Source organism: Dyella sp. SYSU CM1112 (assembly GCF_058216415.1).
In genome coordinates, this window is record NZ_JBZEGI010000002.1 from 57672 (window position 1) to 115342 (window position 57671).

At 60.3% G+C, this 57671-nt stretch carries 38 protein-coding genes (1 of these 38 only partly in view); 25 read left to right on the forward strand and 13 right to left on the reverse strand.

What is annotated here, in order from left to right; translation table 11 throughout:
* The 3 genes from AC4HNJ_RS03465 to AC4HNJ_RS03475 form a co-directional block, all read left to right on the forward strand.
* On the forward strand, positions 1 to 461 hold the final stretch of the coding sequence (locus AC4HNJ_RS03465) for a glycosyltransferase family 2 protein (RefSeq protein WP_490478135.1). 2140 nt of this gene lie to the left of the window's left edge; the window shows 461 of its 2601 coding nt (coding positions 2141–2601); its start codon lies beyond the left edge, outside the window; the stop codon is at positions 459 to 461.
* 335 nt (positions 462 to 796) lie between these two features.
* Entirely contained in the window at positions 797 to 2554 is a 1758-nt protein-coding gene (locus AC4HNJ_RS03470) for an autotransporter assembly complex protein TamA (RefSeq protein WP_490478136.1), read from the forward strand.
* Positions 2555 to 2564: 10 nt separating this feature from the next.
* Positions 2565 to 6350, forward strand: a complete 3786-nt coding sequence (locus AC4HNJ_RS03475; RefSeq protein WP_490478137.1) for a translocation/assembly module TamB domain-containing protein — start codon at positions 2565 to 2567, stop codon at positions 6348 to 6350.
* A 23-nt stretch (positions 6351 to 6373) separates the two neighbouring features.
* Here AC4HNJ_RS03475 and AC4HNJ_RS03480 read toward each other — a convergent pair whose 3' ends face one another.
* Positions 6374 to 7840 (reverse strand): MFS transporter, encoded by a 1467-nt coding sequence (locus AC4HNJ_RS03480; RefSeq protein ID WP_490478138.1) that lies wholly within the window; start codon positions 7838 to 7840, stop codon positions 6374 to 6376.
* A 666-nt stretch (positions 7841 to 8506) separates the two neighbouring features.
* Here AC4HNJ_RS03480 and AC4HNJ_RS03485 point away from each other — a divergent pair.
* The 6 genes from AC4HNJ_RS03485 to AC4HNJ_RS03510 all read left to right on the forward strand — a co-directional run bounded on the left by AC4HNJ_RS03485 (position 8507) and on the right by AC4HNJ_RS03510 (position 19004).
* Positions 8507 to 9376, forward strand: a complete 870-nt coding sequence (locus AC4HNJ_RS03485; RefSeq protein WP_490478139.1) for a DUF4123 domain-containing protein — start codon at positions 8507 to 8509, stop codon at positions 9374 to 9376.
* Positions 9373 to 12108: a T6SS effector BTH_I2691 family protein gene (locus tag AC4HNJ_RS03490; RefSeq protein WP_490478140.1), complete on the forward strand. Its 2736-nt coding sequence runs from the start codon at positions 9373 to 9375 to the stop codon at positions 12106 to 12108. The genes AC4HNJ_RS03485 and AC4HNJ_RS03490 overlap by 4 nt, the downstream gene beginning before the upstream one ends.
* Positions 12109 to 12112: 4 nt before the next feature.
* Positions 12113 to 13108, forward strand: a complete 996-nt coding sequence (locus AC4HNJ_RS03495) for a DUF6708 domain-containing protein (RefSeq protein ID WP_490478141.1) — start codon at positions 12113 to 12115, stop codon at positions 13106 to 13108.
* A 34-nt stretch (positions 13109 to 13142) separates the two neighbouring features.
* The gene (locus AC4HNJ_RS03500) at positions 13143 to 13316 is read left to right on the forward strand and encodes a hypothetical protein (protein ID WP_490478142.1); all 174 of its coding nucleotides are present in this window, start codon (positions 13143 to 13145) and stop codon (positions 13314 to 13316) included.
* A 145-nt stretch (positions 13317 to 13461) separates the two neighbouring features.
* Positions 13462 to 16812: a GH92 family glycosyl hydrolase gene (locus AC4HNJ_RS03505; protein ID WP_490478143.1), complete on the forward strand. Its 3351-nt coding sequence runs from the start codon at positions 13462 to 13464 to the stop codon at positions 16810 to 16812.
* 116 nt (positions 16813 to 16928) lie between these two features.
* Positions 16929 to 19004, forward strand: coding sequence for a M13 family metallopeptidase (locus AC4HNJ_RS03510; protein ID WP_490478144.1), 2076 nt, complete (start codon positions 16929 to 16931; stop codon positions 19002 to 19004).
* A 6-nt stretch (positions 19005 to 19010) separates the two neighbouring features.
* Here AC4HNJ_RS03510 and AC4HNJ_RS03515 read toward each other — a convergent pair whose 3' ends face one another.
* The 5 genes from AC4HNJ_RS03515 to AC4HNJ_RS03535 form a co-directional block, all read right to left on the reverse strand.
* A complete protein-coding gene (locus AC4HNJ_RS03515) occupies positions 19011 to 19562 on the reverse strand; it encodes an HIT domain-containing protein (protein WP_490478145.1) in 552 nt (183 codons plus the stop codon).
* Positions 19471 to 20829: a UDP-N-acetylmuramoyl-L-alanine--D-glutamate ligase gene (murD, locus tag AC4HNJ_RS03520; RefSeq protein WP_490478146.1), complete on the reverse strand. Its 1359-nt coding sequence runs from the start codon at positions 20827 to 20829 to the stop codon at positions 19471 to 19473. Before murD ends, AC4HNJ_RS03515 begins: the two co-directional genes overlap by 92 nt.
* A gap of 1 nt (position 20830) precedes the next feature.
* Entirely contained in the window at positions 20831 to 22180 is a 1350-nt protein-coding gene (murL, locus tag AC4HNJ_RS03525) for a UDP-N-acetyl-alpha-D-muramoyl-L-alanyl-L-glutamate epimerase (protein WP_490478147.1), read from the reverse strand.
* Between the two features lie 192 nt (positions 22181 to 22372).
* The gene (locus AC4HNJ_RS03530) at positions 22373 to 24985 is read right to left on the reverse strand and encodes a bifunctional aspartate kinase/diaminopimelate decarboxylase (protein WP_490478148.1); all 2613 of its coding nucleotides are present in this window, start codon (positions 24983 to 24985) and stop codon (positions 22373 to 22375) included.
* Between the two features lie 262 nt (positions 24986 to 25247).
* On the reverse strand, positions 25248 to 26762 hold the full coding sequence (locus tag AC4HNJ_RS03535; protein WP_490478149.1) for a fumarate hydratase: 1515 nt from the start codon (positions 26760 to 26762) through the stop codon (positions 25248 to 25250).
* Positions 26763 to 27124: 362 nt separating this feature from the next.
* Between AC4HNJ_RS03535 and AC4HNJ_RS03540 the strand changes: the two genes are divergently transcribed.
* The gene (locus AC4HNJ_RS03540; protein ID WP_490478150.1) at positions 27125 to 29056 is read left to right on the forward strand and encodes a S53 family peptidase; all 1932 of its coding nucleotides are present in this window, start codon (positions 27125 to 27127) and stop codon (positions 29054 to 29056) included.
* A 166-nt stretch (positions 29057 to 29222) separates the two neighbouring features.
* Positions 29223 to 30098 carry a PhzF family phenazine biosynthesis protein gene (locus AC4HNJ_RS03545; RefSeq protein ID WP_490478151.1) on the forward strand — a complete coding sequence of 292 codons (876 nt, stop codon included), beginning with the start codon at positions 29223 to 29225 and terminating at the stop codon, positions 30096 to 30098.
* 54 nt (positions 30099 to 30152) lie between these two features.
* On the opposite strand, the gene AC4HNJ_RS03550 is transcribed toward AC4HNJ_RS03545, so the two are convergent.
* Entirely contained in the window at positions 30153 to 30773 is a 621-nt protein-coding gene (locus AC4HNJ_RS03550) for an outer membrane protein (protein WP_490478152.1), read from the reverse strand.
* 280 nt (positions 30774 to 31053) lie between these two features.
* Here AC4HNJ_RS03550 and AC4HNJ_RS03555 point away from each other — a divergent pair, with 280 nt between their 5' ends.
* The 3 genes from AC4HNJ_RS03555 (at position 31054) to AC4HNJ_RS03565 (ending at position 35334) form a co-directional block, all read left to right on the forward strand.
* Positions 31054 to 32373, forward strand: coding sequence for an APC family permease (locus tag AC4HNJ_RS03555; protein WP_490478153.1), 1320 nt, complete (start codon positions 31054 to 31056; stop codon positions 32371 to 32373).
* A 178-nt stretch (positions 32374 to 32551) separates the two neighbouring features.
* Positions 32552 to 33085 carry a (2Fe-2S)-binding protein gene (locus AC4HNJ_RS03560; protein WP_490478154.1) on the forward strand — a complete coding sequence of 178 codons (534 nt, stop codon included), beginning with the start codon at positions 32552 to 32554 and terminating at the stop codon, positions 33083 to 33085.
* A complete protein-coding gene (locus tag AC4HNJ_RS03565; RefSeq protein WP_490478155.1) occupies positions 33082 to 35334 on the forward strand; it encodes a xanthine dehydrogenase family protein molybdopterin-binding subunit in 2253 nt (750 codons plus the stop codon). The genes AC4HNJ_RS03560 and AC4HNJ_RS03565 overlap by 4 nt, the downstream gene beginning before the upstream one ends.
* A gap of 35 nt (positions 35335 to 35369) precedes the next feature.
* Here AC4HNJ_RS03565 and AC4HNJ_RS03570 read toward each other — a convergent pair whose 3' ends face one another.
* Together AC4HNJ_RS03570 and AC4HNJ_RS03575 are read right to left on the reverse strand one after the other, a co-directional pair.
* Positions 35370 to 37343, reverse strand: coding sequence for a hypothetical protein (locus tag AC4HNJ_RS03570; protein ID WP_490478156.1), 1974 nt, complete (start codon positions 37341 to 37343; stop codon positions 35370 to 35372).
* Positions 37344 to 37414: 71 nt separating this feature from the next.
* Positions 37415 to 38302: a hypothetical protein gene (locus AC4HNJ_RS03575; RefSeq protein ID WP_490478157.1), complete on the reverse strand. Its 888-nt coding sequence runs from the start codon at positions 38300 to 38302 to the stop codon at positions 37415 to 37417.
* A 478-nt stretch (positions 38303 to 38780) separates the two neighbouring features.
* On the opposite strand from AC4HNJ_RS03575, the gene fusA reads away from it, so the two are divergent.
* On the forward strand, positions 38781 to 40820 hold the full coding sequence (fusA, locus tag AC4HNJ_RS03580) for an elongation factor G (RefSeq protein ID WP_490478158.1): 2040 nt from the start codon (positions 38781 to 38783) through the stop codon (positions 40818 to 40820).
* A gap of 142 nt (positions 40821 to 40962) precedes the next feature.
* The gene (locus AC4HNJ_RS03585) at positions 40963 to 41463 is read left to right on the forward strand and encodes a GreA/GreB family elongation factor (protein ID WP_490478159.1); all 501 of its coding nucleotides are present in this window, start codon (positions 40963 to 40965) and stop codon (positions 41461 to 41463) included.
* Positions 41464 to 41536: 73 nt separating this feature from the next.
* Here AC4HNJ_RS03585 and AC4HNJ_RS03590 read toward each other — a convergent pair whose 3' ends face one another.
* Together AC4HNJ_RS03590 and AC4HNJ_RS03595 are read right to left on the reverse strand one after the other, a co-directional pair.
* Positions 41537 to 42115, reverse strand: coding sequence for a type 1 glutamine amidotransferase domain-containing protein (locus AC4HNJ_RS03590; RefSeq protein ID WP_490478160.1), 579 nt, complete (start codon positions 42113 to 42115; stop codon positions 41537 to 41539).
* An 81-nt stretch (positions 42116 to 42196) separates the two neighbouring features.
* On the reverse strand, positions 42197 to 42664 hold the full coding sequence (locus tag AC4HNJ_RS03595) for an SET domain-containing protein (RefSeq protein WP_490478161.1): 468 nt from the start codon (positions 42662 to 42664) through the stop codon (positions 42197 to 42199).
* 311 nt (positions 42665 to 42975) lie between these two features.
* On the opposite strand from AC4HNJ_RS03595, the gene AC4HNJ_RS03600 reads away from it, so the two are divergent.
* From AC4HNJ_RS03600 to AC4HNJ_RS03625, 6 genes are all read left to right on the forward strand, one after another.
* Positions 42976 to 43473 (forward strand): hypothetical protein, encoded by a 498-nt coding sequence (locus AC4HNJ_RS03600; protein WP_490478162.1) that lies wholly within the window; start codon positions 42976 to 42978, stop codon positions 43471 to 43473.
* A 38-nt stretch (positions 43474 to 43511) separates the two neighbouring features.
* Positions 43512 to 45287 carry an acyl-CoA dehydrogenase C-terminal domain-containing protein gene (locus AC4HNJ_RS03605; RefSeq protein WP_490478163.1) on the forward strand — a complete coding sequence of 592 codons (1776 nt, stop codon included), beginning with the start codon at positions 43512 to 43514 and terminating at the stop codon, positions 45285 to 45287.
* Positions 45288 to 45561: 274 nt separating this feature from the next.
* Positions 45562 to 47538 carry a CocE/NonD family hydrolase gene (locus AC4HNJ_RS03610; RefSeq protein WP_490478164.1) on the forward strand — a complete coding sequence of 659 codons (1977 nt, stop codon included), beginning with the start codon at positions 45562 to 45564 and terminating at the stop codon, positions 47536 to 47538.
* A gap of 172 nt (positions 47539 to 47710) precedes the next feature.
* On the forward strand, positions 47711 to 48184 hold the full coding sequence (locus AC4HNJ_RS03615) for a GNAT family N-acetyltransferase (RefSeq protein WP_490478165.1): 474 nt from the start codon (positions 47711 to 47713) through the stop codon (positions 48182 to 48184).
* A 144-nt stretch (positions 48185 to 48328) separates the two neighbouring features.
* Positions 48329 to 49909 carry a flavin monoamine oxidase family protein gene (locus AC4HNJ_RS03620; RefSeq protein ID WP_490478562.1) on the forward strand — a complete coding sequence of 527 codons (1581 nt, stop codon included), beginning with the start codon at positions 48329 to 48331 and terminating at the stop codon, positions 49907 to 49909.
* Positions 49906 to 50349, forward strand: a complete 444-nt coding sequence (locus AC4HNJ_RS03625; protein WP_490478166.1) for a c-type cytochrome — start codon at positions 49906 to 49908, stop codon at positions 50347 to 50349. The genes AC4HNJ_RS03620 and AC4HNJ_RS03625 overlap by 4 nt, the downstream gene beginning before the upstream one ends.
* A gap of 69 nt (positions 50350 to 50418) precedes the next feature.
* On the opposite strand, the gene AC4HNJ_RS03630 is transcribed toward AC4HNJ_RS03625, so the two are convergent.
* The gene (locus AC4HNJ_RS03630) at positions 50419 to 51189 is read right to left on the reverse strand and encodes a SapC family protein (RefSeq protein WP_490478167.1); all 771 of its coding nucleotides are present in this window, start codon (positions 51187 to 51189) and stop codon (positions 50419 to 50421) included.
* Between the two features lie 255 nt (positions 51190 to 51444).
* Between AC4HNJ_RS03630 and AC4HNJ_RS03635 the strand changes: the two genes are divergently transcribed.
* From AC4HNJ_RS03635 to AC4HNJ_RS03645, 3 genes are all read left to right on the forward strand, one after another.
* Complete coding sequence (locus AC4HNJ_RS03635; RefSeq protein ID WP_490478168.1) at positions 51445 to 52044, forward strand: HNH endonuclease; 600 nt, start codon at positions 51445 to 51447, stop codon at positions 52042 to 52044.
* 88 nt (positions 52045 to 52132) lie between these two features.
* Positions 52133 to 53923 carry a 1-deoxy-D-xylulose-5-phosphate synthase gene (dxs, locus tag AC4HNJ_RS03640; RefSeq protein WP_490478169.1) on the forward strand — a complete coding sequence of 597 codons (1791 nt, stop codon included), beginning with the start codon at positions 52133 to 52135 and terminating at the stop codon, positions 53921 to 53923.
* A gap of 152 nt (positions 53924 to 54075) precedes the next feature.
* On the forward strand, positions 54076 to 56676 hold the full coding sequence (locus AC4HNJ_RS03645) for an MMPL family transporter (protein WP_490478170.1): 2601 nt from the start codon (positions 54076 to 54078) through the stop codon (positions 56674 to 56676).
* Positions 56677 to 56784: 108 nt separating this feature from the next.
* Here AC4HNJ_RS03645 and prmC read toward each other — a convergent pair whose 3' ends face one another.
* Positions 56785 to 57621 (reverse strand): peptide chain release factor N(5)-glutamine methyltransferase, encoded by an 837-nt coding sequence (gene prmC, locus AC4HNJ_RS03650; protein WP_490478171.1) that lies wholly within the window; start codon positions 57619 to 57621, stop codon positions 56785 to 56787.
* Positions 57622 to 57671 lie beyond the last annotated feature (50 nt).

The following is a 57671-nucleotide window of genomic DNA, read 5'->3' on the forward strand; positions in this document are numbered from 1 at the left end:
TCGGCCTACCGCACACGTTCAGCCTGCCGATGCAGCTGTTCCTCATTCCGGTCATCGGCTTCTTCTTTGCAAAGGCGATCTTCGGCGTTGTGCTGTATCGGGCGCGTGTTCCCTGTGGCTGGTACGACACCATCATGGCTTCCATCGCCAGTATGAGTCTGAGCCATGCCATCGCCCGCGGCATCCTGCATGGCCTGACCCGTGAAAAGACCTCATTCGTGGTCACTGCCAAGAGCCGCCGCCTGGGTGAAAGCAACTTCGCCGCTTTCACGCCGGTACGCGAAGAGATGCTGATGTTCTGTGCGCTGATCTTGTGCATCCTCGGCATGGCCTTGAGCCCCGCGTCGCACTACATCGAAGGCAGATTGTGGATATTCATCCTGGCCGCGCAGTCGATCCCTTATATGTCTGCGCTGATCGGTGCGTGGATCGCCCACACATCGGGTGACAAGGCGGGCTGATTTCAAGCTATACCGCAGGCCATGGCGCAAGACGACTTTTCACCTGCCCATCAAACATCACGGATACGAGGCCCAGGCGAACAGCCGCGACTGCGTGTCTTTGATGATCAAGCCATCGCTATGCGATGCCTGCCTCCCTTTGACTAAGGTCTATTTACACTACTGGCGTAGCACGCATTGCCGTTGCGTAGCCACCATGTGGCAGCGCGCGGCTTGACTGGGCAGCCACGCCGCTATCATCCAGCTATTTCTGGATAAAGGAATTAATGCATGGTGCACACCGCCATCGCTAAGCTCCCCCTTGCGATGCCGAAGTGAGGATGGAACCCTAACGCATGCACCGGATCCGCCGCTGCCTGTTTCTGCTTCTGTTGCTTCCGGCTATCAGCCATGCCGGAGTGCAGCTCGTCGTGAACGGCGTGGACGATCCGCTCAAAGCCGCCGTCGTCGCGGGTGTCAGTCTCTCCCAATACGCAAACAGGGACGTCAGCGAGGCGCAAGTTCGCCGTCTGTACGATCGTGCCGACGCACAGGTCAGCACCGCCCTGCAGCCCTACGGTTATTACGACGCGCACGCAACCGGCCATATCGAGCAGACAGGAAAGAATTGGCGCGTCACGCTTGACGTCGTTCCAGGACAGCCCGTCAAGGTCACCTCGGTAGACATCCGGCTGGATGCTTCCGCCGCTAATCTCCGTCCCATCCGGGACGCTCGGCGGGCGATCGAAAAATTGAAAGGACAACGCCTCGATGACCACGCCTATGAGACAGCACGCGACGGATTGAATGATGCACTTACGGCCAACGGTTTTCTCGACGCCAAACTCACCGTCCATCGCGTAGAGGTAACCCGTGGCGAACACAGTGCCGCTGTCCACCTTGCCTGGGAGGTGGGGCGCCGCTACCGCTACGGAACCATCCGCTTCGAGGGCTCGCCATTCCACGCAGGCTTTCTGCAACGCTACGTGCCGTTCAAATCCGGCGACTACTTCGACCAGAACCAATTGCTGGCCTTGCAGCAAGCCTTGAACGGCGCCGATTACTTCTCCGCCGTCAATGTCATGCCTGAAATCGACACCGCCAAAAATGGCATCGTCAACATCAAAGTGGAACTGGCACCAGCCAAACGCACCATCTACACGAGCGGCCTGTTTGTTGGTACCGATACCGGCGTCGGTATTCGCGGCGGCATCGAAAAACGCTGGGTGAACCAATATGGCCATAAGTGGAAGAACGACATCGTACTTGCGCAGCGCCTGAAGACGCTGTCCAGCCAGTACACCATCCCGTTGCCTGGCGACAACCAGCGCAGCCTGAATTTCGGCGCGAACTACCGCGACGCAAATACGGTGACCTCACAATCACGCACGGTCGAGCTGGTCGCCAATGAAAGCCAACTCTGGCACGAGTGGGTACGCACACTAGGTGTGCATGCGCTGACCGGCACCTTCGATGTCGGCAAAACTCCAGACGAGCCAGAGAGTACGCCGGGCGTCGAGCACGGACGCAGTACCTTGGTTTATGCGGAAGCCTCACTGACCCGGAAAGTAGCCGACAACCCTGACTTCGTCCGTCGCGGCTGGTCGGTGAACCTGGATGCACGCAGCACGGCAGGAGACTTGCTCTCCACCGCGCGCTTTGACGAACTGACGGCCGACGCCAAGTGGATCCGCGCATTCTGGCGCACCAACCGCTTGATCCTGCGCGGCAGCCTTGGCCATGTGTGGACCGATAATTTCGACGCGCTGCCACCGCAGCTGCGCTTCTTCGCCGGCGGCGATCAATCCATTCGCGGCTATCCGTTCCAGGCACTTGGTCCCCAAAACAGCTACGGACGCGTGATCGGCGGCAACAGTCTCGTCATCGCCAGCGCCACGCTGGAGCATTACTTCACGCCACGCTGGGGCATCGCCACGTTCCTCGACGCGGGCAACGCCTTTAACGGCACCAACGTGCATCCGAAAGTCGGCACGGGTGTCGGTGTACGCTGGCGCTCGCCTGTAGGGTTGATCCGTGTCGACGTAGGCACACCCATCAACGATGCGCAGCGGCACGGCGTCGAACTGCATCTGGTCATTGGTCCGGATCTATGAGCTTGCCGTCATGAACGCCACGCCACACTCCACACCACCCCGCTTTCGGCGTCGCTGGACGCGCGTAGTCGTTGGCATGGTCGTCGCGTTGTGCATGGTTGTTGTTGCAGGACTCGGCTGGCTGCTGTGCACCGGCTCAGGCTTGCGCTTTGCACTCTCCGAAGCACAGAAACTCTCGCATGGCGCGCTGCAGATAAAACAGGCACAAGGACGCTTGATCGGTCCGCTGCAGGCAACCTCCCTGCAGTACCACGACGGCAACGGTACCGAGATCACCATTCGTCAGCTGCATCTGGACTGGCGTATCGGTGCCCTCCTCTACAAACGTCTGCACATTACTGATCTGCGCGTAGCAAGCCTGGACGTGACATGGCCTGCAGCGCAAGAAACACCCGCTTCATCCTCCTCCTTCTCTTTGGAACCCCCTATTGAGGTGTTGCTGGATCATGTACAGATCGGCCCGACCTCCATCCGGCGGCCGCAACAAGCACTCTTTGCCTTCGATCAGCTCGAACTTGCCGGTCGCTGGACCTCCAGCGATATCCGTATCGATCGCCTCGCCTTGCACGCGCCCGATGGATACGTCGATCTCACGGGCCAGCTTGGGTTCAAGCGGCGTTACCGGGGCAAGGGCCATCTGCAAGCCATGTGGAAAGCAGACGGCACCACTTACGGCGGCACGCTCGATGCGCAGGCTGATGGCCGCCATGCGCAATGGCGCCTCAACCTCACGCAACCCATGTCAGCGCAATGGAAGCTCGATCTGAGCCAGCGTAAAAACAATGCATGGACAGCCACGCTCGATGCCCCGCCTTTTGATCCCAGTCCCTTGCTCGGCAAGACATCCCTCGCGCGCCTCGGCTTGAATCTGCAAGGACATGGCGATCGCCAAAGCGGCACGCTGACCGGGCAGCTCGACCTGAACGGCTATCGCGTCGTATTGCAGCCCTTGCAGGCAAGCATCGATAGCGATTTCAAGACGCTTACCTTGCACCAGCTCCAACTCACCTCGCCACAGATAAAAGGCACGATCAATGCAGCCGGTACCTTCCAGCTCTATGCCAAGCCTGTTAGCGCCGATCTCAGCGTGGATTGGAAGGATCTTGAGCTACCAGCAAATGTCGCCGGGCAAATCCTTGATACCCGAGGCCGGCTTACGATAAAAGGCGACGCGGACGCTTACCACGCTGCTGGTGACCTTACTATCGGACCGCCCGGCAAACCGGCAAAGTTGGCGCTGAACTTGGACGGCACGCCGAAACAGATCCAGCTCCATACGCTCAGCTTGCAACAGCCACAAGGTCATTTCGCGGCGAGTGGCTCGCTGACGTTGCAACCTCCGTTGGCATGGCAGCTCAAAGCCAATGCCGACAAATTCGATCCGGGACTCTTGTTTGCGGGCTGGCAAGGTTCGTTGAACGCTGACCTCACCACGAACGGCACATGGGCGGACGATCAACCCGATGCGACACTCGATTTGCACAAGCTCGATGGGCAACTGAGGCAACGTCCGATACGAGGCTTCGGCCACTTGCATGTGTCGCCGCAAAAGGTGGTGGACGGCAGCCTGGATCTCGCCTCGGGCAGCAGCAGCGTCACGTTGCGCGCGCACGCCGGCGCTAGCAACAATGCCACCCTCACCCTCGCGATCGCATCACTGGGCGACTGGCTTCCACGGGCAGATGGCCGTCTAAACGGCCGCTTCCAGGTGCGTGGGAAATTTCCCGGCCTTGCCGTACAGGGTGCCCTGCAGGGGCAATCGCTGGCTTGGCAGTCGCAAACCGTCCGTCAGCTGCACTTGCAGATGAATGTGCCCGATCTAAGCCATGCGGCCGGAAAACTCGATCTGGATGCCTCGGGTGCCGACATCGGCAAGCTGACGTTCCGGCAGATACGCGTGAATGCACAGGGAACCTCGGCGCGTCATCAGCTCACGCTGGAGGCCTCCGGCCAACCCTTGTCCGCTTCGCTCACGCTCAGCGGCGCGCTGAAGGATCAAAACTGGAACAGCGCACTTACTGCGCTCACATTAGATGTACAAGGACTGCCGCAATGGCGCTTGCAGCAAGCGACACGCCTGAGCTGGGATCACGGCCATGTCAATCTGGCCGAACTTTGCCTTACTGCAGGCGAACCGTTGCTCTGCGTCAATGGCAACCTCGATAAAGCCGGGAATGCTGAAGCCGGCTATCGCTTGCACGCGGTGCCGTTGACGCTCGTAATGGATGCCTTGGGCAATCCACAGCTGCCGGTTTCCGCCGAAGGCATCCTCCAGGGCAACGGAAAAATCCGCCGCAGTGCAGCCGGCGCGCTGGCCGGCAACGCCACGATCAGTTCGCCACAGGGTCGCATGGTCTATAACGAGCATCCCGAGCAACCGGTACTCACTTATACCAACCTCGTGCTCAATGCGACGCTTTCGCCTGGCAGCCAGCAAGCCACCGTGCACGCCATCCTCAATGGCGACGGACGTCTGGACGGCCAAATTGGGATCACCGGTTCGCAACAAGATTTGACCGGCCAGATAGGCCTGCACCTGGATCAGCTCGCGTTTGTCGAACTCTTCACGGATGAAATCGCCAACGTCAAAGGCCGCATCAATGGTGATTTCAAACTGGGCGGCACCCTGCAAGAACCGACCATTACGGGGCAAGCCGGTATCGACGGGTTCGCTGCCGAAGTGCCTGATGCCGGCCTCAAACTCACCCAGGGGCACCTCAGCCTGAGCGCTGCGAACACGCGGCAGCTGGAGATCAATGGCTCGGTGGATTCCGGCAAGGGCACGCTGACCCTGAGCGGCATAGCCGGTCTCGATCCGCAAACGCCTACAGCTATTTCACTCAAAGGGCATACGTTTACTGCGGTCGATGTTCCTGCCGCCAAAGTCGTTCTCTCACCGGACCTGCTCGTCCGTCGCGACGCTCAAGGCATTCAGGCGACGGGCTCCGTGCGACTCGATAGCGCGGATGTCAACTTGAATAAATTGCCCGGCGGGGGCGTCAACAAGGCCTCGCCGGATGTCGTGGTGGTCGATCAACCGCAGCCAGCGGCACAAGGCGGTGCGACGCCGATCTTCGCGTCGATCAAGGTAGACCTCGGGCAGCACACGCATCTTTCTGGCATGGGGCTGGATGGACACGTGAGTGGGGTGCTCACGGTGAACGAACAGCCCGGCCGCAAGACCACCGGCCAAGGACAACTCGCCGTCAACGGCACCTACAAGGCCTACGGGCAAAGCCTGAATATCCAGCAAGGCCAGCTGCTGTTCGCAAGCACGCCCATCGACAATCCGGGCCTCAATATCAAGGCCATACGCAGCCTGGATCCCAACGCCACGGTCAGCGACGGTCAGCAAGTCGGCTTGCAGATCACCGGTACCGCCAAACGCCCCGTTCTCACTGTCTTCTCCAATCCGGTGATGGATCAATCCGATGCGCTTTCTTATCTGGTGACCGGCAAGCCCCTGTCGCAGGTCAAAGGCAGCGAAGGGAATACCGTCAACGCCGCCGCACAAGCGCTTGGTTCCGCTACCGGCAATTTGCTGGCCAAGAGCATCGGCAGCAAACTCGGCATCAGCGATATCGGCGTATCCAGCAACGACGCCTTGAGCGGCAGTTCTGCCTTCACCGTAGGCAAATACCTTTCACCGCGGCTTTACCTTAGTTACGGCGTCGGACTGTTCGAACCCGGCCAAGTCATCACCTTGCGCTACCGCCTGAGCCGGCGCTGGAATTTCGAAGCGCAGAACGCAACCGACTTCAACCGTGCGAGCTTCAACTATCGCGTCGAAAAATAGACGGCTGTCGACGAAGGTGTCCTCTAAGGCATGCTGACTTGCCCTTCTTCCGCCGAAGCACGGTGGGTTCGTATCAAGAAGCCGCCTAGCAATGCACCCAATATTGCGAAGCAAGTACCCACCAGAAAGGCCCATTGATAGCCACCGGTCAGTGCAAGACCCCGTACGTAACCAAGGGCGGTGAGGCTCTGTGTCCGCCACGATGCAAGGCTTGCAAGCACAGCTAAGCCGAGCGCGCCGCCCATCATGAAAGCAGTGTTCATGACGCCGGACGCCAGACCCGATTCCGAAGGCCCCACATCGCTCATCGCCGCCAACAACACAGGGTTGAAGGCGATTCCCGCGCCCACGCCAAGCAACAGCATGCCCGGCAAGATGTCAGGCAAGAAATGACCGTTCTCCGGTGCATACGAGAAAAGCCACAAGCCCGCTGCCGCAAAGGCCAAGCCCGCCGCCAGCGGACGACGGATACCAAACCGCATGACCAGCTTCGCCGACAAGCCCAACGAGAACACGGCCATGATCACATTGGCAGGCATGAATGCCAGCCCGACTTCCATCGGGCCGTAGCCCAAGACCAGTTGCATGTATAACGCCGACAGAAAAAACCACGCAAACATCGCTGCCGCCCACAGCACGCCGACGATATTGGCGATGACCAGATTGCGAAGGCGAAACAGACGCAATGGCATCAGCGGCATAGGGACGCGCGCTTCCAGCAGCAGGAATACCGCCAACAACGCGGCGGCCAAGGCCAACTGCATCAGCGTGCGCATCGATGTCCAGCCCATCTGGTTGCCATTGACGATCGCGTACACGGCCAGCATCAGCGCAGCGGTTACGGTTATCGCGCCCCATGCATCGAGATGCCGTGTTACGGCGTTGCCCGAGGAAGCCGGTAACAAGCGCAACGAAGCCACGACGACACCCACGCCAATAGGCAGATTGACCAGGAATACCCAATGCCAGCTCAGGCTGCTGGTCAATACGCCACCCAGCATGGCGCCGACACTGCCGCCGCCGGCGCACACAAAACCATAAACGCCCATGGCTTTGGCACGATCCTGCGCATCGCTGAACAGATCCATGATCAGGGACAGCGCCACCGCTGTCACGACAGCACCACCCAACCCTTGCACGCTGCGTGCCGCTATCAAAGCCACCTGTGACGTCGACAACCCACATGCAAGCGAAGCAAGTGTAAAAACAACAATGCCGAGCAAAAACAAACGGCGATGCCCATAGAGGTCGCCCAAGCGGCCTCCCAGCAACAAAAAGCCTCCGTAGGTAAGCATGTACGCATTCACCACCCACGCAAGCGTGGTATCGCCGAATGCCAGATCGGTCTTGATGGACGGCAGCGCGACATTAACGATCGTGGTATCCAACACGATCATCAGCACGCCCAGGCACAACACGATCAAGGCCAGCCACCGGCGGTCCGGATGCATCGAAACCGGCTGAGCATGAGGGCGGGAAAGTTCGGTCATTACAGTTCCTGGCAATCTCGGAGAATGAAGTCTTCTTAGCACGTCGAATGAAACCGCCGGCTATCGACAATCCGCTTGAGCGGATTTGCAGAAATCGCATGTGCGTGAAGCACGACAGGGAATCGCCCAACATCCGGCAGTTTCGCGCAAGACCAGTTGATGTAATAGGCTGAACGTGTCTTCTACCGATTTGCGCTCCATGGTGCCCTAGCACCACATTTGTTGGCATACCGGGCAATCGAATCATAGTATTCCATACCGCCACGGGCGTTCAGCATGGGTGTGCTGCGCCGCTAAGAATGCCCGATTAACTCCGGTCCGTTGTTCCGGTAAAGCCAGGGTCCGTGTCTTCGCTTGCTGAGAACGTCACCGGAGCCCGGCTTGATCAGGTAGAAATCCCGCAATGCATGGGGCCGCGAGCCATCGCGGCTCATTACCTTTACGGGTCTACTGAACGTCGAACAGACATCGACGCGTGTTCTTTACGACAACATCGTCATCCCGACAGGTGAAATGTCTTAGATTGCGTTCGCTGCACTCGCTTTCACAATCATCTGAAGTAAAAAATGCTTGGCAGCCACAGCGTCGCGTCCATGTCGCGACCCTGATTTCTCCAACGCGCACCGTCTACGCCGCGCGTCATCCATCGCTATAGGGAGCTCATGCATGTCCGTGACACAGGACGTCGTCCGTGCGTCATCCACACGCTTTGTATTGATCAATGCGGCCCAGGTGCACGCCTCGTATTGGGACGATCTCCAGCCGCTACCTCTCGTTCCGGAAGCACATCGGAGCCAGGCCGCATTCCTTCCGGTGCTGGTCGACTGTCATGCGATCGACGACGCACAGCGCAAACGGTTGCAGGAACGCATGCGTGCCTGGGAACGCGAGACGGATACGCCCTATGCCCTGGCCTGGCTAAATGGATCGGCATCGGCATCGACCGTTCGCACGCACCTCATACGGCGCATGAGCGTTCGCCGTCCCGATGGTCGCGAGGATGTCTTGCGCTATTACGACCCCTGGGTGTTCCGACATCTTCGTGGCTGGCTGCTCACGTCGGATCAAATGGACAGCCTGCTGGGTCCTGTCGACACCTGGCACTGGCGCGAGCCCGATGGCACCTGGCGTGTGTACACACGCCAGTGCGAGATGCCCAGCCTGCGTCCGCTGCGCTTGACGCCGCAGCAATGGCCATCGCTGCAACGCATGGCTGAACTTCACCTCGCACTCACCACCCTCGCGCGCACCGATCCCATGCTGGCCTGGTCATGGCAAACGGCCCAGCAGATCGACGTGCTGCTCGGTGACGCCAGGCTTCGTTACCGCATGGACGATCGTGCTGACCGGCTTCTGTATGCCCTCCAAGCGGTGCGCTTTCATCCGGCGATCCATCGCCATCCCCGTTTGCAGCATCGCCTCGGTCGGCTTGGTGACGACGGTCTGACCTACGTCGAGTCGTGCGCCGATCTGGATGACACACGCATGCAGCAGTTCGTGTGCGAACTCGAAAGCATGAAGACGACCTCTCGATGACTTCCGCTTCCTCACTCCCCACCTGCGCCCTCTGCGACAAGCAGGGCCTGCCCATCCTGCCAGTGCGCTACGCCATCGCGCGCACGGACCTGGGCGATGCCCCGTCCCTGCCTCCCTCCTTCGGCGCGGGCGTGACCGACATCGCGCTGCCCGCCGACCTCGCCAGGTACACCTTGCGCACGCTGCGCCCGGGTTATCTCTACGTGTACGACGAACATCGCCACGAATGGCGCGGCTACGTCGTCAACAGCCAGAGCTATCTATGGGAATTCGATATCCACGCCAAGGCCCCGCCGGCGGTGAACAACCATGTGACCTTCAATGCCGCCTGTCGTGGCAAGAGCGATCCCTACCTCGCGCGCTGCATCACCGTCAAAAGCGCCAAGCGCGCCACCCAGGTGTGGCTGGCTTTCAGTGATGTGGCATGGACAGCGGCGGTGCTGGCCAGGCACGCCTCGGCCGACTACCGCCAGGCGCACATGCAGTGCATCGACATCGCCGCCTGGCGTAACGGCGGCAGGCAGCGGCATGTCGCCGCCTTCGACGCACTCGGACAGGTGGCCGAATTCGCCGCCGATGGAGCCACGCTCTATCGGGAAACACGCGCCTATCTGACGTCCTTCTTTCCCGCCCCGTTCAAGACGCCCGAAGACATCACCGGGATCGCGCCCGAAGCCAGGGCGGCGCTGAAGACGCTTTCGCCGATGCTGCGGGATCTGCTCGTGGGCGCCACCGGCACACCGGTCACCGAGGGACCGGCGGTCACCGCCGCCTGGGCGTTTTCGCCACAGCGGCTGCACCTGGCGCGCGAGGAAACCGACGCGTTCACCGGCTGGGCGTACCGTGCCGCCAAACCCTGGCGCCCCGCCATCGTCGGCGTGCTGGATGCGGCAGGTATGGCGATGGAACTCAATGGGCTGGCCCTCCAGCGTGGTATCGAATTTCTGGAGAGGCCGGAGTGGGCATGGCAGTTCGACACAGTGAGCGCCATCGACGCCCTCCACAACGCGGTGCTCAACGGCGCCGTGGCCAAAGCAAGTCAGTCCAAGGAAGATCACGCCGCCTGGCTAAGACCCTTCGTACCCAACCCGGCCATTCGCGACGCCGGCCACCTCGAAGGGATGAGCCGCAACATCGAGCAGGCCGGCCTATTGTCGCCGGACGAGAAGAACGCGCTGGACATCGAGGCGTGGCCCAAATATCAGGCCATGCTCGACAACGACGCATGGTCGCGCTTCAAAAGCCGTTATCCCATCGATCTGCAAACGCTCGATCAAACCACCATCGCCCCGCTCGATCGCGTCTACGTGAGCTGGCTCAAGAGCGATGCGTTCACCCGGCACTTCACCCACAACTTCGATCCGGCCGATGCCAACAACGGCGCGATCTATCAGCGGGTGGTGCATGACTGCATCGTGCATGCGAGTGGACGCCGCGGCGCCTCGGCGTACTTCAAGCAGTGCCTGGACCACGATCCCACGCAACCGACTGAGATCATCCTGCGTGCGCTGATCTTCAACCAGCAACAGCTGGCCACCCAGTGGACCCAGGCCGCCAGCGAGAAGGGCATCCGCACGGACGTCTCCTGGATGGAGGTGGGCGAGAAGTTTTACGACGCCGTGCGCGACACGTTCGTCAACAGCAGTCTGGGCGAAGACATCCGCGGTCCGTTATCCAATCTCTGCAAGCTGCTTTATCAGCTTGGCGGTCCGCTCACCCGTCAACTGGGCGAGGCGCTCAACCAGGTCGCCGACCTGGGCGCCGCCAAGCTGCCCGAGCGCCGGATGATCACCTTGATGATGGGCGTGCTGCGGGCCGACCACCCGGATTGGGTGCTGCTGGATACCCGCAGCGAGCTCTCCCCGCGCCAGGCGGCCAAGGCGCTGTCACGGGCCATCGATGCGGTCGCCGGCGGCGGCGCGCAGAACCTCTACAAGAGCGCTGAGACGCTGATCCGGAACGACGCGGATTCGCAGCACCGGGCGCGTGGTCTGTTTCTGATCGACCCCGCCGAATACCAGGCCATGCGCGACGCCCGCAACGTGGCGAAGCTGGGCGCCGTGCACGTGGTGGCGGAGGAGTACGAGGAACTGCTGGCGCACACCACCCGCAGGATGCTCAACGCGGAGGTCAAAGCCTGCACGATCGGCATGCTGTTCAGCGCCTTCTCCGTGTATGCCTCGTATCGGGAACTGGTGGCGTCCGACGACAAGACCATCAAGGGCATGAGGTTCGGCGCCAGCGTCACGACCTTCCTGGGCGATTCGATGGAAACCAGCGGACGCCTGCTGGAGAACGCCCCGTGGGCGGAGTCGATGATCCAGAGAGTGATTGCCAGGAGGGGATTTGAGGTTGAAGTCAGCGCGGCGAAGCTGGTGAAGATGGGCAAGTGGCTGGGCGCCATTGGCGGGATGGTTGGTGCAGCCGCAGACATGTGGGAGGGCGTTGAAGACTATAAATTCAATAAAGCATATGGCTACGGAATGACTGTTTTCGGATTAGCGGAATTCGTTGCTGCCGCCATGATCTTCAGTGAAGCGGCTGCGGTAGCCGGGGTTGGATTTCCGCTAAGCCTACTCATCGCTGTCGCGACATGCTGCGTTCAGTACTACGAACCCAACGAGATCCAGCGATGGATGGCCCGGAGCAAGTTCGGGAAGCTCCCCAAAGACGAGCAATATCGTTACCTGATCGATCAGCAAGCGGCCTTGACGAAACTGGCCCAAGGATAAGTACATGGAGAGTGGCTTCTATTATCCCTTCGATACGCCCAGGCACATCGACGCCGGCAAGCGTGAAGTCTGGGCGTTATCTCGCAAGTTGAAGCAGCTTGGCGCGATCGATCCGAGTGACCGCGGGTGCGTTATTCGTTTCAACTCGACTTACCTCGACATGATCGACCGGTGGTATACGGTTCGGGGAGGGGTGCGGAGTGCCATGTTGCTATTGATGTCTCCGCTTGCTGTTGTTTTTACCTTGATCGGGTTTTACTTCACCATCATAGCGTCTAGAGGAGGAGTCCCCCTCTGGGAGCTCTTTATTGGCGTGCTTGTCGTTCTCGCCCTACCTGTCGTCTTCATTAGGATTGCCAAGCCCATCCTCGGGCGCGAGTTCTTCGGTTACACCCACTACCCGATTCGCTTCAACCGCAAGACGCGCATGATCCATGTGTTCCGGCACCACGGTCCGGGCGGTGTGCTGTCAGTACCGTGGGACGAGGTGTTTTTTCATATCGGGCAAGGCACGCAAGATCGCGACTGCTTCGATCTGCGCGGCCACGTGATGGACGGCGATACCGTGCTGGATACCTTCGCCGTGGGTGACTTCTCCAATAGGGAGGCATCGATCCGGCAAGGCTGGAAATTCCTGGTGCTTTACATGGAGCAGGGGCCGCAGGCGCTTCGCACGGATACGGTGATGATGACATCCACCAGCAAGTGCTGGCGTAATTGCTTCTTTTGGTCGCGTATTTTTTGTAGTGTCTTTATCCCCGTTCCTATCATCAAATGGGGATTCCTCGCGCTGGTCGTCGGCGCACGCTGGCTCATCATGCAAACCTGCAAGGATCCGGTATGGCCACCCGAGATCGAAGCCGAGTCGGTGATTGAACCCGATGATCCCTATCGGCTGCCTGAGCCACGATTCACCGGCGATCTTACTGCCGGGGCTCCAAACGTCTGGACCGCGTTGCAAGCGCGCGCGCTGCATGATTCGAAAAAGCATGGAAGGTGACGGAGTGACATCCGTCTCACGAAAGGTCCTGACTATGGAAAGTGGCTTCTATTATCCCTTCGATACACCCAAGCAGATTGACGCCGGCAAGCGTGAAGTGTGGGCATTATCTCGCAAGCTGAAGCAGCTGGCTGGGATCGAGCCGAGTGATCGCTTGAGCGTTATCCATTTCAACTCAACTTACGTCGACATGATCGACCGGTGGTAAGCACCGAACTGCCAGTTTTGTACGAATCCCCTGCCGGTCCTCTATCTTGCTGCGACGCCATTTGACATCGTCAATTTAGATCGATCAAATTCGTGGACTTCCGGTACCGTCCAGGGTACCCGCACAATCTTGCAGGGGGTGGCAGATGCCAGGTTTCACCGTTCGCTCTTCCCAGCGGAAGCTGGCCTTCCTCGTGCTGGCGCTGTTCTCGACCGTCGCCTGTGCCGATCAGGACAAGCCATTTTTCCGGTCCTTTGAAGCGGGCGAACCGACGCCCATCGCCAGTCCTGCCCAGGCGCCCTTTCATGTGCAGGTCGATGGCGGTCCCTCCAAACAGGACGCCTATAGCGCCAAGCCAGGCGTCGGCTTTACCGGCCTGCACGCCCTGCGTTACCAGGGAGCAATCGGCGGCAAACAAGAAGCGGCCTTGTTCGATGTCGACCTGCCTGTGCACACCGATACGCAGCTCTCTTATCTGCTGTTTCCTTGTATTGCGCAAAACGATCTCGCCGATCCGTCGACTTACGTCGCCGTCGACCTGGTTTTCGACGATGGCACGCGCCTTTCGCAGATGCATGTCGCCGATCAATACCGGATACCCGCCACGGCACATGCCCTCGGCATCAGTCGCACCGTCTACGTCAATCAGTGGAACCGGCTTGTCATCGATGTCGGCAAAGTAGCTGCTGGGCGGCATATCCGCCGCATCGTGCTTATCCATGATGGCCCCGCCGGACACATCGAAGGTTTTCTGGACGACCTGCGCATCGGTCCCGCTCCCGTTTTGGTGAAGGACAACCATCCCAGCGATGACGTCGACACCTTGCGCGGCACTAATTCCAGTAGCGCATTTTCCCGTGGCAACAACATCCCGGCCGTGACGCTTCCGCATGGCTTCAACTTCTGGACGCCTGTTACCGATGCGGGTTCGGACTGGATGTACCAATACCAGCAACGCAATGATGCCCATAACCGTCCGCGCATCGAGGCGTTTTCACTATCGCACGAACCCAGCCCATGGATGGGTGACCGGCAGACGTTCCAGATGATGCCCGCAGCAGTAGCCAGTGGCGCCCCAAGTGCAAACCGCGAAGCGCGTGCCTTGAGTTTCAGCCATGCGAACGAAATCGCACACGCGCACTACTACAGGGTGAAGTTCGACAACGGCATCGTGGGTGAAATCACACCGACCGATCACGCGGCAATGTTCCGCTTCACGTTTCCCGGCCGGCGCGGCCAGCTGATCTTTGACAACCGCACTGACCAGGGTGGTATCACCCTGGATCCTGCACATCAAAGCTTCAGTGGCTATTCCGATGTCAAGAGCAGCTTGTCCACCGGCGCAACACGCCTTTTCTTCTATGCCACCGTGGACCATCCGGTAAGCGAGAGCGGCCGCCTCACCGGCGAAGGACGCGATCACGTCACCGCATGGCTCGGCTTCGATACGTCGAAAGTCAAAACCGTGAATGTGCGTATGGCGATGTCGCTGATCAGCGTGGATCAGGCCCGCCACAATCTGGAATTGGAAATCGGTCCGCAGGAAAGCTTCGATCAAGTACGCGATCAGGCACAGAAGATCTGGGACAAGCAGCTTGGCATTGTCAGCGTGCAAGGCGCCAGCCACAGCGAACTCGTCACGCTGTATTCCAATCTTTACCGCCTGCTGATGTATCCCAATTCGGCCTATGAAAACACCGGCACGGCGAATCATCCCATCTACCAATACGCCAGTCCGTTCTCGCCAGCAGTGGGCGCCAATACACCCACACACACCGGCGCGCGCATCGTCGATGGCAAGGTCTATGTCAACAACGGATTCTGGGATACCTACCGCACCACCTGGCCGGCCTATACCCTGCTGATGCCGCATCAAGCCGGCGAGATGATCGACGGCTTCGTGCAGGAATATCGTGATGCCGGCTGGATCGCACGCTGGTCATCGCCCGGTTATGCCGACCTGATGGTGGGCACCAGCGCCGACGTCGCCTTTGCCGACGCGTGGCTGAAAGGCGTGCACAATTTCGATGTCCGATCCTTCTACCAAGCCGCGCTGAAAGACGCCACGGTGGTCAGCCCACTTTCCGGCACCGGCCGCAAAGGCTTGCAGCGTTCGATTTTCAACGGCTATACCGATTTTGGCGTCGACGAAGGACTCTCGTGGTCGATGGACGGCTATATCGCTGACTTCGCACTCGGCAACCTGGCCGAGGCGTTGGCCCAGCAACACGACGCGCACGATCCCTATCAGCCCTATTACGCAACGGATGCCGAATATTTCCACAACCGTGCAGCCGATTACGTAAACCTGTTCGATGCAGATGTCGGCTTCTTCGTAGGCCGCGATGCACAGGGACACTGGCGCTACACGAAACAGAACTTCGATCCGCTGCGCTGGGGCGACGATTACACCGAAACCAACGCCTGGAACATGGCTTTCCACGCACCGCAGGATGGCGCCGGCCTCGCTGCGCTGTACGGTGGGCGCGCAGCCCTGGCGGCCAAGCTCGATCAGCTTTTCGCCACCCCCGGTGTGTATCACGTCGGTGGCTATGGCGGTGTGATCCACGAAATGCGCGAAGCCCAGGCCGTGCGCATGGGTCAATACGGGCATAGCAACCAGCCCTCGCATCACATCATTTACATGTATGACTATGCTGGCGAACCCTGGAAAACCCAGGACAAAGTTCGCGACGTGCTAGCGCGCCTGTATATCGGCAGCGACATCGGCCAAGGCTATCTGGGCGATGAAGACAACGGCGAGATGTCGGGCTGGTGGCTGTTTAGCGCTGCCGGTTTCTATCCGCTGCGGGTCGGCACACCGTCCTACGTGATCGGTGCGCCCTATTTCCCGCACATGGATATCACCTTGGAAAACGGCAAGCACATCGTCATCAATGCACGCGGTGTCAGCGATACCCATCGCTATGTGCAAAGCCTGCGCGTGAATGGGCACCCATGGACCAAACTCACGCTGCCGCACGAGCTGCTTGCGCGGGGCGCTACGCTCGATTTCACCATGGGACCCAGACCCTCCACCTGGGGCAGCGACGAGCAAGCATTACCGCCATCGCTTACGCCGCATGGCAAACCCGATCCGATCAGCGATCTTGTCGGCGCCGGCCAAGGCGAACCCGGCAGCGAGCCGGCCATGTCCGATCTCGGCAAATTGTTCGATCACACCAGCGATACCGAAGCGGTGCTACCCGGTTCGCATCCCATAGTGAGCTGGCACTTCCCGCAGGCGCGGGTGGTGTCGATGTACTCCCTCACCTCGGCTGCGCACGCTCAAGCTCCCGCGGACTGGCAGCTTGAAGCCTCCGACGACGGACAGCACTGGGTGAGTCTGGATACGCGCAAGGCACAACATTTTCCGTGGGCTCGCCAGACTCGCGCCTTCGCGGTACGAAAGCCGGCAGCGCACACCTATTACCGGCTGCGCTTTGACACTCCCCAGCCCAGCGCCTTGGCTGAAATCGCATTGCTGGGTCACTGATCCGCCCGGCGTCCCTCTCCGCTTCGGCGGTGAGGGACATAGTCCAAAAGTCATACTCACAAGTGCGCTGCAGGGGGCTATGGTGGGGAACTCATTTCTACCCGCAGGTGATTGCCATGCAGCGATTTCGATGGATTTTGACGACGGCGGTGCTCGCTGGCGGCACGGCGTTGACGGTTATGCCAAACGCCGGCCATGCCGCCACGACGGCCCAGCCGGACATCGGCATCGATCTCAAGGGCGTCGATCATGCTGTCCGTCCGGGCGACGATTTCTTCCGTTATGCCAATGGCACCTGGCTGAAAACGGCACAGATTCCCGCAGATCGCTCCAGCACCGGTACCTTCCTGCACGTTTACGAACTGGCCGAGAAGCGCACGGCTGACCTGATCCGCCAGATCGCCCAAGGACACGCCGCGCCCGGTTCCAACGAACGCAAGATCGCCGATTACTACGCCGCCTACATGAATGAGGCCGGCATCGCGCAACACGGCCTCGCACCACTCAAGCCACAGCTCGACCGCATCGCGGCCATCAAGACGCGCGACGACCTGGCCAGCGTGCTCGGCAGCAACCTGCGCGCCGACGTCGACCCGATCAATGCTACGAACTTCCATACCGAACATCTCTTCGGTCTGTTCGTCGCGCAAGGACTGGAAGACCCCGCGCACTACATGGCCTATCTGCTGCAAGGCGGCCTCGCCATGCCAAGCCGCGAGTACTACCTGTCAACGGATCCGCACATGGCGGCCTTCCGCGCCAAGTATCAGGCGTATGTCACGTCGCTGTTGAAGCTGGCCGGCACACCCGACGCCGAAGCACAGGCCAAAGCCATCATCACGCTGGAAACCAAGATCGCCAAAGCGCAGGAAAGCCTGGTCGAAAGCCAGGACGTGCATAAGGCGAACAATGTCTGGAGCATGGCCGATTTCGCCAGGAAGGCTCCCGGCCTGAACTGGAATGCCTACTTCAAAGCGGCAGGTCTGAGCGGACAGCCGCACGTCGATGTATGGCAACCTTCCGCCATCACCGGTATCGCCGCGCTGGTCAGCAGCGAACCCCTCGACACCTGGAAAGCACTGCTGCGCTATCACGCGCTGGATCAAGCCGCGCCACTGCTGCCCAAGGCCTATGCCGACCTGAGTTTCGATTTCTATGGCACCACGCTGCAGGGCACGCCCAAACAGCAAGAACGCTGGAAGCGCGCCGTCAGCGCGACCAACACGGATCTTGGCGATGCGGTCGGCCAGCTTTATGTGAAGCGCTATTTCCCTGCTTCATCCAAAGCCATGGTCCAAGACATGGTGAAAAACATCCTCGCCGCCTTCAGCGCGCGTGTCGACACGCTGGCATGGATGACACCTGCCACCCGCGCCAAGGCCAAGGAGAAAATCACCACGCTGCGGGTGAGCGTGGGCTATCCGGAAACCTGGCGCAACTACAGCACGCTGGACATTCGCGCCAACGATCCGCTTGGCAATCACGAACGCGCGCAGATGCTGGAATACCAGCACCAGCTCGCCAAGCTCAGCCAACCGGTGGACCGCGGCGAATGGTGGATGACACCGCAGACCGTCAACGCCGTGAACCTGCCGCTGCAGAATGCACTGAACTTCCCAGCCGCCATCCTGCAGCCGCCGTTCTTCGATCCGCATGCGGATGCGGCTGCCAACTATGGTGCGATCGGCGCCATCATCGGCCATGAAATCAGTCATAGCTTCGACAATACCGGCGCCGATTTCGATGCGCAGGGCAAGATGGAAAACTGGTGGACACCACAAGATGCCGCCCACTTCGAGGCAGCAACGCAGAAACTGGTCCAGCAATTCAATCAATACGAACCGCTGCCCGGGCTGCACGTCAACGGTCAACAGACCCTGGGCGAAAATATTGCCGACGTATCGGGCCTGACGGTGGCTTATGCGGCTTATCACACATCGCTGCACGGCAAGCCCGCGCCGGTGATCGACGGCCTCACCGGCGACCAGCGGTTCTTCCTGGCGTTCGGTCAAGCCTGGCGCTCCAAGATCCGCGACGCGGCCTTGCGCCAACGCCTTGCCACAGACGTGCACGCACCGGCCGAATTTCGTGCCGAGACTGTGCGCAACATCGATGGCTGGTATGACGCCTTCAAGGTAAAACCCGGCGAAAAGCTCTACCTGGCGCCGGATCAGCGCGTGAAGATCTGGTAATGCTGCTTACGCTGGGGCCGCTTCATGCGGCCCCAGTTCGTTCCGCTCGCTCGATTCAATCGAAACCGCCAACATGCCATCACCCAGCGCTCCCGGGTGAACATGAACATGTGCGTGCGGCACTTCCTGATTGGCGCCGGCCCCGGCCGAATGCCAGATACTCAAGCCATCGTTTGGAAAGGCCTGCTGCATAGCACGCGATACACGCGGCTCGGCGGACATCACGCCGTGCAGTGTCCTTTCATCCATGTCCCGAATATCGTGGACCGACGTACACGCCTTCGCTCTTCCTTGTCTGGCGCGCAACTCGCTCCCAGCGCGAGCTACGCCAGTAGTGTAAAAGGCCCTACCACATGACCATGATGAAACTGCCGTACATCCACGAAGTTCATGGTCGAGGCATCTTCTGCAACGATACTGGCGGGCGACTTTCCTGCCGCAATCGCACAGAAAATGCAGGTCTCGCTCATGAGACCCCGAGGCCACCGATACCGACGAGCGCGTTGCTTTCAAAGCCGGCCATTTCCGCGAAGCGCTTGCCGCGCTCGGCGTAGTCATGAAACTGGTCGAAGCTGGGCGCGCCCGGCGATAGCAGGACGATGCCACCTTCTGGCGTCACGGTGCATGCCATCTCGACGGCATCAGCAAGTTGATCGACGTCGCCTAGCGGTACCTCGCTTTTCGCTGCGCGCAGCGCTGCGGCGATACGCGGTCCATTAGCTCCCTGGGTAATGATGCGCAACGATTTGCTTGCGGCCACGGCCTCGACGAACGGCGACCAGTCCAGGCCACGGTCGTGACCACCGACGATCACCGTGACTTCGCAGCCATGCAGGCTCTCGAGCGCGGCCAAGGTGGCCTGCGGTGTAGTGCTGATCGAATCGTTGATCCACTGCAGGCCATGCCGCTGACCCAGCGGCTGCAGACGATGCGGCAACGGCTGAAATTCACCCAGGCTTGCCGCGGCAGCAAGCGCATCGAAACCCAAGATGTCCAACGCGGCCAATGCGGCACAGGCGTTCAACGCGTTGTGCAAACCTGGAACCGGCAACTTATCCAGCGCAAACACAGCTGATTCGCCATGCCGGATAAAACCATCCGCCACATGCCAGCCATCCTTTTGTCCGAATAGAACGCGTTGCGCATGTTCGGCCGTCTTCGCGAGCAAGGAAGGCTGCAGCGCGTTTACCAGCAACTGCCGCGACACATCGGCGAGCTTCAACTTGTCCGACACATAGCGCTCGGGAGAACCGTGCCAGTCCAGATGCTCTTCATACAAGCTGGTGATGATGCCCAACTCTGCCGGACCGGCTTCGCTGGTCTGGAAGCTGGATAACTCGACCGCCCACACCTCGGCTTGCTGGTCGAGCAATTCAAGCAGCGGCAAGCCGATATTGCCGGCCAGCGCAGTACGAATACCTAGCGCCCTGGCGAGGTGCGCGATCAAGGCTGTGGTCGTGCTCTTGCCCTTGGTGCCGGTAACCGCCACCACACGCGCTGCAGGATTTTCCGCAAACCACAGCGCCGTGCCGGACGTGAAGCCCGTGCCTTGCGCATGTGCTGTTGTCACCGCCGGCTTGTAGACCGAGATACCCGGCGACTTCACCACCACGTCGTAGGCGCTCAGTGCTACCGCATCCGGTTCATGCGCGTACACACGGAGCGATGGATCGAGTGCCTGCGCATCTGCGGCTTCTGCTTCGTTGCAGTAAAGCGCGAGAGGCAACTCAGGTAAACGACGACGAATGGCGCGAATCGCAGCGCGGCCTTCACGGCCGAATCCCCACACTGCGACACGTTGCCCGGCAAGTTCCGCGATACGCATGTCAGCTGATCGCCGCGAGGGCCGCTTGCAGGCGAGCCGGCACGCGATGCTCGCTGGAGGGCTGCAGCCAAGGCGCCAAGGCAAGCAGCAACACGTCAAGCTGCGGGAGGATTTCCGTGCGAAAACGCGCCACCAGCGCATCCTCTTGCCACTCGGGCCGCTGGCTCAGCACATACATGGCCGCACGCGCCTCGGCTCCTTCGCCTACGCATTCGAACGGCTTGTGATCGTGATACTCAAGCAAGGCATCGAAGCCGGCAGCCTGCGTTTCGTCATCCAGCAGGTTGCGTCCGAAGATGGCAAGCAAGCGTGGTTTGGGCAGGAACGGCGCCAATGCCAGAAATACGAAATGACATTTCGGGCATTGGCCGCACCAACGATCCACCGGCTTAGGCCCCAGGATCTTGAAGTTGCGGTTGCAGCTGGAAAACACGTCGAAATACGGCGTGAGCCTGGCAAAGGAACGCGTAATCGCCAGTTCTGAAAAAGGGCGCAGCAACGAACAGTAATCAAGATCGGCGGCAACATGCGTATGCAGCCAGTCACTGAGCAATTGCTCAAATGCGTAGCCTTTGCTCCATTGATGATTCACTTGCTGGCCTTCGTATTCCAGCGTTGCCGCGGAAGCGGAACGCTCGTTGGCGAAGGCAATGCTGTCATGGCCATACAGAATGGCTGCGACAGCAAGAATTGCCGAATTTACTGCCGTCACCGGAATATGTCCGTTCCACGCGCCCAGGCGATTCAACTCGAACAGGCCGGGCGCAAGTTCGCGCTGGATGTTCAGCGTGGGAAGGCCGGTGCGTTCGGCACATGCCGCGATCAAGGGTGAATTACCGACCCATACGGCCGTGGCCTCACCACCGATCTGTTTGATGGCTTCGACGGCGACCAGCGAATCCTTGCCACCGCCAATGGGAACAAGGGTGCGCTTGGGTAAATGCAAGGTCGCGGCTTCGATTTTCCCGGGCGGCTCGCCAGAACGTGGGAACGCGATCCGCCCGCGCAAATCCAATCCATTGCGATAAGCGAATTCCGCCAGCCCGTGCAAATACAAGGCATCAAGCAAGTTGGCGGTAGCGTCGTCAAGCGGTCCATCGGCCACTTCGATCTTCGGCGGAACACCTGCCTTGTAATAGCTGATACCCGCGATGTAGTGCAGTAGCGCCAGCGCTGCATCGAAAGCCTTGCGGCGTGACGGTGCAATCGGCGGTGCAGCCGGGAACCGCACGCGCTCGATCAACTCCTCGCCCTGGTCGAAAGCATAGACCAGCTCGGCCACGCCATCGGCATAGCTGCGGCGCACGAAGCGGAATACCTGGGTCAGGCGCGGTTGGATCGGTTGAGTCACTCAAAAAACTCCGGATAGGTCTTCTAACTGCTTCGCGAGGCAGCCCCCTCACTCTAATCCTCTCCCTAGGGGGAGAGCGTGCCAGGTCGGCGACATCGAGAATCCGCCTCAGTCTCTACCCCCCTCTCCCTTTGAGAGGGGGCGACGTGTCGAGAAACATGGCCTCTTTCACGCCAAGATAGAGACGTGAAGTCAATCAAGAATGATTTCTTCCGCCTCGTCCCGCAGATTGTAAGGCGAGGACATGACCTTGCCGTAAGCGCCGGCCTGGGCGATCAGCATGACGTCACCTTCCTGCGCCTCCGGCAGGCGGCGATCGGAGCCGATCACATCACCGCTTTCGCAGATGGGACCGACTACCTGGTAAAGCGCTGTCGCGGTCTTATCCAGTCGCGTAAGGTTCACGATTTCGTGCCACGCATCGTAAAGCGCAGGACGGATCAGGCTGTTCATGCCGGTATCCACGCCGAGATAACGCCATGAGCCCTTGCCTTTCTGCTGCGTCACGCGCGTGATCAGCACACCGGCATCCGCCACCAGATAGCGGCCGGGCTCCATCCACAGTTTGTAGTGCGGGTAAGCCGACTTGACCTTGCGCAGTACTTCTTCCAGCGCTGCGATGTCGAGCCGCGCCTCGCCGGGATGCGAAGGCACGCCAAGCCCACCGCCGATATCGAGAAAAGCAACACTGCCAATGCGCTCGGCAAGGCTTGCGAGCTGGCTATAGACCTCGCCCCAATGTTTGTCATCCAGAATGCCCGAACCCAGATGCGCATGCAGGCCGCGCACTATCACACCATGTGTGTCAGCAAGGCGCAGGAAGGCATCGATCTGGTCCACCGGCAAGCCGAACTTGCTTCCGCTGCCGCCGGTGCGCACCTTTTCGTGATGACCCAGACCACGGCCAAGATCCACGCGCAACACGATTTCACGCCCGCGGAATACTTCACCCCAATACTCCAGTGGATAGAGCGAATCGAGTGACACCGTGGCGCGCGTGGTCAAGGCCCACTCATAATCGGCGCGTGGCGCGAAGTTAGGCGTGAACAACAAAGGCGCTGATTCAGGCACCGCCGCCATCACCGCCTTCAACTCGCCGGGCGACACGCATTCGAAACCAAACCCCTCTTCGGCAAGCGCACGCAAAATGGCCGGATGCGTATTGGCTTTGACCGCGTAATGCAGGCGATCCACCGCTGCCAGCGTTTTCAGTTCACGCGCCTGTTTGCGCACGGTTGGCAGATGGTAGACATAGCGCGGCGTAGCCTCGGCGCCCAGCGCAAGCAGGCGCTCGCGGCAGTCGGTGCGCCACCATGCATCGCTGGCGGCAACAGTGTCGCCGCTGCCGTAAAGGCTCTGCCAGCTTGGGCCGAACAGCGCACTGTCGTCGGTACGCAGCGCACCGGCGGCGACAAGCATCTCATGCAAGCGCGGCACCAGTTCATCGACCACGCTCTCATCCACCACAAAAGTGAGGTTGAGGTTGTTGGACGACTGCGAAATCAAGTGCACGCGCAACTGGCCGAATTCCGCCAGCACGCTGGACAAGGTGTGCAGCATGGAACGCATGCCACGCCCCACCAGGGTGATGGCCGCACACGGCGCAATGACCTTGACGCGACACACTTTGGCCAGGTCACTGGCGAGCGCGGCGATAGCATCGGAGTCGAGCAGGTTCTCGGTGGGATCGAGCGACACGGTCACGTTGGTTTCCGCTGAACCGATCAGATCCACCGACAAGCCATGCTGCTTGAACTGGGTGAACACATCGGCGAGAAAGCCGACCTGTTGCCACATGCCGACCGATTCCATCGATACCAGCGTAATGCCCTTGCGCGCACTGATCGCCTTGACGCTGGGTGCATGCTCGCGCACTTCCGGACCGATCACGGTGCCGTCCAGATCCGGACGGTTGGTGTCCTTGATCAGCATCGGCACGCGCGGCTCACGCAGCGGCGACAAGCAACGGGGATGCAACACTTTGGCACCGGTGGAGGCGATTTCCTGGGCCTCTTCGTAATCCAGCTTTTGCAACAATCGCGCGCCGGGCACCTGACGTGGATTGGCAGTGAACATGCCGGCCACGTCGGTCCAGATTTCCACGCGCTGCGCTTTCAGCAAAGCGCCGAAGTACGATGCTGAGGTATCGGAACCACCACGACCGAGCAACACCGTGCGGCCTTGCGACTCGCGCGCAATGAAGCCTTGCGTGATGAACGCCTCGCCAAGTTGTGCAAGACGTGTGTTCAAGCCCGGATCGGGGCGCGCCTCGACCATCGCGGAAAGCAGTTTCGTGCGCTCGTTTTGGTTGGGCAACGCTACGGCTGCGAGACAATCGCGCGCATCCACCCATTGCGTCGACAAACCGCTATGCGTAAGAAACGCCGCGCCGAGCGCGCTGGACATGAGTTCGCCATGTGCCTGCACCAGCGCGGACCATGCCAGTTCGCCCATGGCCAGCGGCCCTTCTGCCGCGAGCTGCGCCAGATCGTGCAACCGCGTAGCCAGGGTATCCGGAACAGTCAGCTGCATGTGATCGAGCAAATCGTAATGCCGCTGCGCAATCGCTTTCGCATCCTCAATGCGTTTGCCTTTGTCTTCCTGGGCGCACAAGTGTTTGAGTGCGTCGGTGATGCCGGTCAGTGCGGACACGACCACCAGCACGCGAGCGCCTTCGGCGCGACGGCTGGCAACGAGTTCGCGAATGTTCTGCCAGCGTGGCAGGGTGGCGACACTGGTGCCGCCAAACTTCATCACGATCCAGGGGGCGCCGATGGAAAGCGGCGCGGAGGCATTCGAGGTCACGGTTTCTTTGTCTAGGGTTGCGGGAAAAGTCAATCCCGCCAGTGTTGCGCCGCATCAGCCGGAATGCAACCAATCGTTGGGCATATCGGTTTGGACGGCTAAATGCCTCCGTGGCCCTGCTCCCTCTCCCCAGCAGGGAGCGGGTCGGATGAAAGGCCACGCATGCCGCGGAGATAAATGGAGGCGCGGCGCTACGAATGTTTAGACATGCCGCAGGCCTCCTTTCCATGGAAGGGAAAGGAAGCCAGAGCGGCGCACGGCGTCATTCGACTAAAACAGGGATCTTGCCGATCCTGGCTTGCCATTCGCGCGGTCCGGTCTTGTGGACCGAGGAGCCGGCTGAATCCACGGCCACAGTCACCGGCATGTCCTGGACCTCGAATTCGTAGATCGCCTCCATGCCAAGATCGGGGAAGCCCACCACGCGCGAGGCCTTGATCGCTTTGGAAACGAGGTAGGCTGCGCCGCCCACGGCCATCAGATAGACCGAACGATGCTTCTTGATGGCCTCAATCGCCGCAGGACCGCGCTCGGCCTTGCCGACCATGCCCAGCATGCCGGTCTGGGCGAGTACCTGTTCGGTGAATTTGTCCATGCGGGTGGCAGTGGTGGGACCGGCTGGGCCGACTACTTCGTCGCGTACCGGATCCACCGGGCCCACGTAGTAGATGAAGCGGCCATGGAAATCGACCGGCAACGGCTCGCCCTTGTTGAGCATATCGACCATGCGCTTGTGCGCGGCGTCGCGCCCTGTCAGCAGCTTGCCGTTGAGCAGCAGCACTTCGCCGGGTTTCCAGCTGGCAACTTCTTCGCGCGTCACCGTATCGAGATTCACGCGACGACCTTTGGAGGCGTCATAAGTGAGCTTCGGCCAATCCTCCAGCGAAGGTGGATCGAGCGCCACCGGACCGGAACCATCCAGGGTGAAATGGGCGTGGCGCGTCGCGGCGCAGTTGGGAATCATCGCCACCGGCAGATTGGCGGCATGCGTCGGATAGTCCTTCACTTTTACGTCCAGCACCGTGGTCAGGCCGCCCAGGCCTTGTGCGCCGATGCCGAGCGCGTTGACCTTTTCGTACAGCTCGATACGCAATTCCTCAGCACGATTGCCGGGGCCGCGAGCGATCAAGTCCTGGATGTCGATCGGTTCCATGAGCGCTTCCTTGGCCAGCAGCATCGCCTTTTCGGCGGTGCCGCCGATGCCGATGCCCAGCATGCCCGGCGGACACCAGCCAGCGCCCATGGTCGGCACGGTCTTCAGCACCCAGTCGACGATCGAGTCGGACGGGTTGAGCATGACGAATTTCGACTTGGCCTCGGAGCCACCACCTTTGGCGGCAACGATCACGTCCACCTTGTCACCGGGGACGATGGAAACATTGATCACTGCAGGCGTGTTGTCACGCGTGTTGGCGCGCTTGCCGGCGGGATCGGCCAGCACGCTGGCGCGCAGTTTGTTGTCGGGATGGTTGTAGGCGCGTCGAACGCCTTCGTTGACCATATCTTCCAGACTCATGCTCGCGTCCCAGCGAACATCCATGCCCACCTTGAGAAAGACCGTCACGATGCCGGTGTCCTGGCACAAGGGACGATGCCCTTCGGCAGCCATGCGCGAGTTGATCAGGATTTGCGCCATCGCATCTTTGGCGGCGGGTGATTCCTCGCGCTCGTATGCCTTGGCGAGGTTGGTGATGTAGTCGACGGGGTGGTAGTAGCTGATGTACTGGAGTGCGTCGGCGACAGACTGGATCAGATCGTCTTGCTTGATGATGGTCATGGCGGCTGCTTTGGCTGGGGAACGGCCCCGGAGCCTTGCACTCGCGGGACACAACCGCCCTATTGTGCCGCAAATTGGCGTGTTGCCTGAAAAGAAGCGCAGGCACAGGCACTTGCTGCGATCCATCGACATGAAAATCGTTCGTACCCTCATGGCGCAGCGGCACTTCCAACTATCCCCGAAAGCGCTATAGGCTCCTTCGAGCGGCGCAGGGTTGGTCCACAGGGGAGACGGACACGCGTCGCGGAATAGACGAGATCTCAGCCCTGTGCCAACGGTTTGTCCGGATGGGGCGAAGGCGTCTGCTCGCTGCCTTCGTCGATGCATGCGTACAACCGTTGCGCCTTCAAAGGAGGAACACCATGTTCGCGAAGCTATCTCGCAAGTCGCTTCCGCTGTCGCTAAGCCTGTTGCTCGCCGGCGCAAGTACCGGTGCACTGGCCGCCACTACCCCTGCCATCGACGCGGGTGTTGCACCAGCCGATCAAACCGTGCACGTCACGTTGATCCTGAAACTGCGCAACGAGGCCGCGCTGGAAAATTACGTCAAGGAGACCGTCACACCCGGCAATCCGCACTTCCAACAATTCCTGACCACCGCGCAGTTTGCGCAGCAATACGGCGCCACGGACAGTTCGATTGCGCGAGTGCAGGCCTATCTGCAAAAACAGGGCTTGAGCAGCGAAGTGCTGCCGAGTCATCTGGCGATCCGCACCAGCGGCACGCTCAGCCAGTTCGACAAGCTATTCCAGACTTCGATCCACAATTACGTCACGCGCCAGACCGGACATCATTTCCATAAGCCGGTCTCCACGCCGCAGATCCCGTCAGCGATCGCCGACGTGGTCGATGTGGCCGCGGGCCTGAGCAATGAACGCGTCTATCGCCCGCACCACCTTTCCTCGCCGGCCTTTGCCGCGCTGGGCAGCCAGAACGCGAAACTTAATCCGCTTGCACTCGGCAAGGGCTCCGACAGTTCCAGCGGCAATCCGACCGCGTCGGGCATACCGGGCGAATACACGGTAGGGGATGTTGCCAACTTCTATGACATCAACCCCCTTTATCACCGTGGCGTGGTCGGCAAAGGTTCGACCGTGGGCATCGTCACGCTGTCGAACTTCTATCCGAGCGATGCGACGACCTATTGGTCGGATATCGGACTGACCACCAAGCCCAATCGCATTACGCAAGTGCATGTCAACGGCGGTGGCGCCATCGATGATGGCAGCGGCGAGACTTCCATCGACGTGGAACAATCGGGTGGCATTGCGCCGTATGCCAACATCATCGTGTATGACGCACCAAATACCGAAGACGGCTATGTGGATGCCTTTGCGCAGGCGGTTTCGGACAACCAGGCCGACAGCCTTTCGACTAGCTGGGGACTACCGGAAATCTTCAACTTTGCCGCCTTGAATGTGGACGACGCCAGCAATACGGACACTACGGACGTCGGCGATCTTCGCGCTTTCCACAAGATCTTCCTGGAGGCTGCTGTGCAAGGGCAGTCGCTGTTCGCCGCGTCAGGCGATTCCGGTGCTTATGACACGGTCCGCGACCTGGGCGCAGGCACCGCCGTGGGCGATTACACCGCACCGTTGACGGTTGATTCGCCGGCATCCGATCCGTTCATCACCGCTGCAGGCGGCACCACGACACCTTACAGCTACGCCTTCGGCACAGGCCCGACCGAGTCGGTAAAGCAGGAGAGCGTGTGGGGATGGGATTACTTGCAGAACTATTTCGATACGTACATCGGCCAGGGCGTGGTGGATCTGTTCTCGGTGGGCGGCGGCGGCGGCGTAAGCGTGTACTGGCATACACCGTTCTACCAGGACTTCACCTCCGGCATTCAACGCAGTGAAACCAAGCAATCGCTGGTCTACAACGACCCCAGTGCCGGCCCCACCACGTTGTTGAAATTGCCAGGCCGTTTTGCAGGACGCAACGTGCCGGATATCTCACTCAACGCCGATCCGGAAACCGGCTATATCTTCGTTTCAACCTATGACGGCGGCCTGCTTGATGGCGAGGGCGGTACCAGCTTCGTCGCACCGCAACTCAATGGCATCACTGCGCTATTGCGTCAAAGTGCCGGGCATCGTATCGGCCTTTGGAATCCACAGGTCTACGCGATCCAGAACATCTTCGGCTACGGGCGTTTCTCCGCCTTCAACGATGTGCGTGCCGGTGACAACTGGTTTTATTACGGTGCGCCACGCTACAACCCGGGTGCCGGCATCGGCTCACTCGATGTAGCGAATCTGGATGCGTTCCTGCGCAGCGGTTTCTGAGTTCTGCTTCAAGTGTCCTCTTGCCGGTTGGCAAGAGGACACTTCTTTCAACGTATACCTGCCGATGCTTTCGCGGATGTGCCGCACCGCTCATCGTTACGCTTGCGCCGCACATCCTGGTGGCTTGCTATGATCGGGAATCGCTTCGCTTCCCATCGCCCTCGCCATGCCACTCCAACGCCGCTTCGTGCAACTCGATGTATTTTCGCGCCAACCGATGAAAGGCAATCCACTCGCGGTGGTGATCGACAGCGATGGCATCGACGAGGCAACGATGCGTGCCTTCGCGCGCTGGACGAATCTTTCCGAGACGGCTTTTTTGCTGAAGCCCACTGAGTCGGGTGCCGATTATCGCGTCCGCATCTTCACGCCGCATCAGGAGCTGCCATTCGCGGGACATCCCAGTGTAGGCAGTGCTTACGTAGCCATCGAAGCAGGACTGACAGCGGCGGGAAAAACCCGGCTCATACAGCAATGCGCCGCCGGCTTGCTTCCGGTAAACATTGAAGGTTCGGACGGAGCAAGAACGATTCATGTGCAAGCGCCTTCTGCACAAGTGGAGCATGTCGACGATGCCTTGCGTCTTGCCATGGGCGAAGCGCTTCACTGCGGCCTGGACGATGCATGCCCACGGCTGGTGAACAACGGCCCGCGCTGGTGGATTTGCCATCTGCACGATGCATCGCACGTACGGATGCTGAAGCCCAATATGCATGCTGTAGCCGAACTGTGCATGCAGCACCGTGCCATCGGTGTCTGTGTGTTCGGCCGGGAACACGCGGGCGATGCAGCCATGGCCGTACGCGCCTTCTGCCCTGCCGACGGCATTCCGGAAGACCCTGTCACGGGGAGCGCTAACGCGGCAATCATGGCGTTTCTAGCCGATTGTGGCGACACCTCGTATGGCAACAGTTATCGCGCCAGCCAGGGACGTGAAGTCGCGCGCGACGGTTACATCGATGTTCGTCGCGATACCCACGGAAACATTACGATCGGCGGCCAATGCGTGCCGCTGATTCACGGCCACCTTGAACTCGATTGATCGCTAAAACCACGGCCACCTGCATGGTGGCCGTAGCGTATTTTTATGCACACATCAGAAGCGGTATTCGAATGTGCCGCCGTACATGCCCGTGTTGAAGTGGCCGACGTAGATGTCGCTCGCCCGGCTTTGAAACACGTCGTAATTCAAGCTGATGCCGATATGCCGATTGAAGTCGTAGCCGAGACCGAGGCCGGCATAGAACCCGTCGCCGTTGCTAGTGCTGGAAACGGAGGCAAATCCCAGCTGGTCACTGGCCCGTCCGGTTGTGTGCGAATGGAACCATCCGCCGCGTAAGGACATGAACCAACCGTAGTCGCCGTAATGCAGCTTGAAATTACCACCGAGCAGTTCCCCTTGGGTCTTGATCGAGATATGCACGGGATCGAACGGCCCGCCGGCATCGACCACGGCGTAATCGTCATTGCCGATCACTTTGCCGAGATCGACGTAGCCGGCTTCGACGCCCCAGGAAACCGCGCCGGCATTCCACAGATAGCCCAGGCGCAAGGCCCCGGCCGTGCTCGTGTTGTCCTTTTGCTGCAAGTTGCGGATGTTCACATCCGAACCGGCGACTTCTCCATTGACGAAGAAATTGCCGTCCATTGCCATCGCTGCAGTCGACATCACAGCCAGTGCAGCGCCGATGGCCACCTTCGAAGTCCATTTGTTCATTGAAGCCCCTGATGAATATGGGTGGTTGTTGACGGATAAAACGCAACGATCGAACCACGCCCGCGCCTACCGCGATGCGGGCAGGCTCGTACCCCGCCGATCCCCGGCGGGCAAGATATTGTAGAGAGACTGCGAAGAGAGGGGCGATGTACGCCCGTACGGCGGCCGGCCCAGGCGCTGCCGTGCTGCCAGTGACTTGAGCCTCCTGCTCTGCCACCTTGCCGCTTGCCGGATGGCAACGCGATTGCCATGCTCTGCGTTTCCTTCCGAGGTTTTTTCCATGACGTCACCGGTTACCGGCTACCAGCGCAGCCTTCGCCTGAGAGATGCAGCGCTGGTCGTAGTCGGGGGCATCATCGGCGGCGGCATCTTCTTGAACCCGGGTATCGCCGCGCAGCGCACGGAATCGGGCCTGGCCTTGCTGCTGATGTGGGTGGGTGCGGGCGTGCTGACCTTGATCGGCGCACTGTGCTATGCCGAACTGGGCGCTCGCCGGCCGCATGCCGGCGGAACCTACGTCTACCTGCGTGAAGCCTTTGGGCCGCTGGCTGGATTTTTGTTTGGCTGGACCATGCTGCTGGTGATCTACTCCGGATCGAGCGCGGCAGTCGCCACCATCTTTGCCAGCTATGCGGCATCCGTGTTCGGCCTTCCGGCGGCTACAGCTACCCCACTGGCCGTTGGCGCCCTGGTGCTCGTCGCGGGTATCAATCTGTTCGGACTGAAGTTCGGCGTGCAGATGCAAAATCTGTTCACGCTGCTGAAACTGCTTGCCGTAGCGGCTCTCGTCGTGTGCGGGCTGTTTCTCGCCGGAGCGGGGAAAACCCCGCTTTTGGCTGTCGATTCTGCGCGCAGCCATGTCGGTTTCATGAGTGCTTCGTTACCGGTGCTGTTTGCCTACTCTGGCTTCACCTATCTCAACAACCTCGCCGGCGAGGTGCGCGAACCGCAGCGCACGCTGCCCCGCGCGCTCTTGCTGGGCATGCTAGGTGTGATCGGTGCATACGCGTTGGTCAACGTCGCCTACCTGGCGGTGCTCGGTCATGGCGGACTGGCGCTCAGCCACACCCCCGCGGCGGATGTCATGGGCAAGGTCTTCGGTACGACTGGCGCCAAGCTGATTGCCGTGGGCATCGCCATCTCCACCTTCGGCTTCTGCAACATCACACTCGTTGCCGGCGCTCGCGTGCTGCAGGTCATGGGCGAGGACGGCCTGTTCTTCGCCAGCGTGGGGCGATTGCATCCGCGTCATCACACGCCCAATCTCGCATTGCTGCTGCTGGTGGGCTGGTCGATTGTGTTGGTGCTGTCCGGCAGTTACGGACAACTGCTCGATTACGCCACCTTCGGCGACTGGCTTGCCTGCGCCGTGGGCGTTGGTACGTTGTTCTGGTATCGCCGGAAGCGGGCGGGAGACGTTTCGTTCCGGGTGCCCGGTTATCCGCTGCTTCCCTGCATCTTCATCGCCACCATCGCCCTCGTGGTAGTGCAAAGCTTGCGCACGAGCCTGGTGAATACTGGCATCGGCCTGGCCATCATGGCGGCCGGCATTCCCGTGTACCTGATCTGGCGTGGGTTGTTCAATCCGGCCCGTTCGTGAGTGAACGCCCCACCCGGCCTGTGCCGGTTGCGTTCAAACCACGCCACGCGTGAGTGCATGACATTCGCATGCCTGCACGAACGTGCTGAAAAAGTGAAGAACGCGCATTTTCCGCAACCTGATAAATTCTTGCGTCAATGCCACAATGCGCGGATAGGTAATAGGGAGAAAGCATCCGATGGTGCAAGACCACGCCACGCTCGCCGACAAGACCGCTATCACTCCAGTAGGGGTTCGTCCTGGCATCGACTTGCACATCAACGGCGAGCATTACCGGCATACCGGGGATCCGCACATGCCGCTGCTTTGGTATCTGCGCGATGTATTGCAACTCGACGGCACGAAGTACGCTGGCGAACACGGTGAAGGCGGCGCCGATCTGGTGCTGGTGAATGGCAAGGCCATTTCTTCCATCACCCTGCCGATGAGCAAGCTCGCAGGCAAGCAAGTGGTTACGGTCGAAGGCCTCGCCGATGCCAAAGGCACCCTGCATCCCTTGCAACAGGCTTTTATCGATGAAGACGCCATCGGCTGCGGCTACTGCACCCCGGGCTGGCTGATTGCATCGATGGATCTGTTGAACCGCATCAAGGATCCTGCCGACGACGACATCGACACGCTCCCCAACCTCTGCCGCTGCGGCTGCCAGACGCGCGTGCGCAGTGCGATCAAACGCGCTGCAGCCGCCATGAAAAAGGGAGCACAGGCATGAGCGGCCCGATCAGGCTGTCGCGTCGGCGTTTTCTGCAAGTCGCCGCTGGCGCTGCCGGTGCATTGATCGTGGGTGTCCGCTCGGCGCGCGCTTTCGCGATGCAAACACCACCGGACATGTTGGGCGATGCGCTCTACGATCTGGACGCTTACGTTCGCGTCGATGCTGATGGCAGCATTCTGATCGGCGCGCGCGATCCGGAGACGGGCACCGGCGTAGCGACATCGTTACCGCGCATCATCGCCGATGAAATGGATGCGGATTGGCAGCGTGTACGCGTGATCCCGCTGGGCCTCGGCGTCGCCAACAACAATGGTCAGCCGCGTTGGCTGTATGGGCAGCAGGTTGGCGGCACGGGCAATTCCATTCCGCGTGCATGGAAAGACCTGCGCGGCGCCGGTGCGCTCGCGCGTTCGCTGCTGATGCAGGCTGCTGCGCAACAGCTTGGCGTACCGGCCGATCGCCTGCGCACCGAGCGCGGCCAGGTGATCGCCCCTGACGGGCGTCGTCTTGGCTACGGCCCGTTGGCAGCCGCTGCTGCGAAAATCACAGCGCCGCAAACAGCTATGGTGCTGAAAACGCCCGACCGCTTTAGCTTGATCGGCCAGCCGGCAGGCGATGTCGACGCGCGGGCGATCGTAACCGGCCAGACCCCGTATACGCTTGACCATCATTTCGGCGACAGCGTGGTAGCGGTACTGGCTCACTGTCCATGGCCGGACGGCCAGCTGGCCGGGCTCGACAGCAGCGCGGCATTGGCCATCAAAGGCGTGCTGAAAGTCGTCGAACTCAAGCCGGATCCAAAACTACCGCCGGGTGAAACGGTGATTGCACCGGCTGTCGCGGTGATTGCCGAGAACACCTGGCTCGCGCTGCAAGGGCGAAGCGCCCTCAAGCTCAGCTGGAAGCCGGGTCCAAGCGGCAAGGAAAGCACGGCTGCGTTGGAGCAACAGGCAACGTCGTTGCTCGATAGCGACAGCGCTCCTACCACGCGCGTGCGCGACGACGGCGATATCGATAAAGCGGGACGCAAGGCTGCGCGACGCGTGGAGGCGGAGTACTTCCAACCCTGGCTGGCTCATGCCACCAGCGAAACGATGGATTGCCTGGTGCGCCTGGACAAATCCAGCGCGACGCTCTACGTACCGACGCAATCGCCGCAGCAAGCCTGGACCGTCGTGCAGCGCCTTACCGGACTCGCGCCGGACCAGATCGATATTCGCGTGCCGCGCATCGGCGGCGGTTACGGACGCCGCCTGGATCACGATTACGTCGCAGAAGCCGTGCTGTTGGCCAAGCAAGTCGACAAGCCGCTACGCCTGTTCTGGCCACGCGAGGAAGATCTCACGCACGATTTCTATCGCTCCGGCTGCGTGCACAAGTTCCATGCGATCATCGACCGCAAGCGCCATGTCATTGCCTGGAATCAACGGCTCGCCAGCGCTCCGGCGTTGACCGGCCGTGGCGTGCCCAGCGATCACCTCTGGACGTCCGAAGTAGACGTCAACCAGCTACCTGCCGGTTTTGTACCGAATTACCGCAGCGATTGGTTCAGTCTTGCTTCCTCCCTGCCGCGTGGCCCGCATCGGGGCATGCCACATACCACCAACGCTTTCGCCGTCTGCAGTTTCATGGACGAGATCGCGCATGCGCTGCAGGAAGACCCGCTGGTCACCTATCTGCGCCTGATTGGCGAGCCTCGACTGGTGCCTTTGCAAGGCGGCGGCGCCATCGATACATCGCGGCTGGTGAACGTACTCAAGCTGGTCGCCGACCGTATTGGCTGGAAAGATTGGCTGCGTTCGGTCAACGGTTTGGGCATCGCCTGTTGGCACATGGACGGCGCCTATGTCGCGCATGCGATGGAAGTATCGTTGCAAGGCGAAAAGCTTACGGTCGAACGTGCCATTTGCGCGGTCGATGTAGGACGCGTGATCAATCCCATGGGCCTCGAAGGCCAGGTCGCGGGCGCGACGCTGGACGCCATTTCCAACGCGCTCAACCTCGCCATCACGGTCAAGGATGGCAAGGTGCAACAGACGAGCTGGAAGGATTACCCGCTTGCAAGCATGGCGCAGTTGCCGCGTGCCGTAGAGGTGATTACGGTACCTGGCGAAGGCGATCCCACCGGCGCGAGCTTCCTTGCCATGCCAACCGCGGCTCCCGCCTTGGCCAACGCTGTTTTCCGCGTCAGCGCCGTGCGTGTACGTCGACTGCCCTTGATGAAGGAATTCCTGCGCTTGCTGTAACCCGCCACGCTTTTCCGTCGCGGGAGAATGCGTGCTTAATGAAACTGATCGCTCGCGGGCACCCACGAACCCGACGCAGGGGCCGGCATGTGCAATGGCTTTGTCGGCACTGCCGGCAAAGTGGAGGGGGCCGGCGGGCAATCGGGGGGCATCGGGCCACCACTTATTCGAGCCGCCGCACATTCAGCGCTATTGTCCAGCACAACCGGTGCGGCAGGCGTCGGCGCGCTCCCGGCAGTCGCCACCGTTTTCGGAATGGAAGTGTTGGTCGAAGGCAAGTTCAACCGATCGTAAATCTTCTGCGGCAACGGCACCGCAGGCGGATCGGGATTGTGGCAGCCAAAGAGCGAAGACGGCAGCAGTGGGGTCACCGTGCACTCGATATGAATCCCTTTGGGCAGATTGAACGTGTGGCTGACCGTGGTTTTTTCCACGGCATGGCGAAGCGCCGTATCAATGGAACTCTCGCCTTCCGGCGTCCAGTACTTGTCGAACACGGTCGGACGATATTTCGGCAGATTCGTGTTGTGCGACATGATTTCCGTATCACCGCGCGGCTTCAGCTGGATGTACGTGCCATGCGGCGTCCCTGGCGTGCCACCGCCCTGGGTGCCAGCCGTATTCCCGGTTCCAATCGACGGCGACGGTTGCTTGCCGTTGGCGGTGTTGCTTTCGGCGGATTGAATCACGCCATTCGGCTGGCCCGGGTTGGCCGTTTCGCTTCCTTCCGGCGTAGCGTTAGGTGCGGTGCTGACATTTGTCGCAGCTTCGCTCTCGGATGCGCTGGATGGCGATGCATTCGATGCCGGCGCAGAAGCACTGACTGTTTCGTGCTCGGGCTTGTTTGAAGATGACGGCTTGGCTTCCGCCTGTGGAGACGATGGTGTCGCCACCGGCACCGGACTCAGCTGGGGCCGCAGTGACACCTCCGGCACGGAAAGCTTGGGTGCTTCTACCGTCAATGCCGGCGCAGCAGGCTTGGCGGCCGTCGATGGCGTCGTGGTCGGCACAGGCGGCGCCGTGGCGAGTTGCGGCGGCTCTTGGGGACGCATCACCGGTCCTACAACGTGCTCGGCTGTACGCGACACATTCGGTGTCACCAAGTTGGCCGACGACGCTTGCAGGTTGACGGTAGGTGCCACCTTGGCCGGCAGCGGGATAGCTTGCAATGCCGGCGCAGGCGGTGCTGCCGCGACAGGGTTTGCCTGGGTCGTTACGGCATTGGGCATTGGCACCGGCGTGAGGGCCGGATTCTCAACGGCCATATGCGGCGGCGTTACTGTTACTGCCGACTGCGCAGCTTGCGTCGGCAACGCCAGCGACGGTAATGGCGGCATCGGTTGCGTCCCCTCAGGCTGAGGCTTGCGCACCGGCGCCGGTTGAAATGCAGGCGGAACCGGTTGCTGCACCTGGACGGCCTGCAAGGACGGCGGTGGCGGCGTCAGACCGACCGGCTTGGTTTGTTCGATCGGCGGTGCAGAGGGTTTTGGCAAGGTGATCGGCGGCAAGGGTGCCGCAACTGGCTGCTTCTTTTCGGCGGCAGGCGACTGTGCTTCGGCTATTACGGCCTCTTGTCGTGACGCAATGGCCGGCACTTGCGTAGGCGTGGCTGCTACGGGTGCAGCAGTAGAAGCCTCATGGATTGCACGCGCCACGTGAGCCGTATTGCCGCGATGCGTAGGGCCATGCTCTTTCGGCGGCACTCCACGGACCGGAGGCGGCGGTGGTGGCTGCGGCTTGTTCTCGATCAGTCGCACCATCAAGGCGTTCCCCTTGGGCTCTGGCGGCGGCGGTGGCAACTCATAAGGGGAGCCGAGCATGGTTCCGAATAGAAAGCCCAGATGCACGAGCAGCGTGCCGACCAAACCAATCACTTTGAGCAGACGATCGCGCGGTTTTTCCCGTGTGCGGCGTCGATAGACGAGCGCCCACGTCGTCGCGTCGCGCGGCGATTTGATCAGGACGACAGGTGCTGGGGACGCGGACTTGTCCGGTGGCGATGGCGGCATGGGCGCCAGTGTAATGGCCTCGGCAACATTTCTTTCGCGCTATGCCATCACTGCTTCTGGGCGGTGCGATTTCAGTGCTGTGGCGTAACGGATTTCTTCTCGCTCGCGGCGCGCTCCGGCGTATCCACCGGACACCCATAAGGCAACGGCTTACCGGCGCGATATTCGGCGATACAGGTAGCGATGGCGCGCTTCGGCACCACGCTGCCTTTCACCAGAGGCGGCGGCGCCATATCCAGCCGTTCGTCGCCATCGGTAGACGGCGGAGGTGCGGGCGGCATGCCGCAATTGGGTATGGGTATCCCGAAAACTTTCTGGCACTTCAAGTGAATGCCATGTGGAAGATCCATGCTCTTTGTATTGCTCTCGCTCCCATTCAACTTGCGCATCAGGCCACCGACGAACGACTCCTTCGGAGGCGGAAAATATTTCTCGAACCGGTTTGGCGCTGATTGGTATCGGCTGCCGGCGCGGTTCTGCATGATCTGCGTATCACCCTGGGGTGTTCGCTGCACATAGCCAGCCTTGGGTATCGGCGGGTTGGAAGCATTCGGCGGCAAGATGATTTGCCCGGTACGGCTGAACAACATCGGGGGCGGCGCCGAGCTGGACGACGCAGGTGCCGCTTGGGGGGGCGACGCCGGCAAAGGCGCCGGCCCTGGCAGATGCAACGTCATCGCATTTTTCGAGACGGGTTCGCGCGCCGGATGCGGCGGTGGAGGCGGCGGCGCAATGGGTGGCGGCGCAACTGGTTTGGCTACCGGATTATGGGTGATAAAGCGTACCTGGATCGCGTTGTTCAATTGCACTTCAACCACTTGCGGCGAGCGTGCGGGCGGCTTCATCTCATACCAGACAGCAGTGGTAAAAAACGCGTGCAGCAGCAACGCGATAACCATCGCCATCCAGAAACGGCGACGATCGCGGGGCGGTTTGCGCCAACGCAGCTGATGCAGCATGGCGCGGGTAGGTCCGTCGAACGGCGCCAGTCCACGTCCCCGCTCGGGAGATGGTGGAAACCAGCGGTGATGTTCGACCTCATCGGGGCGTTCGATAAGCCGTCCTCGGTGTCAACGCAGGGCCGCACGGTGCGGCCGTGATGCGGGCGATGGCATGTCACACTGACCTCTCGCCAGCGTTGTGGTTCCAGATGGGCGCAGCACCTGGATCACACAAGGTTAACAGTCGTCGCCGAAGTGTCTTCGCACTGCAGCTTGACCATCCTTTCCAATGAGAGAAGGCTAATCCGCAGGCAGCATGCCACCTGCGCGGTTTGCAGGTATCGCTGTCGACTCCCGCCATGACCGCCCTGCGTCCCGCGCACAAAGGACGACCATGACGGCCCGCCATCATCAGCCGCCAAACGCGGCTTCGTGCGGTGCCGAAGGTCTTCGCACGATCTGCGCCTGGAAGCCTATCCAAGAGGAGGGTCGCATCGTGTCCTATCACACGGAAAATATCCGCAACATCGCGCTCGCCGGTCACGCCGGGTCCGGCAAGACCACGTTGTTCGAAGCTTTGCTGCACGCTGGGGGCGTGATTCAGGCCATAGGATCGATAGAGCGCGGTACCACGCAATCCGATATGGATCCCCAGGAGAAGGCACGTGGTCACTCCATTGATAGCTGCATCGCGGCTATCGATCGCGAAAGCTGCCATATCAATCTGATCGATACGGCCGGCTACGCGGATTTTCGCGGTGCCACGCTTTCCGCGCTGGCCGCGGTCGACACCGTCGCGATCGTCGTGAACGCCAGCAACGGCGTCGAACACAGCGTCCGCCGCATGATGGAACACGCACGCGAACGCGGACTGGCACGCGTACTGGTGATCAACAAGATCGATGCGGATGTCATGGATCTGTCGGCCTTGGTGCAAACGCTGCGCGAAGAATTCGGCAACGAATGCTTGCCGGTCAATCTGCCTGCCGAGCACGCGAATAAGGTATTGGATTGTTTTTTTCACGCCGAAGGCGATACGGATTTCTCCTCATTGCGCGAAGCGCATCAGCAGATTCTCGATCAGGTGGTGGAGATCAACGAGTCCACCATGGGCGCCTATCTCGACGCGGGCGAGCAAGCGCTCACGCCGCAGCAACTGCACGATGCGTTCGAGCAATGCTTGCGCGAAGGCCATTTGGTGCCGATCTGTTTTGTCAGTGCACGCACCGGGGCGGGCGTAACGGAATTGCTCGACGTTTTCGAGCGTCTGCTTCCCAATCCGGCAGAGGCCAATCCCCCTCCCTTTCGCAACGCGCAGCATGAGCGGATCGCGGTTGCACCCGATCCGGATGCACACGTCATCGCGGACGTGTTCAAAATCGTCAACGACCCTTTCGTTGGCAAGCTGAGTGTTTTCCGTGTCTGGCAGGGTACGGTGCGCCGCGACAGTCAGCTATTCATTGACGACAATCGCAAAGCGTTCAAGGTCGGGCATCTGTTTCGCCTCAACGGCAAATCACACGTGGAGATCGACCAGGCCATCCCTGGCGATATGGCCGCTATCGCCAAAGTCGAGGAAATCCATTTCGACGCTGTACTTCACGATTCGCATGATGAGGACAGTATTCACCTCGATCCCCCACGCTTTCCGCAGCCCATGTTCGGCCTTGCGCTGGAACCCAAGCACAAGGGACAGGAGCAGAAGCTTTCTCAGGCGCTTACACGTCTGGCCGAAGAAGACCCCTGCTTTCGGGTTGAGCATCACAAGGAGCTGAACGAGACGGTGATTCGTGGCCTCTCCGACCTGCATCTGAAGATCATGTTGGAGCGCATGCGCGAGCGTTATGGCGTGGAAGTAACCACGCACCCGCCACGCATCGCCTATCGTGAAACAATTTCTGGTTCTGCCGAGGGACATCATCGTCACAAAAAACAAACTGGCGGCGCAGGACAATTCGGCGAAGTGTTCCTGCGGGTGGATCCGCTTGAACGCGGCGCGGGTTTCGAGTTCATCGACGCTGTCAAAGGCGGCGTGATTCCCGGGCAATTCCTTCCTGCGATCGAGAAGGGTGTACGCCAGGCCATGGAAAACGGTGCGGTAGCCGGCTATCCGCTGCAGGATCTACGCGTCACCGTCTACGACGGGAAATATCATCCGGTGGACTCGAAGGAAGTAGCCTTTATCGCAGCAGGCAAGAAAGCTTTTCTTGACGCAGTCGGCAAGGCGCGCCCCATCGTGTTGGAGCCTATCGTGGACGTTGAAGTATCCATTCCAGAACTCAATGTGGGCGACGTGACTGGCGGCTTGGCCAGCAAACGCGCACGCATCATGGGCACGGATACCCAACGCGGCGGCGAGCTGGTGATCAAGGCACAGGCGCCACTGGCCGAGCTGATGGAGTACCCCACCGAGTTGAAGGCCATGACCGGCGGGCGTGGGCGCTACAGTCTTGATCTCAGTCATTACGAGCCGGTGCCGCCACCCGTCCAGCGCCAGCTCAGTGAGGCATGGAAGCCGAAACTGGACGAAGACTGACGTCGCCCATTCGCTTTCATCCGTGGCTGGACGACGTTGCAGTCATCCGGCCATAGCCCCATTCATTGAGCATCCCCGCAGCAGGTATAGGTGCTGCTACCGACCCCGCTCCCACCCACGACCAACGAGTATGGAGGGCCGCATGAGCCGAGCCTTCGTAAAAGAAAATGATGACGATACACAGGATGTGATGCCGGAATTGCCGGTAAGTACACACCCCAATTACGTCACGTCACGCGGCCTGGCCGCCTTGCGAGAACGCTTGTCGAACGTGCAGGCACGCCGTGACGCACTGAAAGCCAGCGAGCAAGAAGAAACACTCGCGCAGCAAAGCGAGCTTGCCGCGCTGGAACGGGAGTTGCGCTATCTCAGCATCCGTGTCGCAAATGCCATTGAAGTCGACCTTTCCAAACAGCCCCATGATCGCGTGGCGTTCGGCGCAACCGTTACGGTGGATAGCGCCGAGGGTGAGCAGCGCTGGCAGATCGTGGGCGAAGACGAAGCCGATGCCGAACACGGTTTGGTGAGCTACGTGTCACCGCTCGCCACGGCGCTGATCGGCGCCCGCGTCGGCGATGAGGTGCGCTGGCAACGTCCGGCCGGCGACGTGACTATCGAGGTGGTGACGATCGACTATGTCTAGCCACCCGCTGACGAAGACGAGCAGGCGCTCCGCGCTTGTGCTCGTCTAAGCTTGCGACAATCTCTGGCAAGTTTTAGCCAGAAGCCCTTGTCGATGTGCTGTGTTCGGCGGCGAGGAGCTCGATAAATGCCTTGCCGAATGCCGGAATGTCGTCCGGCTTGCGGCTGGTGACCAGCTTTCCGTCACGCACTACTTCGCGGTCCTCCCACTGCGCGCCGGCGTTCTCCAGATCCTTCTGTAAGCTGGGCCAGGACGTCATGGTGCGGCCTTTCACTTGGCCCGCGTCGATCAATGTCCAGGGACCATGGCAGATGGCGGCGATCGGTTTGTCGGCTTCACCGAAAGCGCGCACGAAGGAAATGGCCTCCGACTTCATGCGCAGCTTATCGGGATTCATGACGCCACCCGGCAGTAGCAAAGCCTGATAGTCATCGGGCTGTGCCTGACTAAGCGACCGATCGACCTTTACCGCATCACCCCAGTCGGTGACCTTCCAGCCCTTGATTTGCCTGGCGTCGCCGGGCGCGATGACGTCAACCACGGCACCGGCATCCTCAAGCATGCGTTTGGGCTCGGTAAGCTCGGCGTATTCAAAGCCGTCGGTAGCGAGCGCAGCAATCTTCTTGCCGGCCAGGGGTTTCTTGCTGTTCATGGGACTGACTCCGGACGAGATGCCGGAAGTCTGCATGCGCCACGATCCAGGTCGCGTATGCCCGTGGTGAGGGCGGTGTGATCAGCGCTTGGGCTTGAGCAAGGTGCCCGTGCACTTGGGCGAACCGCACAAACACACCCACAGTTTCTTGAGGCGCGCGGTATGCGGCACCTCCAGCACGATGCCGTAGTCGTAGGTAAGCTCTTCGCCAACCTTGATATTGCGCTTGGCCTCGATGATCACCCGATCCTTGCGCGGGTTACCGCTTTCGCTTTCTTCCACGAACGCCTGGCAATTCGGGTTGCAGCTGTGATTGATCCAGCGCGCGATATTGCCTTTGCGATTGGCGTCGATGATGTAGGTGTCGTTGAGGGTGAACAGGAAGGTGTGGCCTGTTTCACCGCCATCGCCGTACATCTCGTCAGCGTCTTCATGCGTCATCAGCGTGCCCCGGTATTCGATGATTTCCTCACCCTTCTTGATCGGAGCGAGGGCGAATACGCCATTGCCATGGATAGGGGAACGACGGGCAGCGATGCGACGGGACATGAATGAGCCAGAGGTAGCGAAGGTAAAAGACTAGCCGCTAATGATGCCTGCTCCGCGTGAGGATGGGAATCGTGGAAGAGCGGCGCAAGCAATGAAAAAAAGATGCACCAGTACTGGCTTCGCGATAATGGAAAAGGACGAAGACTCGCAGCACGTTTCGCCGGCGGGCTGTCAGATAGGCAACCCCACTACCCTTCTGGCTCTACTTTGCTCGTACAACCCTTTTCGTTTCAAACGTTTCCCATGTTGCGGATGACCCTTTCACCCATCCCGTTCCCTGCTATATTCAAACAATCGTTTGAGGTGCTTTCATGAAACGACTGCTCCACGGATTGGCCCTGGTGATGCTCGCAGGCTTATTGGCTGCCTGCGGTCCGCAACGGCAGAGCGTGTTTCCACCCACCATCACCATCCAGCAAATGCACGTGCAGCCCGATGGGGCCTGGCGCCTCACGCTTCGCTTCCAGAACAACAGCTACACCGGCATGACGTACCAATCTGTCGAAGGCCAGCTCCAGATCGGACAAGGCATCCCCGTGCGCGTGCATGCCCAGTTCAACCTGGACATTCCGTCCTTCGCCGGCGATGTCGAGCAGTTGGATGTATTGCCGACACCGGCCATGAACCAGGCCCTGCAGGCGATCGCTGCCAAAGGCAGCGCCGGTTCGCTGGGCTACACGCTAAGCGGCATCGTGCATTGCAGGCCGCACCTGGAAGACCACCCGGACAACAAGAATCCCCGCGATTTTCCCTTCAACAGCAGAGATTTTCTCTCGCCGGTGCCTGGCGTCGCCAATACGTACCGGTGATTCACGACTTGCATTAGCCACATACGAAGGATCCAGTCATGACGCTCTACAAGGCTCCGCTCGATGACCAGCGCTTCGCACTTTTTGATGTGCTTGGCGCCGATGCCACGCTTACCGGATTGCAAGGCGGCGACGGGCATACGCGCGACCTACTCGACGCGGTGCTGGAAGAAGCCGGCAAACTGAGCGAACACGTGCTCGCACCGACCAATGCCTCCGGCGACGAAGAGGGCTGCCACTACGACAAGACCGCCCGGACCGTCACGACGCCCAAAGGCTTCAAGGAAGCTTTTCGGCAATTCGCGGAGGGCGGCTGGCCGGGGCTCACCATGGCGGAAGCCTTCGGTGGGCAGGCCCTGCCGTCGGTGCTGGGAGTGGCGACCACCGAACTCTTTCAATCCGGCAATCTCTCCTGGAGCCTGTACCCGTTGCTGTCCGAGGGTGCCTGCCATGCACTGGAACTGCACGGTACCGAGGAGCAGAAGCACGCCTACCTGAAGCCCATCGTTGCGGGCCAGTGGACCGGCACCATGTGCCTGACCGAACCGCAGGCCGGTTCGGATCTGGGCCTGCTCAAAACCCGTGCCGAGCCCGGTGAAAACGGCAGCTACAACATCACTGGCACCAAGATCTTCATCAGCGCGGGCGAACACGACCTTGCGGAAAACATCATCCATCTCGTGCTGGCACGACTGCCCGATGCGCCTGCCGGCAGCCGCGGCATTTCCATGTTCATCGTGCCCAAGTTCAAGGTAAATGCCGACGGTACGCTTGGCGAACGCAACCACGTTTACGCCGGTGCCATCGAACACAAGATGGGCATCCGCGGCTCAGCGACCTGCGTGATGAACTTCGACGATGCGGAAGGCTATTTGATCGGCCAACCGCATAAAGGCCTGGCGGCCATGTTCACCATGATGAATGCAGCACGCCTGTCCGTGGGCGTGCAGGGCCTCGCCTTGTCCGAGCGCGCATTCCAGAACAGTCTCAACTATGCGCGCGAGCGTCTCCAATCGCGCTCGCTTTCCGGCCCCAAGTTTCCCGACAAGCCAGCCGATAATTTGCTGGTGCAGCCGGACGTGCGTCGGATGCTGCTCACCCAGCGAGCCATCGTCGAAGGCTCGCGCATGTTGCTGCTGTATGCCGCACTGCAAACCGATATCGAAGCACGCGGCGCCGATGAAACATCACGCCAGCATGCCGGCGAATTGCTGGCCTTCCTGATTCCCATCGCCAAGGGCGTCGTCACCGAACTGGCGCAGGAATGCACCAAGGAAGCGCTGCAGGTTTACGGCGGGCACGGCTTTATCGTCGAAAACGGCGTGGAACAGTTTGTGCGCGACGCGCGCATCATCACGTTGTACGAGGGCACCACCGGCATCCAGGCAGCGGATCTGTTGGGACGCAAGATTCTCCAGCTGAAAGGCGTGGGCTTGCAGCACTTCCTCCGCGAGGTGGGCACCTTCTGCAAACAGCACGCGTCGAACGAAACGCTGCGTCCTTATATCGGACAGCTCGGCGCGCTCGCCAAGGAATGGGGTGAGCTGACGCTCAAGCTGGCGCAACGCATTCAGTCCAATCCGGAAGAACTGGGCGCTGCTGCCAACGATTATCTCTATTACAGCGGCTATATCACCTTGGGTTATTTCTGGGCCCGTGCCGTGGCCTCGCTGGACTCGAGTTCGCAGCAAGCGACTTTCAAGCAAGCCAAACGCGATACAGCGGCGTTCTACTTCGCGCGCTTGTTACCGCGCGTACAAATGCATAAGGCAGCTATTGAAGCCGGTGTGGATACGATTCCGGCAATCGGGTAACGCCGACTCGCCGATTCCTTCCTCCAGATGGCCGGGGAAGGAATCGGCAAGACTCCAAGCAGAACGCGCAAGCAATCCTATACAAAGGGGACTGCCTGTTGGCGCCTCATCCCCGCCAAATGGGCGTCCCATTGCTTGCTGGAGTAAAGGCAGCAGGGGATGGTCAGTTTGACGAATCGGCTGCGATAACATCTGGGCTTACCCGCCCCACGAGCGCGAGTAACTTCCCCCTGTTCCCGCTAGTCTAGTGGTGCTTATCCAGAGGGGAGCCACCATGAAGTCGAGTCGTACCGCGAATGCATTCCGCGGCGTCAAGCCCGCTTTGCTTGCCTTGCTGCTCAGCCTGAGTGGCGCAGCACTGGCCATGGATGACACACCGCCGCCGCAATACCCCAACTACCCCAGCGAAACGCCCGCCCACTTCAAGCCCGCCACGGGCAGCTTCGACTACATCGAGCGCGATGTAAAAATCCCGATGCGCGACGGCGTGAAGCTAAATACCGTGATCCTGATTCCCAAGGGAGCGCACCATGCAGGCATCGTGCTTACACGCACACCCTACGACGCCAAGGAGCTTACTCATCACACGATGAGCGGGCACCTCGGCCCGATGCTGGAAGGCTACGACAACGCCACCGACGTGATTGTCGAAGACGGCTATATCCGCGTCATCCAGGATATCCGAGGCAAGTATGGCTCCGAGGGCGACTATGTGATGAACCGCCCCATCCATGGACCGCTCAATCCCACACCGGTGGACGATGCTACCGATACGTACGACACCATCGATTGGCTGGTAAAGAACATCCCCGAATCCAACGGCAAAGTAGCCACCATCGGCATTTCCTATGACGGATTCGAGCCACTGATGTCATTGGTGAATCCGCACCCGGCACTGAAAGTCGCGATACCGATGAACCCGATGGTGGACGGATGGATGGGTGACGACTGGTTCCATCATGGCGCCTTCCGCCAGCAGAACATGTCGTACATCTATGAGCAGTCGGCGAGTCGCGATAACTACTACAAATGGTGGACCAACTATCACGACGAATACGATCTTTTCATGCACTACGTTTCTGCGGGCGAACTCGGCCGCCAATACGGCATGGAACAGCTTGGCTTCTGGAACAAAGTCATTGCACATCCCGCGTATGACTCGTTCTGGAAGGATCAGGCGGTCGACAAAGTGCTCGCCGCACAACCACTGAAAGTGCCAGTGATGCTGGTGCACAGCCTGTGGGATCAGGAAGACATCTATGGCGCTTTGGCCGTCTATCGCGCACTCAAGCCGAAGGACGTCAACGGCGATATGGTCAAGCTGGTGATGGGTCCCTGGCATCACGGCCAGGAAATCGAAGAAGCCAGTTCGCTCGGCGCCATTCGTTTCGGCAGCGACACGGGCAAATACTTCCGCGAACACATTCTTCGTCCTTATCTGGCTCAGTATTTGAAAGACGGCGCACCCAAGGCCGATATCGCGCCGGTCACGGCCTATCAGACTGGTAGCAATCAGTGGCAGCGCCTCAGCCACTGGCCACTCGCTTGCGAGCAGGGCTGCAACATCAAGAGCCGGCCGCTATATCTGGAACCGGGTTTGAAGCTTGGCTTCCACGCACCCTCCGGCGCCCCTGCGTACGACGAATACATCTCCGATCCCGCGCATCCGGTGCCGTTTCGCGCGCGCCCAATCCAGCCGATCGGTTATGACAACGGACTGACCTGGTCGCAATGGCTGGTCGACGATCAACGCGAAGCATCCGGCCGTACCGATGTGCTGACGTATGTCTCGGATGTGCTCACCCAACCGTTGACCATCAGCGGCGCACCCGTAGTCCATCTGATCGCTTCCACCAGCGGTACCGACAGCGACTGGGTGGTCAAGCTGATCGACGTGTATCCCGATCAGGTCGCCGATCAGCCTGAGATGGGTGGCTACCAGCTTGCGGTATCGATGGATATTTTCCGCGGACGCTATCGCCAAGGTTTCGACCATCCGGAGCCGCTTGCAGCCAATCAGCCGCTTGCCTATCACTTCGATCTGCCAGCGGCGAACCATGTCTTTCTGCCGGGCCACCGAATCATGGTGCAAGTGCAATCGAGCTGGTTTCCGCTTTATGACCGCAATCCGCAGACCTTCGTGCCGAATATCTTCTGGGCCAAGCCCGGCGACTATCAGAAGGCCACGCAGCGCGTGTACCACTCGGCGAATCAGGCGAGCTACCTGTCCCTGCCTGTGATCGGTATCTGACCGCTTCGTACGCGGCCCCTTTCGTGGAAAGGGGCCGCGTATGTTGCCGCGGGGGTGGAGATACACGCGCCTGCCTGAGCATGCGATTCGGCCACTTTTGGTGCATGGGGACTTCCACCTGCCGCCGCTTGGGTGTAGAACCGCCCTATCTGTGCAACCCACTAGCAGACGCATGAGCGATAACCATTTCCTCATTCGACTCGCCGAGGATGATGATGAGTTCATCCTCGGCCTCGTTCCCCGCTTCGTCGATTTCACCTTGCCCGCCTGGCGTAAACGGCATGAGTGCATCGAGGGCATCCGCAAAGACCTCTCCCGGCAGTTGGACGAACAACCTGCCAACAGCTTTGTTTTCGTGGCTGAAAACGACGATGGTGAGCGAGTCGGGTTCATCCACCTGCAGAAGACGCAGGATTTCTTTACCGGTCGCCCCAATTGCCATATCTCCGACCTCGCGGTCCTGCCGCGCTACGAGGGTCAAGGCGTCGGCAAAGCCTTGATCGCGCATGCCGAGGCATGGGCGCGGGAACACCAGTGTCAGTTGATCACGCTTGCGGTATTCCCGGGCAACGATCGCGCCCGCGCGCTCTACGAAGCAGCCGGCTACCACGTTGACCTGCTCCGGCTCGCCAAGCCAGCACACTGACGCCGTCCATCCAAGGAGCTTCCGCATGCCCAGCGCGTGCGCTCCGGGCATGCCTTATGTCACTGTCGCCGTTGGCCGTGATGCGCTGTGCTGGTCCCTTACGATCAGGGGACGGTGATGCAAACAGAAGACTCCGCACTCTCGATGACGCGACGCGATCTGCTGCGCCTGATCGGCCTCAGCGCTGGCGGTGCCGCCATGTATCAGGCGATGACCCGTCTCGGGCTGGCGGCCGAATCGCCTTATCAGGGCGTGCCCACGCTGCAGGGAGCGCCGCGCGGTACATCCGTGCTGATTCTCGGCGCCGGGCTCGCCGGCATGGTGGCGGCCTACGAACTGCGCCGGGCCGGGTACAACGTGCGGGTACTGGAATACAACCATCGTCCCGGTGGCCGCAACTGGACGTTGCGCGGTGGCGATACATACACCGAACTTGGTGGCTACACACAGCACTGTACGTTCGATCGCGGCTTGTATATCAATCCAGGCCCATGGCGGATTCCTTACCATCATCGCGGCCTGCTCGACTATTGCAAGAAACTGAACGTTCCGCTGCAGCCCTTCGTACAGATCAACCACAACGCTTATCTGCACAGCGCCAAGGCATTCGGTGGCAAACCACAGCGCTATCGAGCCATCAACGCCGATTATCGCGGACATGTCGCGGAGCTGCTCGCCAAGTCCACACAGCAGGGAGCGCTCAACGCGCAAGTCACCAAGGACGATCAGGCGATACTGCTCGAATCATTACGGCAATGGGGTGCGCTGGATAAGAACTACGCCTATGTTGCCGGCCCTGGCACAAGCAATCGGCGCGGATATCTCAAGCCTCCTGGCGGCGGATTGTCAGCCAAGCCGATCGACTCCCAACCGCTGCAATTGCACGATGTATTGCAATCACATTTGTGGTCGGACCTTACCGAAGGCGAGATCTTCGAATTCCAGACCACTATGTTCCAGCCGGTAGGCGGCATGGGACGCATCGGCGAAGCTTTTGGGCGCGAGCTTAAAGACCTGATCCGCTATCACGCCAAAGTCACTGCCATCCATCAGGACGAGCATGGCGTGACCGTGCAATATGAAGACGCCCAACGCCTTGGCCATTCGATGACCGAACGCGCGGACTGGTGTATCTGCACGATTCCACTCTCCATCCTCAGCCAGATTCCGATGAATGTGGGAGCAGCCATGGCTGACGCCATCGGCGCCATCCCCTACGCGGCCTCCGTGAAAGTCGGCCTGCAATTCAAGCGCCGCTTTTGGGAGGAAGACGAAGATATCTATGGCGGCATTACCGCCACCGATTTACCAATCAACACCATCAGTTACCCCAGCTGCGACTTCAACAGCAAAGGCAAAGGCGTATTGCTCGGCGCCTATGTGTGGGGCTTGAGCGCCTATGAATTTACCGCCATGACCCCGGAAGAACGCGTTCGCAAGGCAGTAGAGTACGGCGCCCAGATCCATCCGCAATACAAAGACGAATTCGATACAGGCATTGCCGTGGCGTGGCATCGCGCGCCCTTCACCATGGGCTGCTTTGCAACCTGGTCCGAAGAAGCGCGCGCCAAACATTACGACAATCTCTGCCAGATCGATGGACGCATTGGACTCGCAGGCGAGCATGCCTCGTATCTGCCAGCATGGCAGGAAGGTGCCGTGACATCGGCCCTCGATCTGATCGGCCGTATCCATCAGCGTGTGGTCTCGGGGAGCGCGACATGAAACGACAGATTTTTGCCGCGACGATCCTGCTTGCATCGATAGGTGCGGTGAAAGCTCAATCCTCTGATAACGCGGTCCTTACTAGCCTCAAGAATGCAGATGGCGAAGCGGTGTTTCATACCATTTGCCAGGGCTGTCATATGCCTGATGCGAAAGGCGCCACCGGTGCGGGAACCTATCCCGCGCTTGCTGGCGATCCGCGGCTGGTCTCAGCGCAGTACATGGCAGCGGTCATCCTGTTTGGCCGGCATGACATGCCGTCTTTCGTGCCCAAGGCATCCCGCCATAGTTTCTTTAAGGATGCCTCGCTCACGGACGAACAGATCGCCGAAGTCGTCAACTACGTAAGAACCCATTTTGGCAATCACTACACTGACCACATTACCGCTGCCGACGTCGCTGCCATGCATATGCAAAATACCTCCGCATCCAAACCATGAACGCGTAGCGGCTATAAAAAAAAGCCGCCCATCCGGGCGGCTTTTCCCACCAGCACAGGTGAATGCAGATCAGTTCTTGGTTGCCCTGGCTGCTTCCGCCGTCTCGACCTCTTCACGCTGGGCCAGACGCTGCCCCACGCGATCGATATTGGACAGCGAAAGCAGGTGGGCAAAGATCCAACCCAGGGTGCCATCCGTCAGGAACCGATGCGTGGTTTCCGCGTCGAGCTTGCGCAGCTTCTCTTCGCTGACCACAAACAGGCCGTTGAGGTTGATCACATTGCCGTTGCGCTCCAGACGAATGTTGCGCGGCTCAAGCAGATCGTATTTGCGCAAGTCGTCCATCAACTGCTTGGTCCGCGTGACGTGCTGCTGGAATTCGCCGAGAAAGTTCACGGCGTTCTTGAGAATGTCGGTCTCGGTGCCGTCTTCCTTGAACAGGCGTTCACCGTCCTGGTCGTTGAAGCCTTCATAGCTTTCATCGAGGAACACGGTGAAGTCGTCGCCTTCGGTACCCGGCGGCTTTTCGGCCAGTACGAAGGGATAGCGACGCACGAATGCCGGGATGTAGACGCCCGGAGCCCACTGGCCTTCGGCATCCAGGAACAGGTTTTCGTTCTGGCGCAGACCCAGCAGCGCCATCGGGCCGGCGCTTTCCGAATCAGTACCGGCGAACAAAATCGGGATATCGCGAGCCGCTACCGGAAACTCGCTGCAGGTGAGCGGTACGGAATGCACGGCGTTCGCAAACTTGAGATTCTGCAGGCCTTTGATGCGCAGATCCTTGTGAACGGTTCGATTGAGCGGAACCGGACGCTCATAGAAGAGAACTTCAGCCACGTTACTTACCTCTGCCCCGCCGTGCCGGGGTAGCCACCCAGGCTTCCCCTCCCAAACCCGGCGTCGGGTCTACAGATGAACGACCACTATATCAGCGCCGGGTTTCAGGGGCGAATCAATGTCGCACCCACTTTAGGCCCCGCAAATGGGACCGGTTTGCATGCGTTTTGCAATCAAGTTGTTCTATGCTGCGGTAAAACCGAGCACCACTGCATCGATGGGGCGCTCTTTCGCTACACGTGAAGGACGAAACACATGCTTATGGAAGTGCCAAATCGGGCCGACCTGAATTCGACTCGTGTGCTTTCGCTGGACGCCGCTGGCCGCATCCTTGACTGGATCAGCTGGCAGGACGCTGTATGCCTCTATGTACGCGACGCCGTGGCGTGGACCCTCGGCGATCCCTGCCTCACCGTGCATGGTGGCCATAACCGCCACCTTGGCATGCAGAGCCGGATCGACCTGCATCCCATCGTGGCCAGTCGTGGCCACTGCCGGGACCACGCCATTGATCCGGCACCCGCTCTTACCAATAGCGCCCTGTTTGGGCGCGATCGTTATCTGTGCCTGTATTGCGGCGGGCGCTTTGCTCGCAGCGAACTCACCCGGGACCACGTGCTGCCGCTGTCCAAACGGGGCCGTGACGAATGGGAAAACGTGGTAAGCGCCTGCGTTGCCTGCAATCTGAAAAAGAGCAACCGCACGCCGCAGGAAGCCAATATGCCGCTGCTGGCGGTACCGTACCGGCCTAGCTGGGTAGAGCACCTGATTCTCTCCAACCGCAACATCCTTGCCGACCAGATGGAGTTCCTGGTCAGCCATCTGCCCCGGCACCGGCGCGAAGCCTTGATATAAACACCGGCGGCAATCCCCACCGGTTGCCGCAAAACCCTCGCAGGGGTTGCCCTTGTCCTGCCTCGGCACAGGGCCAACAATATCCCTGATGATCGACTTATCTTTTTATCCGCACCTGTCTTCCATCCAGACGCCCGCCGATCTTCGCCGCGTTCCGGATGACCAGCTTCAGGCCGTTGCCGATGAATTGCGGCGCTACCTGATCGAAGCCGTGGCCAGTTCGGGCGGCCATTTCGGGGCGGGTCTCGGGGTGGTGGAACTGACGGTTGCGCTGCATTCGGTATTTGACACGCCTCGCGATCGGTTGATCTGGGATGTCGGTCACCAATGCTATCCGCATAAGATCCTCACCGCCCGTCGTGATCGCATCACCACCATCAAGAAAAAAGGCGGCCTGGCACCCTTTCCGCGTCGCGCAGAGAGCGAATACGACACCTTCGGCGTGGGTCACTCGTCCACTTCGATTTCCGCCGCGCTGGGCATGGCGATTGCCGCGCAACGCAAAGGCGACATGCGCAAATTCGTCGCCGTCATTGGCGATGGCGCCATGACTGCCGGCATGGCATTCGAAGCGCTCGATCACGCTGGCGACCTCGGCACGAATCTGCTGGTGGTGCTCAACGACAATGGCATGTCGATCAGCGAAAACGTGGGAGGGCTCGCCAAACGCCTGGAAAAACGTGGCGAAGGCGTGACCGTGCCCAGTACGATGTTCGAAGAACTGGGCTTCCATTACACCGGCCCCATCGACGGCCACGACGTGCCGAAGCTGCTTGAAGTCCTTCGCACGCTGAAGCAGGCATCCGGTCCGCAACTTCTGCATGTCATCACCACCAAGGGCAAAGGCTATGCCCCCGCAGAGCAGGCCCAAATCGAGTATCACGCCGTCGGACCGTTTGACCCGCATGCGGGCCTCGTCAAGAAGACTGGACCGACGCAGCCAACTTACAGCGATATCTTCGGTGACTGGCTTTGCGATATGGCTGCCGCGGACGAACGGTTGCTCGGCATGACGCCTGCCATGCGCGAAGGTTCCGGGATGGTGCGCTTTTCTCAGGAATACCCTGCTCGCTACTTCGATGTTGCAATCGCCGAGCAACATGCCGTGACGCTTGCCGCCGGCATGGCCTGCGAAGGTGCCAAGCCGGTGGTCGCGATTTACTCCACATTTCTGCAGCGCGCCTACGACCAGCTCATCCACGATGTCGCCCTGCAAAATCTCGACGTCACCTTCGCCGTTGATCGCGCCGGCGTTGTCGGCCCAGATGGAGCAACCCATGCAGGGAGTTTCGATCTCAGCTTTCTGCGCTGTATCCCAAACATGGTCGTCATGGCGCCGGCTGACGAAGACGAATGCCGTGCCATGCTGACTACCGGATTCCGCTACAACGGCCCGGCCGCCATTCGTTACCCGCGTGGCACGGGTCCGGGTGTGGTCGTACGCAGCGCGCTCGATACGCTGCCAATCGGCCAGGCGGATGTGCGCCGGCGAGGGCGCGGACTGGCGATCCTCAGCTTTGGCGCCATGCTTGCCCCGGCCGCAATCATCGCCGCGGAAATCGATGCCACCCTGGTCAACATGCGTTTCGTCAAACCGCTAGACGAAGCCTTGCTGATCGAACTTGCCCGGCAGCATGACGCTTTTGTGACGATCGAAGACAACGTCATCGCCGGTGGTGCGGGCGCTGCGGTTGCCGAATGCCTGGCGGCACATGGGGTAGACTTGCCGGTTCTTCATCTCGGGCTGCCCGATGGGTACCTCGAGCATGGCAGCCGTGAAGAGGTGCTGAGCGAGGCCGGACTCGACCTACCCGGCATTCGCAAGGCAATACGGGCTCGCTTCCCGCTGGCAGTCCCGTGGAACCAGGTGAGCGCCTGAAAAGAGCGCCGCCTCTTCTTCGGAGGGAAGAGCGTCGTTAGACGCTCCTTTCACCCGCTGGCATGCTGTGTCGTTACCACCGCCTAAGGGAAAACAGAAGGGAATGCAATATCCTTAACGTTTTCCCCATGGATTGAGGAGCCTTTTGGCCCGTGACTGAGTTCATTGTCCGCTTAGTGCAGTTTTGCCGGCGCCACGCCATTTTTGTCGTGCTGTTCTTCTTTGGGCTGGCCGGCGTCAGCATCTGGATCGCCGCTAACCGGTTGGGCGTCGATACCGATACCGATAACCTTTTCGCCAAGACCTTGCCGTGGCGCCAGCATGCCATGGCCTTCGACCGCGAATTCCCCCAGTTCAATAATGTGCTGGCGATCATCGTGCGTGGCGCGACGCCTGAAGAATCCGATGAAACGGCTGCGCAGCTGGCCAAGGCGCTGGAGGCGGACAAAAAACACTTCCTGGATGTCAATCGGCCAGATGCCGATCCCTTCTTTCGCACCGAAGGTTTGCTGCTGCTTGATCCGAACGATCTGGCCAAGATACTCAACTCGTTGATGAACGCACAGCCGTTACTCGGTCCGCTCGCCGCTGATCCGTCGGCGCGCGGATTGTTGAACGGTGTGTCGCTGATGGCAGCAGGCGTACGCATCCAGCATGCCGATCTCTCGCCTTATAAGCCGGCACTGGATCAATTGACGAAGGTGCTCAATAACGCGGCCGACGGCCATCCCACGCCACTTTCATGGCAGAGCCTGCTTGGGTCGGACATCACGCAACAGCCAGAAAACGTGCGATTCGTCTTGACCCATCCCGTGCTTGAAGAGGGCTCGCTGCAGCCGGGTCTTGCCGCCACGCAAGCACTCGAACGCATCAGCAAAACCCTGCCTGACGTGAAAAGCGGCCGTGCGCGCATCGACTACACCGGCTCCGTCGCGCTCGCCGACGTACAGTTCGGCGCACTGACCAAAGGCATCGTCGCCAGCACCATCGTCAGCCTGTTTTTGCTTGCCTTGTGGCTCTATCTGGCGATGCACTCGTTTCGCCGCATCATTCCGATTTTGCTGACGCTGCTGGTCGGCTTTGCACTGACTACAGGGTTCGCAGCGCTTGCCGTCGGAACCTTGAATGTCATCTCTGTTGCATTCGCTGTGCTTTTTGTCGGCCTGGCGGTCGACTTCGGCATTCAATTCGCCGTGCGCCTGCGCGAAATGCGTATGCTGCATGACGACATCAACGTAGCCCTTGCCGAAGGCGCACGCGTTTCCGGCAATCAGATTGCGGTGGCCGCAGCCGCTACCGCGTGTGGTTTCCTGGCCTTCTCACCCACCAGTTTCGTAGGTGTGGCGGAGCTGGGCACGATTGCCGGTGTCGGCATGGGTATTGCGCTGGTATGCACCCTCACGCTTTTGCCGGCGCTGCTTAGCCTGCTGAAGCCACCGCGCCAATGCAAGGAGCTTTCGCTGCCGTTTGGTCCCAGGCTGGACGCAGCCTTGCATCGCCGCCATCGTCCCGTGCTCATCGCATTTGCGCTGATTGGCGTAGCCGGCCTGATCGCTGCGGCGCGCATGCCCTTCGACGCCAATCCGCTCAACACGCAGGATCCCCATTCCGAGCCTATGCGCACATTACGGAGCATGGCCGATAACCCGGTCACCAACCCGTTCAATATCAACATCATGGTGCCCAACCTGGATGCTGCGCGGGCGCTCACCGATAAGCTGTCGAAGTTACCGGAAGTCTCCAGCGTGATTTCCGCCGCTACGTTCGTACCGGCCGACCAGCAAGCCTCACTGGACCAGCTTAATCAGGCACAGGTACTGATGCTGCCTTCGCTGGACGTCGATCCCTCCGCGCCGCCAGTCACTCCTGCAGCGTTGCGATCCGCGATCGCAGACACGCACGATGCCATCGTCGACGCCCATCCGGAAATGCCTGCAGATTCCCCGTTGCGCCCCATCGATGCCGCCCTGCAACGACTCGCCAAAGTGTCCGATGACCGGCTCATGGCGATGAACGAAGCCGTTAGCCGCTTCCTCCCAAAACAATTGGAGAGCTTGCGTGATGCACTCAATGCAAAAGCTGTGACGCTGCAGACCTTGCCCGAATCCATCAAACGCGATTGGGTGAGCCCAAACGGAATGGTGCGTATTCAGGTGTCACCCGCCGCCAATGAGCAGGACACCGCGGGTTTGCGCAGATTCGTCAAAGCCGTGCAGCGCATTGCTCCTGATGCAGGGGGGCCGGCAGTCACCACCATCGCATCGGCGGATACGATCATGCGCGCCTTTCAGCAAGCCGCCGTGCTTGCGATCGTAGCCATCGGCATTGTGCTGATGCTGGTGATCCGGCGCTTCAAAGACGCCGGTATCGTGCTGCTGACGCTTGGCATGTCTGCACTACTGACCGCCTTGCTCGCACGCCTGCTCGGCATGTCGGTGAACTACGCCAATATCATTGCGTTGCCGTTGTTGCTGGGTGTAGGCGTCTCGTTCAATGTGTACTTCGTAATGAACTGGCGCTCAGGCATGCGTCGATTCGTGAGCTCGGCGTCAGCGCGCGCGGTGTTGTTTTCCGCGTTGACGACGGGTACTGCCTTCGGCTCGCTGGCACTGTCGCATGACCTTGGCATGGCCAGCATGGGCCGCATGCTACTGGTCAGCCTGGTCGCCGTGCTGCTGGCCACCTTCATTTTCCTGCCAGCGGTGCTTTACACCATCAAGCCACCGTCGCAGCTCAGCGGCAGCGGGCACTGACGTCGCAAGACGACATATCCCGCATGCAGTCCATGCATGCGGGCAGGTTAAAAAGCAAAAGAATTTTCATTCCATAGGGAACGTGGACGCCCTAGTTAGGCCTCATACTCAGTTGGACGATACTGGCCATCGTCCACCGCTGACGCGATCCCGCTGCTCCAGGTCACGAGCGGTAAAGACCTCCACGAAACCTGCCTTGCAAAGCAACATGCGTACAGCTTCGCCTTGCATCCAGCCGTGTTCGAGCAACAACCATGCTCCGTCGATGAGGTGAGTACCGGCATGGCGGACAATGCGCCGAACATCGTCAAGTCCATCTCGTCCGGAAGCCAGCGCGTGCTGTGGCTCGAAACGCAGATCCCCCTGGCTCAAATGCAGATCGTCACTTTCGATGTAAGGGGGATTGGACACGATGAGATCGAAGCGCTTGCCACGCAAAGGCGCAAACCAATTGCCATGCACGAAATCGACATTGGCAATGCCGTGCCTCGCCGCATTACCCTGCGCCACCGTCAACGCCTCCTTGCTGGCATCAGTGGCCGTGACGCGAGCGAGCGGGCGTTCGCGCGCCACCGCCAGTGCAATCGCTCCTGAACCCGTGCCGAGGTCCAGCACTCTCGACCGCGCGTCGGGAAGAAGACGCTTCAGGGCAAGCTCCACCAGCAACTCGGTTTCCGGCCGGGGAATGAGCGTTGCCCGCGTCACTTCCAGGTCAAGTGACCAGAAGCCGCGCCGCCCCGTGATGTAGGCAATGGGCTCGCCGGCCGCGCGCCGCGTAACCAGCGCTGCATAGGCCTCGACCCTATCCGCTGCAAGAACATCGTCCGCATGGGCGATCAGCCAGCTACGCGATTTGCCAAGAAGATGTAATAGCAACGCTTCCGCATCGACCCGCTCTCCCAGGCGGAGTGTGGCGTCAATAAGAACGTGGCGTATGTCGGGCATGGTGATATCGGGCAGGTCGGAGTTGGATCTAAGCAGCGCCTACGATGCGC

Coding starts and splice junctions, on each gene's coding strand:
- AC4HNJ_RS03470 (WP_490478136.1), top strand. CDS start 797: ATGCACCGGATCCGCCGCTGCCTGTTTCTGCTTCTGTTGCTTCCGGCT.
- AC4HNJ_RS03475 (WP_490478137.1), top strand. CDS start 2,565: ATGAACGCCACGCCACACTCCACACCACCCCGCTTTCGGCGTCGCTGG.
- AC4HNJ_RS03480 (WP_490478138.1), bottom strand. CDS start 7,840: ATGACCGAACTTTCCCGCCCTCATGCTCAGCCGGTTTCGATGCATCCG.
- AC4HNJ_RS03485 (WP_490478139.1), top strand. CDS start 8,507: ATGTCCGTGACACAGGACGTCGTCCGTGCGTCATCCACACGCTTTGTA.
- AC4HNJ_RS03490 (WP_490478140.1), top strand. CDS start 9,373: ATGACTTCCGCTTCCTCACTCCCCACCTGCGCCCTCTGCGACAAGCAG.
- AC4HNJ_RS03495 (WP_490478141.1), top strand. CDS start 12,113: ATGGAGAGTGGCTTCTATTATCCCTTCGATACGCCCAGGCACATCGAC.
- AC4HNJ_RS03500 (WP_490478142.1), top strand. CDS start 13,143: ATGGAAAGTGGCTTCTATTATCCCTTCGATACACCCAAGCAGATTGAC.
- AC4HNJ_RS03505 (WP_490478143.1), top strand. CDS start 13,462: ATGCCAGGTTTCACCGTTCGCTCTTCCCAGCGGAAGCTGGCCTTCCTC.
- AC4HNJ_RS03510 (WP_490478144.1), top strand. CDS start 16,929: ATGCAGCGATTTCGATGGATTTTGACGACGGCGGTGCTCGCTGGCGGC.
- AC4HNJ_RS03515 (WP_490478145.1), bottom strand. CDS start 19,562: ATGACTACGCCGAGCGCGGCAAGCGCTTCGCGGAAATGGCCGGCTTTG.
- murD (WP_490478146.1), bottom strand. CDS start 20,829: ATGCGTATCGCGGAACTTGCCGGGCAACGTGTCGCAGTGTGGGGATTC.
- AC4HNJ_RS03535 (WP_490478149.1), bottom strand. CDS start 26,762: ATGACCATCATCAAGCAAGACGATCTGATCCAGTCTGTCGCCGACGCA.
- AC4HNJ_RS03540 (WP_490478150.1), top strand. CDS start 27,125: ATGTTCGCGAAGCTATCTCGCAAGTCGCTTCCGCTGTCGCTAAGCCTG.
- AC4HNJ_RS03545 (WP_490478151.1), top strand. CDS start 29,223: ATGCCACTCCAACGCCGCTTCGTGCAACTCGATGTATTTTCGCGCCAA.
- AC4HNJ_RS03550 (WP_490478152.1), bottom strand. CDS start 30,773: ATGAACAAATGGACTTCGAAGGTGGCCATCGGCGCTGCACTGGCTGTG.
- AC4HNJ_RS03555 (WP_490478153.1), top strand. CDS start 31,054: ATGACGTCACCGGTTACCGGCTACCAGCGCAGCCTTCGCCTGAGAGAT.
- AC4HNJ_RS03560 (WP_490478154.1), top strand. CDS start 32,552: ATGGTGCAAGACCACGCCACGCTCGCCGACAAGACCGCTATCACTCCA.
- AC4HNJ_RS03565 (WP_490478155.1), top strand. CDS start 33,082: ATGAGCGGCCCGATCAGGCTGTCGCGTCGGCGTTTTCTGCAAGTCGCC.
- AC4HNJ_RS03570 (WP_490478156.1), bottom strand. CDS start 37,343: ATGCCGCCATCGCCACCGGACAAGTCCGCGTCCCCAGCACCTGTCGTC.
- AC4HNJ_RS03575 (WP_490478157.1), bottom strand. CDS start 38,302: ATGCTGCATCAGCTGCGTTGGCGCAAACCGCCCCGCGATCGTCGCCGT.
- AC4HNJ_RS03585 (WP_490478159.1), top strand. CDS start 40,963: ATGAGCCGAGCCTTCGTAAAAGAAAATGATGACGATACACAGGATGTG.
- AC4HNJ_RS03590 (WP_490478160.1), bottom strand. CDS start 42,115: ATGAACAGCAAGAAACCCCTGGCCGGCAAGAAGATTGCTGCGCTCGCT.
- AC4HNJ_RS03595 (WP_490478161.1), bottom strand. CDS start 42,664: ATGTCCCGTCGCATCGCTGCCCGTCGTTCCCCTATCCATGGCAATGGC.
- AC4HNJ_RS03600 (WP_490478162.1), top strand. CDS start 42,976: ATGAAACGACTGCTCCACGGATTGGCCCTGGTGATGCTCGCAGGCTTA.
- AC4HNJ_RS03605 (WP_490478163.1), top strand. CDS start 43,512: ATGACGCTCTACAAGGCTCCGCTCGATGACCAGCGCTTCGCACTTTTT.
- AC4HNJ_RS03610 (WP_490478164.1), top strand. CDS start 45,562: ATGAAGTCGAGTCGTACCGCGAATGCATTCCGCGGCGTCAAGCCCGCT.
- AC4HNJ_RS03615 (WP_490478165.1), top strand. CDS start 47,711: ATGAGCGATAACCATTTCCTCATTCGACTCGCCGAGGATGATGATGAG.
- AC4HNJ_RS03620 (WP_490478562.1), top strand. CDS start 48,329: ATGACGCGACGCGATCTGCTGCGCCTGATCGGCCTCAGCGCTGGCGGT.
- AC4HNJ_RS03625 (WP_490478166.1), top strand. CDS start 49,906: ATGAAACGACAGATTTTTGCCGCGACGATCCTGCTTGCATCGATAGGT.
- AC4HNJ_RS03635 (WP_490478168.1), top strand. CDS start 51,445: ATGCTTATGGAAGTGCCAAATCGGGCCGACCTGAATTCGACTCGTGTG.
- dxs (WP_490478169.1), top strand. CDS start 52,133: ATGATCGACTTATCTTTTTATCCGCACCTGTCTTCCATCCAGACGCCC.
- prmC (WP_490478171.1), bottom strand. CDS start 57,621: ATGCCCGACATACGCCACGTTCTTATTGACGCCACACTCCGCCTGGGA.